Here is a 57,671-nt window from a genome sequence, read left to right as displayed (position 1 = left end):
GCCAGGGACCTTCGCCCGGCCTGGGACCGAGCGGATTCCAGGTTACGATTCCAGGCGTCCATGAACGGGCGGCGGGCGGCTGCCATGCCTGCCAGGTCGTCATCGGCGGGCAGGGACGGGTCGCCGTAGAACAGGTCGCGCCGTCCGCCGCGCGCCAGTTGCGCGATGTGACTGCGGCGCAATCCTTCACGTCCGCGCCGGTGGCAGGTGTTGGTCAATCCGCACATTGCCCCGTGGTCTTCGATGCGCGCCAGGGGAAAGCCGCATTCCAGCATGGCGCGAACCATGATATCCTGATACAGGTCGGAACTGCGGTGAATCGCTGTCGCGGGGAGGTCGGCGGGCTGCGGGTCGCCGCTGAAGAAGCCGTCAATCACTTCCAGCATGGCCGGGTCGGCCGCCAGGGGCGGGATTCCGGGTCCCAACCGTCCGACAGAATCTTGCCGGGCAAAGCCGCAGTGAGCAATGGTGATGACTTCGGGAACAGAACGCTTGAGCCGGGCTACCATCTCTACGAATCGTTCCACTCCCAGGGCGTAGCGCGTCTCGAAGGAGCGCGGGTCGCCGGGCACAGCAGCGGCGAAATTGGCAAAATCGAACTTGAAGAAACGCACGCCCCACACTTCGGCGGCGTAGAGCAGACTGTCGCTCAAGTCCTGGCTGTAGGGACCGTCGAGCAGGGAGTAGTTCCAGTTGTCGCCAGACAGACTGGCCTGCCAGCCCGGCACGCGCAGGCCTCCGCTGTTGACGGGATACCACAGACCCGGCAACATGCCCATCTTGCGGATGCGCTTCAGCACCCGGTCGGGGCCGTCTGGCCAGCGTTCGCGGTAGAAGTGGCGGTAGCCCAGTTCAGGGTCGGTCCAGCCGTAGTCAATGTTGAAATATTGCGGGAAAACGTCGAAATCGCGCCAGCGTTCGAGTGAATCGAGCGCGCGCAGAACGATGGCTTCATCGAGCGGCACGGCATCGCCAGGTTCATCGTGCAAAGCCCAGGTGGAACAGGCAGTGAACATGGGGCGGGGCATGGCGGCTCCTTTACTTCAATGTTATCTCTTTGCAGTGATTGGATTTCCAGGGTTCCATGCGCCCATTGCGCAACTGATACATATCATTAATGAGCGTCCGACGCGAGGAAGGCGTTTCCGGTTCAGGCGCTGCACCGCGCTCAGCGCAACGTGGCCGCCAGGTCAGGCAGCGCTTCCATGGGCAGGACGGTGATTCGGGCATCAAGGGCGTATTCTTGCTTCCCCGGATAGATGATCCAGAGGTGATCCAGCCCAAGATCGTGCAGAGCCACGTGCATCGAACGACTGGCGCCGGGCGCGTCGGCGTATTTGATCTCGAAGCCATACCGCCTGCCCCGCAGATGCACCAGCAGATCGAGTTCGGCGCCGCTGTGAGTGGCCCAGAAATACGCATCGCGTGTGCCCAGCAAGCCGATGATCTGCTCGATAGCGAATCCCTCCCACGAGGCGCCCAGCCTGGGATGGGACTGGACCTCTGCCAGCGTCTCTAGCCCCAACAAACCGTGCAGGATGCCAGTGTCGCGGATGTACACCTTGGGCGATTTGACCTGGCGCTTGCCGATGTTCTCGAACCACGGAGGCAGCAGCCGCACCATATATGCGCCAACGAGAATGTCCAGATAACGACGCGCGGTGGCTTCGGACGTTCCCAACGATCGGGCGAACTCCGCAGCGTTCCATATCTGTCCATGGTAGTGGGCGATCATTGTCCAGAAGCGCCGCAGGGTTTCGGCGGGAATGGTGATGCCCAGTTGCGGGATGTCCCGCTCCAGAAAGGTGCGAATGAATGCCTCGCGCCACGCCAGACTGCTCCGGTCATCGTCAGCCAGGAACGACCTGGGGAAGCCGCCGCGGAGCCACAGACGATCACGTTGCGCAGGACCGACTTCGGCCAGGTCGAAGCCGGAGAGATCAACAAACCCGATGCGCCCGGCCAGCGATTCCGACACGCTGCGAACAAGATTGGGCGATGCAGAACCTGAGATCAGAAAGCGAGCGGAATGGTGCGGACGGTCTACCAGCACCCGGAGCAGCTCGAACAAAGGGGGCTGTCGCTGTACTTCATCGATGATGACCAGGCCGGTGAGCGCTTCAAGCACGGTCAGCGGCACCGAGAGCCGACGCACGTCCACCGGATTTTCCAGATCGAAGTACGTGGACGGTTGCTGCTCAGCGATCATCCGTGCCACGGTGGTCTTGCCGCATTGCCGTGGACCCAACAGGGCAACAATTGGATGGATCGCCATCTGACGGTTGATGTGGGCGATAACGGCGGGCCTTGGAACAAGCATGACCTGATTATAATCCTTGAAAATCCAAAGGTCAAGTTCGGATTTTCAAGGTTCAAGCTGCCCATCGCGCAACTGATACACAACGTCGGCGAAATCGAAGATCGTCCGGTCGTGGGTCGCCATGATCAGGGTCACGCCTTCGGTGCGGACGATGGTGCGCAGCAGGGTGAGCAGATTCCGCCCGGTGGTCGAGTCGAGTTCGCCGGTCGGTTCATCCGCCAGCAGGAGACGCGGACGTGAGACGAGGGCGCGGGCGATTGCGACGCGCTGCTGTTGCCCGCCGGACATTTCGGCAGGGCGGTGCGTCGCCCAGCGTTCAAGCCCCACGAGCGCCAGGGCGGCCTCGGCGCGCTGCCGCCGCTCACGCCTGGAACGCACCCCGGCGATGCGCAACGGCATCTCGACATTCTCCCACGCCGAGAGAATGGGAAGGAGCGCGAATGACTGAAAGATGAACCCGATCTTCTCACGGCGCAAAAGGGTCAACTGATCCTGGTTCATCCCGTTCAATACCTGACCGTAGAGCGCGACTTCCCCGCTGCTCGGTTGGTCGAGACCGCCGATCATGTTGAGCAGGGTGGTTTTGCCCGAACCGGATCGCCCCATGAGCGCAATAAATGCGCCCTCTTCAACCGTCAGGCTGACGCCGCGCAGGGCAAGCACCTGTTCATTGTTGACCGTGTATGCGCGTGTGACATTGGTGACACGCACTGCGGGTATGGTAGAAGGAGTTGTCATCATCGTCGGCGTTGCAGCAGGTTTATCCACTTCTTGATGCCACGCGGTTTTTCCGGCGGCGGCTCGTCCGGCCCGGCGAGCCGTTTGATTGCCGGCGCTGCGCTTGCAACCGGTCGCAGCACCAGACCTTCAGGCGTTTCTTCCATGCGAATACGGTCGCCGATATTGTAGCGCTCGCGGATCTCTTTGGGGATCTGTAATCGACCGGCGGAGTCGAGCATCACCAGTTCTTCGAAGACATGGTCGCGTGTGGCGCCGTCGCCGTTGACCGGATCAACCGCTTCGGCTTCGACGCGCCGGGTTTCGCTGCTGGTCTTGCCGTCGCGGATCGCTACCACGCGGTCAACGAACCGCGCAATCTGCGGGTCGTGCGAGACGATCACGACCGTCAATCCGTAGGTGCGGTTCAATTGATGGAAGATCTCAAAGATCGTCTCGGCGGTATGCGAATCGAGTTCACCGGTCGGCTCGTCCCCCAGCAGCAGCATCGGGCGGTTGGCGAGCGCAATCGCAATCGCGACCCGTTGCTGTTCGCCGCCGGAGAGTTGCGCCAGGCGATGGTGGCGACGGTGGGACAACCCGACGGCATCGATCAGTTCGCCTGCCCATTCGCGGCGCTCACGCGCATTGACGCCCGCCATGATCATCGGCAGTTCGACATTCTGCTCGACGTTCAGGTACGGGATCAGGTTGCGCGCCTTCTGCTGCCAGACAAAGCCGACATACTGGCGACGATAGCGGTCGAGTTGCGCATCGCTGAGTTTCAGCAGGTCGTTGCCGGCGACGATGACTTTTCCGGCAGAAGGGCGATCCAGCCCGCCAAGCACATTGAGCAGGGTCGTTTTGCCGCTGCCGCTCGCACCGACGAGCGCCATCACTTCTCCCGTTTGCACGGTCAGGTCGAGTCCCTGGAGCGCGACGATTTCGATCTCGTCGAGTTTGTATATCTTGACCAGATTTTCACAGAGGATCAGAGGTTCGCTCATAGTGGTCACGCTGCACCTCGAACGTTCGCGCGTTCGAGATTATATCGCTTCACCCAGTTTCACTGCCTGGAACAGTTTCATCTGCCGGAGCAGCGCGATGGTGATCAGGACTGCCGCCAGCAGCATCGCACCGAAGATGATATAGATGATCGTGATCTGTTCCCAGGCGATCTGTACGACAAACGGCGGAATCTGTGAATTGGCGCCGCGTCGGACTTGCAGGAACGGAATGAACAACTGGCTGGCGGTGACGCCGATCAGGGTGCCGCCGATCATCCCCACGCCGATGATCAACGCCTGCTCCCATGCCAGCAGTGCGCCGAGTTGTCTGGTCGAAAGACCGATGGCGCGCAGCATGCCCAGTTCGACGAACCGTCGCTGAAATGAGAGCGCCGAGTAGAACAGAAAGCCGAGCACCGTCAAAAATGCCGAGGCGATGAACCCGACCGAGAGCAATCCATAGAATCCCTGGCGCTCTGGACGCGCGTGCTCGGTAATGATTGTCGCCGGTGCAAACCCGCGCTCGAAGGTGCGCAATCCCAGTTCGCAAATGCCTTCATCGATTGCATTGCGATCAGCGCCGGGCGTCAGACGAAGCCAGACATCGTAGGGGTACTGCCCGCCCTGCATGTCGAACGCATAGTCGAGATTGCCGATCAGGAACGGACCATCGCCGGGATAGACGGTCGGGAACAGGTTCACGTAGCCGGCGACAATGACCGGCACACGCACCTTTCTGTCGAGATCGTTCATGATCACTTCGAAGCGGTCGCCGGGTCGCAGACGATTCTGGGCTGCAAAGGCGCTGTTGACCAGCACAGCCGCAGGGTCGTCCGCCAGGCGATTCATCAACGCACCGAGCGACTCGCCAGCATAGTCGTCGCGCCAGTGGATGACGCCGGGCAGATCCACGCGATCAACGCCGATGAACCGGGCAGGGATCGTGCGATTGGCAAGGCTGATCTCGACCTGACTGATTGAGACGCGCGTTGCCGCTGCGACGCCAGGGATGGTGAGGTAATCGGTGACCGGCAGAAACATGAAGCGCGCTTCGTTCATTGCATCGGATGGACCCGGTTGTTGCGGCTGCATCCCCGCCATCGGACCGGAAAGTCCGCCGCCCTGCCCCAGGTCGTAGAACCGCACATCGCTGCCGTTCTCGTAGTACACCTGATCGATCAGGTGACGGTCGAGCGTTTGCGCCATCGACGCGGTGAATGTCGCCAGGCTGAGCGTCAGGGTCAGCAACAGGACCGGACCGGTGTAGGCGCCCGGTGTGCGCGCCAGGTACCGTAGCGCCGTCACCGTCGCCACGCCGCTCATGAACTGCGCCACCCGCTCCAGCACGCTCATCGTCAGCGGGAAGATGCGCGTGGCGACCAGCGCCAGGGTGAAAATATAGAGCGTGGGCGCCAGCAGGAGCAGCGGATTGGCGAACGGATCGTCTGTGCCGAGGAACGACACTGTGCCGCGCTGCTGCAAAAGCGTATACCCGTAGTAGACCGGTATCAGAAGCAGGAGATCGAGGTACATGCGCTGCCAGAACGGCTTGCGCGTCGCACGCGCGCGTTCGCTCTTGAACGACACAATCGTATACCGCGCGACACCGAACGCGGGCAACAGGCTTGCGATCACCATCAGCGCCAGCATCTGCCAGGCGCGCTGCCAGGCGTCTGGCGTCAACTCGATCGGCAGCAGTTCCCCTGGCTGCACATCCAGGAACGAGCGCGTCCAGGTCATCAGCAAACCGGCGCCCTGCCCCAGAGCGACGCCGAGCGCCAGCGCAACAGCGCCAAGCAGCAGGCCTTCGAGCAGATAGATGCCAAGCACCTGAATGCGCGAAGCGCCACGGCTGCGCAACACGGCGATCTCGTTGCTCTGGCGCTGCACCACCAACCCGGCGACCAGCAGGATGAAGTATGCAATCAGACCAAGCACCGGAATGCTGAAAATCGTCAGGATCAGGGTCAGTCGCTGCACCTGACGCTGATGTTCCGCCAGCGCCTGCGCCGGCGAAATGTCGATGCGCGAACCGGGCAGAATGGTGGTGATGTCGGTGGCGATCCGGTTGATGCGCGCCCGCACATCCGCAACGTCCGAAGAGCGCACGCTGCTCCCATCCGCAATCGCGTACCATGTAGCGACATAGACCGGTTTCGGGTTGATCGCCGTCAGGCGTTCGCGGAAACTCTCCTCCGGCACGAACAGCGTATCGTACAGGGTCGTTGGATCGTAGAACCAGTAGTCGCTGCCGGGATCGCGCACCCGCCACACCCCGGCGATCCGGATGGGATAACTCTGCTCGACGCGCTGTTCCTGCGGACCGAGAATGAGGTACTCCTCGCCAACCTGAAAACCGAGGCGTGCCGACAGGTCTTCCGAGATCAGCACCTCGATCGGACCATCGGCGGATGCCGGTTGGGGAAACGTCCCATCGATAATCTCGATGTGCTGCTCGAAGTCGGTGGCGAAGGCGGTATTGACGAAGATCAGCGGCTTCCCGACGCCGCTGGATGGCATGAGGGGCGCTTTGTCCGTCGCAACATAGCGCACCGCCGTGGTGATCGGCAGATCAAGGCGTTCCGCCAGTTGGGTGCGCATATACTCATCGAGCGGGGCATAGTCGCGCCAGGAAATGACCCCGCTCTGCGAGCCGAGGTAGCGAAACATGAAGGCGAACGGCGGTCGCTTCGAACCGGCTTCCCCCTGCGCCAGCTCGTCGCGCAGGATACGGTAGCCGACCGCCTCGGCATACACCGGGATGCTGACAGTCAACCCGATGGCGACGATGAACCCGACGGCAATGGCAAGCATCAGACCCAGGTGGCTCCACAGCCGTCGGCTGACGACGCGCAGCACGCCGACCAGCGATCCGGGCGACCACCACCTGCCCCAGCGTTTCAGTGAGAGACCGGGCGCAGCAGGTTGTGACGAACCAGGGGTGGATGTCGTTGCCATAAAGCGCCCCTACTGTCCGACGACGATATCGCCTTCCTTCAGCCCTTCGAGGATTTCGATCCGTTCCAGGCTGACGATGCCGACGCGCACATCCTGGCGTCGCTGGCGGTCGCCGTCCTTGACAACAACAAACCGCCGCCCCTCAAATGCACGCACCGCCTGGGGCGGCAGCCAGAGCGCATCTTCGACACGCTTCAGGGTAATGACCACCTGCGCCAGATCGCCGACTTCGAGGTTCACGCCAGGCGCCTCAAAGTCGATGTGGTACGCGCGATCGGGATTGATCGTCGCAGCGCTGCTTGTCAGCGTCGTCGGCAGTTTCGTCACCACGCCATTGAAGACCCTGCCCGGCGCGCGCGAGAAGGTGATCTGCACCTGCTGCCCCAACCCGATCCGGGTGGCGTCCTGCGAGGCGACGTTTTCGACCAGCAGTTCTTTCCCGGTATCGTCCATCACGGTGATGACCGCGCGATAGGCAGTGATCTGATCGCCTGGTTTGTTGCCGACTGCCGCCACCTTGCCGTCAAAGGGAGCGTAGAGACGCATCGCTTCCATCTGCGCCTTCAGGCGCTCGACCTCCAGTTGCGCCGAGGCGACCCGTCCTTCGAGTTCGCTATCGCCGACCTGACGCGCCTCATCGACGGCGATCCGGGCGCGCTCGACATTGCGCCGGGCGCGCTCCAGGTCTTCCGGTTTCGGACCACGCACGAGCGCGTCGTAGGCTGCCTGCGCTTCCGCCAGCAACGCCTCGGCGCGCGCAATCGCCGGTCCTTCATTCTGGCGCGCCTGGTCATACGCCAGTTGCGCCTGGCGGACTGCCATTTCCGCATTGCGCAGTTCGGCTTCGGCGCGCTCGAAGGCTTCTTTCACCGCGTTGTACCGCCAATCCTGCGGTTTATCTCTGATATCGTTCCACTCGGTCAGCGCGCGCAGGTAGGCGGTCTGCACCGCCGGCAGCGCATTGGACGCCTGCGCGAGCGCTATTTCGGCGCGCGTCTTTTCAGCGGAAGCGTTGGTGCGCACCTGCTCAAGGTTCGCCTGCGCCTGCGCCAGGTTTGCCTGCGCGCGCGCCAGTTCGAGCGGATCCGGCGGTTCCTGCAGGCGCCGCAACTGCGCCTGCGCCTCTTCCAGGTCGAGTTCGGCGCGACGAATCGCCGCATCGCGCTGCGCCTTCGAGCGGTTCAACACCAGTTGCGCCTGTTCCAGCGCCACTTCCGCCTGTCGCAACTGGTTCGGCAGATCGCCCATCTCCAGTTCAGCGAGCAACTGCCCTTGCTTCACCGGATCGTTGCGGTCGACGTACAGCACCTTGAGAAAGCCGTTCTGGGTGAACGAGAGTTCCACCTGTTTGGTGGCGGCGACAAACCCGCTGACCTTAATTTCATCGACGACCACGCCGCGCTGCACAACATACGTCGGCTTTTCCAGCACATTCTGCACCGGACGCGGTGTAGGCGTCGGCGTTGTTTGCGCAGCGGAACCGCCGCAGGCGGTGATCAGCGCGGCGAGCAGGAGGATCGGTGCGATGCGGAGGGAAGCAAATCGCTTATCCATAGGCAGTGTCTTGATGGGAACGGTACTGACACGATTATACCATCATTCGAGATTGAGAGCGGTCACACTTTATGAACGCGGCAGCGGCGCAACCTGCGCGGCGGCGCTCGACAGACGACGCCACTGCCCGAACAGATAGATCTGAACACACCATCCGATCATCGTCCAGCATCCGACGACCAGCGGCACATCGCCGATAACATCCGCCACACTGCTGAGGATCAGTCCGCTGATCTGACTGACTCCCATGACCACCAGCATGTAGACCCCCATAACCCGTCCGCGCATCTCATCGGGCGTTACCATCTGCAACAGAGTGTTTGTCAACGTCAGCACGACAATGCCCGCCCATCCGATTGCCGCCAGCAACGCCATTGCCACCGCGAACGAGCGTGTCAATGTGAATGCGCCGAGCAGCAGCGAGTAACTGAGCAGTGCAACCGAGCGCACCCCGACCCGTGGCAACCGGTCGCCGACGAAGGTAATCATGAGCGCGGCAACCAGCGCCCCGGCGGCATTCGTTGATGCCAGCACGCCAAATCCCTGTGCATCGGCGCCGAGCACATTGCGCGCAAAGTAGGGCATGAGCGGGAAGTATGCCAGACCAAAGACGCAGTGCGCTGTGATCTGGAGCAACAACAAACGCACGCGCACGTCGCCGCGAATATAGGCGAACCCTTCGCGCATCTGCTGCCAGTTGCTGCGGCGTGGCGGCGCGACGAATGGACGCAGGCGCATCATGAGCAACCCGCCGATGACTGCCAGGACACTCAGACCATTGAACAGAAACGCCGGACCTTCACCTGTGGCGGCAACCAGCGCCCCGGCGACCGCCGGTCCGATGATGCGCGCGCCGTTCATGACGGTTGAGTCGAGCGCAATCGCATTCATCAGATCATCACGTCCAACCAGTTCGATAGTGAACGCCTGGCGCGCCGGGTTCTCGAAGGCTGAGGCGACGCCGACCAGCAGGGCGGCGATCAGCACATGCCACACCTGCGCCGCATTGCCGAAGATCAGCATCGCCAGCAGCAATGCGGTCGTCATCGCGGTTCCCTGGGTTATCAACAGCAGGGTGCGCTTGGGAACACGATCCGCCAGCGCACCGGCAGGAACAGAGAGGATCAACACCGGCAGCGACTGCGCCGCAGCAATCGCCCCCAACCAGAACGGCGCGTCAGTCAGGCGCAGCACAAGCCATCCTTGCGCAGTCGCCTGCATCCAGAAGCCAATATGCGCGATCAACTGCCCGAAGAACAACAGGCGATAGTTACGGTGACGCAGCGCACGCAGCGCATGCGGCAGGCGAAGACGGCTGCGCGGCGGTGGAGCGGAAGAAGCGGACGACACGGGTGTGCACTCCTCATCGAGTTTGAAAAGGGAGTAGTATAATAGCACGTATTCCGGGATCGCCCTGCACGTCTCTGCGCCCTTGTTCTCCGCCGCGCACAATGGCGAGTCTGTGTATGACTGGAGTCAGCGCTATGACCGATGCCATCTCGTTCGATGATGTGTGTTCCGCCGGTGATCGACTCAACGGCATCGTCCATGTGACGCCAGTGGCGACCTCGCGCACGCTCGATGCACTGAGCGGACGCACGGTATTTCTCAAATGCGAAAACCTGCAACGCGGCGGCGCGTTCAAGTTTCGCGGCGCGTACAACATGATCAGTCGCATGCCAGAGGATGCGCGCCAGCGTGGTGTGGTCGCCTACTCATCGGGAAACCATGCGCAGGGGGTCGCGCTCGCTGCCAGGTTGCTCGGCGCGCCAGCGATCATCTGCATGCCTTCGGATGCACCGGCGGTCAAGGTGGAAGCCACCCGCGGCTACGGTGCAGAGATTGTGTTCTATGACCGTATGCGCGACGACCGGGCGGCACTGGCGCAGCGCATCGCCGAAGAGCGCGGCGCGACCCTCGTGCCGCCCTACGATCACCCGCACATTATGGCAGGGCAGGGAACGGCGGCGCTTGAACTGCTCGAACAGGTGAATGACATCGATACGCTGGTCGTGCCGGTCGGCGGCGGCGGGTTGATCGCCGGGTGTGCGATTGCCGCTCATGGCGTCAACCCCGCCATCCATGTCATTGGCGTCGAGCCGGAAGATGCCGACGACACACGCCGTTCGTTGCTGGCAGGCGAACGCATCAGAATCCCCCCGCCCGCCACCATCGCCGACGGACTGCGCGTCACGACCCCTGGCGCACTGACATTTCCCATCGTGCAACGTCACGTCGCGCAGATCGTCACCGTGAGCGACGATGACATCCGCGAAGCAATGCGCTTTATGATCCTGCGCATGAAACTCGTGGTCGAACCGAGCGGCGCAGTCGGCATTGCGGCAGTGATGTCCGGACGACTCCCGGCGACGGCGCGGCGGGTCGGCGTCATCGTGTGCGGCGGCAACATCGATCCGCCGCTGCTGGCATCGTTGTGGGAGGAGTAATCGTATGCACATCATCAGTCACACACCCGGAGCGTTGTGGTCGCTTTCAGGAACAGAGTTGCACATTCCCGACGGCTTTCTCAACCTGCCAATCTCGCTGGCATGCTGGGCACTGGCGATTGCCATCATCGCACTTGCCGCCAGACGCGCCCAGCGCGACCTCGATGAGCGGCAGACGCCGCTCCTGGGGATCATGGCAGCGTTCATCTTTGCTGCGCAGATGATCAACTTTCCGGTTGCTGGCGGAACGTCCGGTCACCTGCTGGGCGGCGTCCTGGCGGCAGTCACCCTCGGTCCGTGGGGTGGCATCCTGGTTATGACCGCGGTGATCGCCATTCAGGCGTTGCTCTTCCAGGACGGCGGCTTGCTGGTGATGGGCGCGAACATTCTGAATATGGGGGTGATCACCGCGCTGATCGGCTACGGTCTGTACCGCAGTGTCATCACTCAAAGCCAGACCGTTCGGCTGGCGGTCATTGGCGTGGCGGCGTGGCTCTCGGTGATGGGGGCGGCGCTGGCGACCTCCCTGCAACTCTGGTTGAGCGGCACTATCCCGCTGGACATTGTGATCCCGGCGATGATGAGCGTCCATGCGTTGATCGGCATCGGCGAGGCGTTGATCACCGTTGCTGCTGTGGCTTTCATCATGCGCACACGCCCGGAGGTGATGGAAACAGAGGCACGCCCCGGCGCCGGGCGCGGCTGGATCATCGGCGGCGCGATTGCGGCGCTCATCGTTGTGGTGCTGTCCCCCCTGGCATCCGCCGACCCGGACGGACTCGAACGGGTTGCTGAAGACATGGGCTTCATCGACCTGGGGCAAAGCGCACCGTATGAGATCATTCCCGACTATACCGTGCCTTTCCTGGGTGAAACACCACTCTCGACCATCGTGGCAGGACTGATCGGGGTGCTGGTCGTTGCAGTTGTGATTGTCCTGGTCGCGCGGGCGCTGGGGAGTCGTCGGGCGGAAGCCGGGAGGTGAGGGGTTTGCAGAGGCAGGTCTTTTCGGAGTCCTTTGAGCTTGCGAATCTGTAGTTCCATACAGTGCCCCCAGTTGATCGAGTTCGTCACAAACGGCGTTCAAAAGGTCCTTGACAGGCAATTGCCGCGTTGATACGATGATCTCCACGGGCATGCGATGGTTTCTCGACTGCTTTCCACATAAGCGACAGGCGTCCTATCTGGTCGGCAGACCACACGCGAACGCCAACCAGAGAACGTTTCCCGCCCGGCGATACGGCGTCCCACGGACAGTCGTAGTGGCTTGACTTCTATGCGAATTGACTTTATCGTGTGCCCTGAACATATCGACGAAAACTCATGGCAAAACATCATGTCACCTGCCACGAGGCACGTCAAGTTTTACTGAGCGGACCAGGGATTCGTTTTGCGGAAAAGGGTTACACCGAAGGCGAAAATGTGTATGCCGCCTTTGGTCAGACACCAGGCGGCAGGTATCTGGCAGTTTTCTTCATCTACAAACAGACACTCAAAACAGCAGTGATCATCAGTGCGCGTGACATGAGCGATAAGGAGCGCAACGCCTATGGACGCAAGTAGACTGAGCAGCATTTCACAGGCAGACGCCGATGAAAAGATTGGCGAGTTTTGGGATGCCCACGATTTCACCGATTTTGACAATCCTGCCGCCCCTGATGTGAGGTTTCAGATCGTGTGTGCTGTGCCGATTGAAGTAGAGTTATTTGCAGCGCTTGAAAAGCAAGCCCGGCAACGTGGGGTGCAGGTAGAGACGTTGGTTAATCTCTGGTTACAGCAAAGGCTTGCTGAACAAGGGCAACAGGCTGCGGCATAGCCATAGCCGTGTTCGAGCAACACCTGGAAGGTGTACTCGATATCGATATTGCTTCTGGTAAAGATGCACCCGAACATTGCTGTATAATTGACACTGCTGGCGTAGACTCAACCCCGGCTCGTTTTACCCGCAAACAGCAGCTACCGTGCGTAGCAGGTCGGCGACCGCATTTCTTCTACAGTATCCCGGCAACATAAGGCGATCCGGCAACCCAAAGGGCAATAATTGCAATTTGCCACTGCGCGTTGCTTGCCATCGGCTCTCCCACCTTACACGTCCGCCAGCGGTGCTGCTGACGCCTGTCCATCAGTCTGCACGTACCGAATGAGCGTATGGAGATGAACGATGAAACGCATATCCATTCTCTTCGCGCTGGCCGGTCTGCTATTGGCTGTCGTGTTTGTGCCGGACGTCACTATTGCCAGGCCGGCGCCCCTTGTGAGATCCTCGCCTGTCGTCGCGTCGCCATCCATTGTAGTTTCGTCTGCACACTCTATGCTTGTTTCTCCACAACATGGGTGTTCATTCCTCTACCAGGATGGTGCGTGGGCCATTGAACGATGTGCATCCGATCCCGCTGTACCAACCCCGATGACAGTTTCCGTCGATGGCGGGACCTCCTCTTCAGCCGCGCTCTTGCGCATCTATCACAAATCGCAGACTTACCCGGGCAAGCCTCAAGTAGCAGCGATCTATGCCTCGGGTTTTGTGCGCCTGAAGCAGAATGCCGATCCCTCCCCACCCGTCCCGTTCGGCAGTTCCTTCGTGCTCGGACCAGCCTATTGGTCTGATGTCTCAACCTATCATCATAATCCACAGATCACAAGCCTGAACCTCAACACCCGGCGGCTTCAACCGAACGGATCCCTGCACATGCAGGCGTATGCGACGAACGGCGCCTTTACCATTACATACAACATCACTATGCCACCGCCCCGCGACGATCAGACACGCCTGCACGTCGTGCAGACATACACCACGACGACCAACGTTTCAATCCCCGCGATCCGCCGGACAGAAAAGCAAGGCTTCAAACTCGTCCAGATCTCTTCTATGTTTATCAACGAGAGCGGCGCGTGCGCTGGCGGATTTGTCGCCTGTCACGACAGCGACGCCGCCCGCTATATGGCCAGCAATTTAGAGCGCCATCAGGTTGCCTTCAGCAGCGTCGCACCCTCCAGGTTTGTTTTCACCAACCCTCTCCCACTCAGCTCGACATGGCTTGACGCCCTGCATACCGATGATGTCAGCTGGCAGGGGAACACACCGAATGTCCGTATTGCGCTGGACGCACTTCCGAACGACCGCACGATCACACCACAGGGCTGGATCAACGCAACGGCGGATCCGAATGATGACAACGTGGGATTGTGGCTGCACGATGATGGAACGGCTTCCGAGTCGTGGGCAGCTGGACGGAGCGCACAGGTTTCCTACTGGCTCCTGGCGCAGGATAACCCTCCGGATCCGTGGAACGATCTTGGACTGCGCAATGGGGTTACGCTGCTGAATTTCGAGGGCGCGTATCAGTGCTACCCGGTCCGAGATGAGCGTCAGTCCACCGTTGCAGCCCTGCGTCCAATTGCCGGTTATACGGACACGGCGCTCCAATTGGATTACAATCTCGGAACCGGTAATCACAATTGGGCACAGATACGCTGTGATTTCAACCCGCCGATTGACCTCTCATCGTATGACCATCTGCGCTTTGAGTGGCGTGGTGATCCAAACGCAGCGAATTCGATGGAGGTGGGTTTGATCACGCGAGATGCAACCGGCGACCACATATTCGCGCGCGGCTATCATCACGTGACCCACCGTGGCTGGTGGGGTCACCTGATTATTCCGTTCCAGTTTTTGGAAGGATGGACGCCGGGCAGAATGTTCAATCCTGCGCAAGTCGTTGCTGTTTTCATCTCGGTCGTCAAAGATGGCGCAAACGATAGCGGGGGAAGTGGCCGCCTGGCCATTGACAATCTTGGTGCATTCAATGTAGCCAGACGACCTGTACTCAGCGCTTTTGAGCGCGCAACGTCCAACAAGATCGCTGCGCGCGCAGCGGCTGACTGGATCGCAACACAGCAGACCCGTACAGGTCTGGTAAAGTCGTGGCAGGAAGAGGGAGCATGCGTCGCGCATACGTATGATCAGGCGCTGGCACTGATTGTGTTTGTGAAGGAAAAACGCCGGGCAGAGGCTGATGCCCTGGCACGTGCGCTGGTTTCAACGCAAAACGCCGATGGCAGCTGGTACAAGAGTCGCAATTGTGAGACCCTTGACCCTGTGGATTCCAATAAGTGGGAAGGTGACATCGCCTGGGCCGTGTATGGGTTGAGCCTTTATCTGGCACTGGGTGGTGATCGCCCGGATGTGTGCACGACAATGCAAAAAGATGTGCACCAGCGTGCAGAGACAGCGATCAATCGCACTCTCGCAGATGCGCGCAGGGCAATGCAGAAAGGTGCAGACTATCTGCGGACGAGGATCGGCGCCGACGGATGTCTGGTGATTGACCATACGGAAGGGACTATTGACGCATGGTGGGCTTTCCAATTCGCCGGGCCGGAGTATCAGGACGAGGCGAATCGGATCAGGAACTGTCTCCTCACCTATTACTGGGACGACGCAATGGGCCGCTTTAAAGGGGGGCGAAACTGGTGGCAGCCCTTTCTGGATAACCAGACCTGGGGGGCGGCATTCCTGCGGAGCATCGGTGAGAGCGCCAAAGCGCGTCGGGCGTTGAGTTATGCTCGCGCTACGCTTGTTCTGCCTGCTCAGGGCGCCCAGGCCTTCGGATTTGATGGACAGGGAGGTCCCTGGGCAATCTGGAACGAAGGGACAGGGCAGTACATTGCTGCAGGCGGTGAAGGGGCGAATCGCTTCTTAGGGGAATTGATCGCTCAGCAAGAGCCGAATGGGGCACTGAGCAGCTCGCTGGATGAGTACGCAGGTGGAGGAGTGTGGACCACCCGCTGGCACGGAGTCGCGCCAACTGCGTGGCTCTATTTTGCCCTGCAAGGCGGGCCGTTTCTACTCCACAAGATATACCTGCCGCTTATTCTCAAGCCTGGATGCCCGACATTGTGCATCTGTCCACTCGCTCCAGCCGACGGCTTCTCTCCTGGTCGCTTCGCTCGCTCGTCGCAGCGGCTGAGTCCGGCGCCATCAGACCGTCCTGGCCGCAGTGTGAAAGCGAAAGCGGTTTGACTTCTGTGCGAATTGACGTTAATCTGCCGGTCGAGATAGCCGGTGTGCTGTAACAGGCCGGCTATGATGCCATGACAGGGTTTGAGCAACACCTGGAAGGTGTACTCGATGCCGCGATATTGGTTTAGTGATAGCGTGCGATAGAAGCCGCTCCGATAGATTCGCCAGGCTGCCCGCCTGCCCGGCGCCAGGGTTTGCATACAGGCAGGGTTCCCGCTTCTCCCTTATGAAACACATTCACCTGTCAGACCGCTACCAGAACGGCGCCAGCCGCATCCACCGCCTTGAGCCGCGGGTCAAAGTGATCGTGACCCTGCTGTTCATCGTCTCCAACGTCACCCTGCCGGATGGCGCATGGATCGCATTTGCGCTGTCGTTCGGTCTGGTGACGCTGGTCTGCGCGCTGGCGAATATTGGCATCTTCTTTGCGCTTAAGCGCTCGTTTGTGGCGCTCCCCTTCGCACTGGTCGCCGTCACGGTCGTGTTCACAACACCGGGGCAACCGCTCGCCGGGGGACAGATCGGCAGCAGCGCGCTGATCGCGACCGATGCGGGGTTGGTGCGCTTCCTCAGCATCCTGGCGCGAAGCTGGTTGTCGGTGCAGATGGCGATAGTTCTGACCGCCGTCACCCCTATTCCCGATCTGCTGCATGCGCTGCGCCATCTGCGCGTCCCTCCGTTGCTGGTTGCGGTGATCGGTCTTATGGTGCGCTACCTGACCATCCTGAGCGATGAGGCGCTGCGGTTGATGCGCGCTCGCGATGCGCGCAGCGTGGGAAGCGGCGGTTCGCTGCTCTGGCGCGCGCAGGTGACAGGAAACATGGTCGGGCAACTGTTCCTGCGCAGTTATGATCGCAGCGAGCGGGTGTATCAGGCGATGCTGGCGCGTGGCTTCGATGGACGCTTTCTGACTGCCAATCCTCATCAGATGCGCGCACACGACTGGTGGGCGCTGGCGGGGACGGTCGTGGCGCTGGCGCTCATCCACGTGGCGGGAATGGCGCTGTGACCCGGCATACCCGGCACGGCGTGCAACGACGAGGCTGCGTTACGATGCAGTCTCGCTCTGGCAGGCGTTCCTGCTCCGCAGCACCCTATCCGGCGGATAACGGAATACGCTACAATAGTGTCGATCAATTAATGTTCAGGATCCGTCCATGCTGCTCCGTGATCTCGACATTGCAGTCGCGCCGTCGCCAGGCGCCGAACCGCCAGCGCTCCTGATCGAAGACCTGCACTTTGCCTATCCCGATGGGCATGTCGCGCTCCGTGGCGCGACGCTCTCTGTTGCACGCGGCGAGAAGGTGGCGCTGGTCGGACCCAACGGCGCGGGCAAGAGTACGCTGTTGCTACACCTCAACGGTATTCTGCGCGGGAAGGGACATATTGCGATCGGTGGGGTTCCGGTGAATGAGCACAACCTGCCGCAGGTGCGCGCGCGGGTTGGTCTCGTGTTTCAAAATCCCGATGATCAACTGTTCTCACCAACTGTCTTCGAGGATGTCGCGTTCGGTCCGCTCCATATGGGGCTATCGGCAGACGACGTGCGCGCGCGGGTCGAACGGGCGCTTGCGCTGGTCGGGATGCAGGCGTACCGCGACCGGCAGCCGTATCGTTTAAGTATGGGCGAAAAGAAGCGTATTGCGATTGCCACGGTACTGGCGATGGACCCGGATATTCTGGCGTTCGATGAACCGTCAGCCGGTCTCGATCCACGGGCGCGGCGCGGGTTGATCGACCTGCTGCGCAATCTGCCGCTGACGATGCTGGTTTCGACGCACGATATGCTGATGGTGCGCGAACTGTTCGACCGGATGGTTATCATGGACGAGGGGCGTATCGTCGCAGATGGCAACACGGCTCTGCTGCTCGCCGATCAGGCGCTGCTCGAAGCGCACGGTCTGGAAGCGCCCTGATGTCTCTACAAAGCGAGGAGTATGTGACTGACCGATTGATCTACCTTGATCACGCGGCAACGACGCCGGTCGATCCCGTGGTGCTCGAGGCGATGATCCCCTATTTCACCACGCACTTTGGCAATCCATCGAGCATCTATCGCATTGGACGCGCTGCACTGCATGCACTCGACGAAGCGCGTGATCAGATTGCGTCGATCCTGGGAGCATCGCCGCGTGAGATTATTTTTACCGGCAGTGGTTCGGAGAGCGATAACCTTGCGATTCGTGGCGTCGCACTGGCGCAACGCCAGGCAGGACGGGGATCGCACATTATTACCAGCGCCATTGAGCATCACGCGGTGCTGCATACCGTCGAACATTTGCAAGCGTTTGGGTTCGAGGCGACCATCCTGCCGGTCGATCCCAAAGGTCTGGTGCAGCCGGAATACCTGCGCGCCGCGTTGCGTCCGGACACGGTGCTGGTATCGATCATGTACGCCAACAACGAAATCGGCACGATCCAGCCGATTGCGGAACTGGGCGCCATCTGTCGCGAACGCGGCATTCCTTTCCACACCGATGCCGTCCAGGCGCCCGGTGCGTTACCGCTCGACGTGCGTGCGCTCAACGTCGATCTTATGACCATTGCTGCGCACAAGTTCTACGGTCCCAAAGGCGTGGGTGCGCTCTACGTTCGCCGGGGCACACCGCTCCTGCCGCAGATCACCGGCGGTGGACAGGAACGACGACGACGCGCTGGCACCGAGAATGTGCCCGGCATCGTCGGCATGGCGACGGCGCTGCGCCTGGCGGAAGAACGCCGCGCGCACGACAGCGCCCACTGTGCGCGTCTGCGCGACCGGTTGGTGGCGGGCATTCTGGAACGTGTGCCGGGATCGCGTCTCAATGGTCATCCGACCCAACGACTGCCCAATAATGCCAGTCTTTCGTTCGAGGGTGTCGAGGGTGAAAGCATCCTTCTGTTGCTCGATCAGCACGGGATTGCTGCTTCGAGCGGCTCTGCCTGCACCAGTGGATCACTGGAGCCATCGCACGTGTTGATCGCCCTGGCTCGCGCTTCCGGGACGGAACGTGCGCCGGAAATTGCGGCTGCGCTCCCCGGCGCGGTGCGATTCACTTTTGGGCGTGAGAACACCGATGCCGATGTCGATGCGGTTCTGGAGATGTTGCCGGGTATTGTTGCACAACTGCGGGAAATGACGGTAACATCGCAGGGAGGCGTATGACCAACGAGCAACCCCAGCCGGTCACAACAGTTCCATCTTTCCCTCCCTCCTGGATCGACGCCGACGATCTGGCATGGCTGGCGCGCTGCGAACGTCGGATCTGGCTTGATCAACGTTCTGTTCATCCGCCTCCGGTAACACCCACCGCCGATGCGCGTGCGCGGATGGCGCTTCGTGCTGCCCACAAACAGCGCATCCTCGCCGGGATTCCGAATCTTGAAGACCTGTCCGCACTTGACTGGTCTGAGCGTGTCATCCAGACCCGCCGGTTGATGCAACGCGGTGCGGCAGCGATTGCCGGCGCCGCGCTCGAAGCGCCTCTCGCCGACCACACGCTACGCGGCGCTCCCGACCTGCTGATCCGCACCGCTACCACATCCGGCGCGTGGTCCTATCGCCCGGTGGCGATTGTGTTGCACACCCGCCCGACACGCTGGGATCGGTTGCTGCTCGACGCATGGCGGTGGTTGGTGCGGCAGACCCAGGGGGAAGCGATCGATCCGCCTGGCGAGTTGTGGCTCGGCGCCAGCGGGGACGGACCGGCGCTCGTCAAACGCCAATCTGCGTCGCTCGCCCCATTCACCGCTCAGGTCTGGCGCGCTGCCGTCATCGCAACCAGAGAAGCCCCGCCTGTCTGGTTCGACAACGACCATTGCCCTTTCTGCACCTGGCGAACGGCGTGCGATGCGGCTGCGCGCGAAACGCGCGACATCGCACTCCTTCCCGGATTGAGCCGCCGGCAGGGGATTGCGCTGCGTCAGCGCGGCATCCATCGGATAGAACAGGTTGTGACGCTCGAACCTGGCGTTCTTGCAACGCTGCCGGATCGTCTGCCCTATGGTGGCGAGCGCCTGCGATTGCAGGCGCAGGCGCTGCTCAGCGACCAACCACAACCAACCAGCACTGGCGCTCCGCAGCTCCCCCACGTCGGTTTCTTTCTCGACATCGAAAGCGACCCGCTGACTCGTGAACCGTGGGCATTCGGTCTGGCAGGCGCGCCGGGCGACCGCATGATCATTGTCGTCGATCCAACCTCGGATGGGCGCTCCACCGCATTGAACGGCGTGCCGCTCATCCTGGCGCCGGATGTTCGGGAGGGATGGCGGCGCGTCCTCGCCGCCGTCCAGGAAAGAGGCGGCAGGCTGGCGCACTGGGGCGAAGCAGAGCGCCTGATGCTCGAACAGAGCGCCGAACCGTCGGTGCATCGGAAACTTGCGCCGCTCCTGGTCGATGCCCGGCATGAACTTGGCGTGCGAGTCGTGCTTCCCACACCTCGCCTGAGCGATCAGCGCGGCGGCGGGTTGAAAGCTATTGCGCGCTGGCTCGGATGCACCTGGTCCCCTGGCGCAGACCACTGGACACTGGCCTGGGAAGCGTACCAACGCTGGGTTCGGCAGCCCTCTCCGCTTGCCGCCATCGAGATGCTTGCACCGGCAATCGTCTACCTGATCGCCGATGTCGAGGCGCTGGCGGCAGTCTGGCGCTGGCTCGAAGCCTTTGTTGGCTCAATCAGCGCAAACGACGGGCTTCCAGACTGGCGTGCATATCGAGATACCGCAGCCACCCTCGAATGCTGAGCGGTCCCAACTGATTGTGCCGCACGAGTGCTGTCTCAGCGCGGGGATCGGCGGCGCACTGTCGCGCGATCTGCACTGTTTCGTCGCGTGTATTGAGAAACACATCGATCAGTTCCGCCAGGTTCAGATCCGCTGGCGGTTGATACCCATCCATCTCGTCGTTGATGAACGGCTCACCGAGCGCAACGCGCATACGACGCTGCCCCCAGCGTTCCAGCCCGATAATGTGCCGGAGCTGGCGTCGGTTGGCAGGCGTGTCAGCGCTCGCAGCCATACGCGCCTTGAGTTTCGCGCCAGACGCAGCAAGCGCATCCGCCCACGCAGAAATTGATCGCCGCGCTGCCGGGCGCTCGAGTACCAACCGCACCACAACATCGCGGAGAGCATCACTGATGGTCATTGTCAATCTTCCCGTACTGAACCGGTGAGAAACAGAATGCCCGCCCACAGCGCACGGGCGTGGCGGTAGAACCAGAGGGCAAAAACCGTTGAGACCAGGGTCAGCGCCAGGATCAGCGGCAACACCGGCAGATCGGTGAAAAAAGCCAGCGCAGCGCCGGTCACCGCTACCGAAGAGGTGGCAACCGTGTTGATCGCCATCCCGCCGCTGAACTCCCCCGCGCCACGCTCGAACACCATGCCGCACACCGGGCAACGCACATTCATCGTAAAACGTGAACGAAACATGCGCCCACGCTCGCACGCGGGGCAAATCAACAGGAGACTCAGAAACAAAACGCGCACTATTCGTTTCATGGAGCATTGAGAACTGCGTCTCAGCCCTATAAACAAAGAAACGAGAACCGGATGTGAGACGATCTGCCTCATGTCCAGTTCTCATTTCTGGCGCTGGTGGGCGATACTGGACTCGAACCAGTGACCTCCACGATGTCAACGTGGCGCTCTAACCAACTGAGCTAACCGCCCTTCTGCGAGATATATGGTAGCACTCTGTGCGCGGGATGTCAAGCAAAGCGAAGGCGAAGGCAATCGCCAATCGAAAGATAAGTTGCGCAGCAGCAGCGGACACGCTATAATGTGCGCTGCACCGCGGGGCGGCAGATACTTGCCGAACCCCGCCAGGACCGAGAGGTAGCAACGGTAGGCGAGTTCCTCTGGGTGTCCCGCGGTGTCTGACAACAACCGGCGCAGCGCAGGGCGTCGGTTTTTTCTCAGTTCAACTGCACAGTTCGATGGCACGCCGTCCTAACTCGCGAATATCTTCAGAAATATCAGGCGCATCCAGTTCTTCCCATGTCACCCAGCGCGCCGCCTGCGTCTCGCGTTCAGAAGGATTCAACACACCTCCGCGTACCCGTGCAAAGTAGATCAGATCAATATGCTGATGTCCTGGCGCAATATCTTCCAACAAGATGCAGTACGGTTGCGGAAGCACGCGAACGTTGCCGAGCACGCTGCCGGTCATCAGCAGTTCCACTTCAAGCCCGGCTTCTTCGCGCACCTCACGAATGGCAGCCTCGTCTGGCAGTTCGTGCGGGTCGATGTGTCCGCCGGGTGGCAGCCACATATTCAGTTTGCGATGCAACAACAGCAGCGTGCGTCGTTCGTGAACAACAAACGTGGTCGCAGTAAAATCGCGCGTGATGGCTGGCATGGCAACCTCTGGTAATGCACCGGTTTCCGGTGGTAGTATACTATACGGCGAAAGGTATACCTATCCACACAGCAGGACTGTTAGCGCATAGACGGGCATAGTGCTCCTGGATTATAATTGTGTTCAGTCGGGCATTATGACGGCAACGAGTGTCTATCATGTTCAGCGTGTCGCATTGTTGGCAACCGTCTTCCCTGGCAACCTCCCGGTTTCAGGGATATTCCCACGAGGGTGCAGGAGGTCTCGTTGGAAAGCCTCAGGATACCCATTCTCAAGATCGGCGATGTGCTTATTGCTTCCATTCAGGTGGCGTTGCACGATGCTTCAGCCGTGCAGTTCAAGGATGATCTGCTCCAGAAGATCTACGATACCAAAGCACGCGGCTTGATCGTCGATCTCACCGCTGTCGATGTTGTCGACAGTTTTATCGGGCGTCTGATCAGTGATATTGCTTCGATGGCCGGCCTGATGGGGACGAAGGTGGTCATTACCGGGCTTCAACCGGCAGTGGCGATCACGCTGGTGGAACTGGGGTTGGAGTTGACCGGTGTGATGACCGCGCTCAATCTCGAGAAAGGTCTGGCGATGCTCCGCCGACAGGCTGAGGAGGACGCCGATGGCACAGGCTAAGGTTGCGCCGATCCGTAGCGACCTCGATATCGTGATCGCTCGCACCCTGGCCCGTGACACTGCGAAGGCGCTCGGTTTCGGTGCGATCGATCAGGCGCGCATTGCGACCGCCGTCAGTGAACTGGCGCGGAATATCTTCCTCTACGCTGGCACCGGAACGGTGACGATTCGTGAGATCGAGCGCGGCGGGCGCAAAGGGATCGAAATTATTTGTGAAGACCAGGGACCCGGCATCGCCGACATCGATCTCGTTATGCAGGATGGCTACAGTACGTCGCGCGGCATGGGGATGGGGTTGCCCGGCGCCAGGCGTCTGATGGATGAATTTGATATCAAATCCGCTGAAGGTCAGGGGACGATCATCCACTGCCGCAAATGGCGCACCTGAATCGCGGTCGATGGTTCAGGCATACCGCAGCGCCGGAGAGACTATCATCCGCTCTGTCTCTTCGGCGCTTTCGCTTTTATCCCGGAAGCGTGTTTGTCAGGCGGGCAATCCGGTTGACCAGATCATCGAGGTCAAACGGTTTGAGGACATGATCGTCGGCGCCAGCGGCGCGACTGCGTTCCAGATCGACTGCTTCGGCACGCACCGAAAGGATAATGACCGGCACAGAACGGCGCGCCTTGATCTGCCGACAGACTTCCCATCCATCCAGAAAGGGCAGGTTGATGTCGAGCACGATCAGATCCGGCGTATACTCCGCTTCGCGCTGAAGCGCTTCCACCCCGTTGCGAGCAGTGATGATCTCGTGCCCTTCTGCCAGCAGAACGCGCTGCACGAGATCGAGAATATCACGGTTGTCATCGACGATCAGAATGCGCATCGGGCATTTTTGGGGATTGCTTGCTATGTTGCGCATTATAACCCTGGAATGAATCCCGGTCAATCGGTTAACTGCTCACAGGCGTACTATTGAGAAGCGAAACCTGCCCGCAGATCGTGCGACGTTTCCTGACGTGCAGCGTCGTGGAGAGCGCCGCGCATAAGCATCGCGTAGCCGTAGAGTGCATGCCCGGCAGTGACACGCTTTTCGATGTGCTGTATAATCCGAACATGAGGAAGCGTGCGGGAGGTCCTATGTCGTCAGGGTGGCCAGTCTATGATAATGAAACGCAATACCGCCAAATCGTGACGTATCTGCTTCCAGGAGAGACGCTGTATGCCGTCTACGACTGCAAAGGTATCGGCACCGGATTCGTCGGCATAACCGATCGTCGGCTCATCTTTTACGATCAGGGGATCATCGCAAAGAAACGGATGATGGTCTCTCTACCGTACCAGAATATCCTGGGAGTCGCAGTGGCGGACGAAGGGATGATCTTTCAGAGTGGTGAGATTATCATTCTGACCGCTTTTGGTCGGTTCGCATTCGAATTTCGCGGTCCAGACAAAGCCGCCTGGATCTACCGTTTTCTTCTCGGACAGATCCTCGCGCAAAAGTCACCGACGCCAACAGCAGGTTATGGCAGGTAACGTATGAAACATGAAACCGTGCTCCATTGTCCGATCTGTCACAACGACAGCGATGCGCTGATGCCCGACGATGCGTGCGTCGTTGTGTATCCCTGCCCGCAGTGTGGCGCGCTGCTGCGCCCCAAGCCGGGCGATTGCTGTGTGTTCTGTTCCTATGCGGACGACCTCTGCCCGCCGGAACAGGCGCGTACTGCACGTGAGTGATCGATGGCCGCTCATACGCTCTCCTGTCGCAGCATGATGCTGCCCTGTCCTCGATGCTACATGATGCCGCTCAGCGCCGATTCATTTGGACTGAGCGCCTGAATATCTCAATATGGTTGTTGAGCAATTCCTCCGCTCTCGCCCGCGCAGGCGGGCTTTGCCCTGCATAGCCGGGGGCTTATGATCTTTAAGAATTAAGTCCGGTCTAGCCCGCGCAGGCGGGCTTTGCCCCGTATAGCCGAGGGCTTCAGCCCGACGGCATGCGGCGCATACCGGATTATATTCTCAATCTCCATTAGCCCGACGGCACGAGGCGAATACCGGATTATAGCAGTTCTCAGATACGTTGAACCCTTGACTGGATTTCTGGAGCGTTCCATCTTCGCCTCCGGCGGGCTGATGGTCTTTGAATAAATAATCCGGTATAGCCCGCGCAGGCGGGCTTTGCCCTGGTTAGCCGAGGGCTTCAGCCCCACGGCTAGCGCAGTATAGCGGATTTAATTTTCAATCTCCATCAGCCCCACGGCTAGCGCGGTAGAGCGGAATAAATGATCAATCTCCATAAGCCCTGGCTGAGGTCGGGCAAGCCCTGCGGGCTGGATCAACCCCGGTCCCCCGGAATATGGCAAGGATAACCGAAACGCCAGCCCCGCAGGGGCTTCCGTGCGCTCAGGGAGGGCTTGAGCCCGCACGTGCCGCGGTCGTCCGAGGAGGTTCAACCTCTATGAGAACTGCTATAAATTGCTCAATCTCCATCAGCCTCGCGGCTAGCCCGGTATAGCGGAATAAATGCTCAATATTAGCCCCACGGCCTGCGACACAGAAGACACAAACGCCAGTCAACATATCTGAGAAATGCTGTAAGTAAGCACGGTTCTCAGTTCTCAGTTCCCGGTTCCCGGTTCTCAGTTCCCGGTTCCCGGTTCTCAGTTCCCGGTTCCCGGTTCCCGGTTCTCAGTTCTCAGTTCTCAGTTCTCAGTTCTCAGTTCTTGGTTCTTGGTTCTTGGTTCCCGGTCCTCAGTTCTCGGTTCTCGTAGTCCTTCGCCGCTGACCCAAATCTGGTACAATTCTTGAGAATCCTGAACATCGTTCATGAATTGAGGCAGCAATGAACATCACACACGGCTTTGAACTGCTCCGTGAGCAGCAGATATCCGAGTTGAACACCCTGGCGCGTCTGTATCGCCATGTCGCCACCGGCGCCGAACTTCTTTCGCTGATCAACGATGACGAAAATAAGGTCTTCGGGATTACCTTCCGTACCCCGCCACCCGACTCGACCGGCGTGGCGCATATTCTCGAACACAGCGTCCTGTGCGGCTCCGAGAAATACCCATTGAAGAAGCCGTTCGTCGAGTTGCTCAAAGGATCGCTCAAAACATTCCTCAATGCCATCACCTTTTCGGATAAAACTGTCTATCCGGTTGCGTCCACAAATACAAAGGATTTCTACAATCTGATCGATGTCTACCTCGATGCCGTCTTTCATCCGCGCATCACGCCAGAGGTGTTGCAGCAGGAAGGGTGGCGCTATGAACTGAATGAGGACGGGTCGTTGGGATACCGCGGCGTGGTCTTCAACGAGATGAAGGGCGCCAATGCTTCACCCGACCGGGTGCTCTATGTTGCAGTGCAACGGTCGCTGTTCCCCGGTCATATCTACAGCGTCGACTCTGGCGGCGATCCGGCGGTTATTCCAAACCTGACCTACGAACAGTTCAGGGCGTTTCATGAGCGCTACTACCATCCTTCCAACGCCCTGATCTTCTTCTACGGCGATGATGACCCGGAAGAACGCCTGCGCCTGCTGGAGCGCGTGCTGGCGCCTTTCGAGCGCATTTCTGTCGATGCGACAATCCCGTTGCAACCGCCATTCCGCGAACCGCAACGCCTTGAGGTTCCATATCCCGCCGGTCCGAACAGCGCCGACAAACATATGGTGACGGTCAACTGGCTCCTGCCCGATCCACCCGATGTTGAAGAAGCGCTGGCGCTCGACATCCTGGAGCATGCGCTGGTCGGCACGCCGGCTTCCCCGCTGCGCAAAGCCCTGATCGATTCCGGGCTGGGAGAGAACCTCACCGGTTCGGGGTTTGCCCGCCTGCGTCAGACGTTCTTTACCGTGGGTCTGAAAGGGGTCAAAGGCGAACACGTGCACGCTGTCGAGAACATGATTATCGATACGCTTGGACGCCTGGTGCACGACGGGATCGATCCGCAAACGATCGAAGCGGCAGTCAACACGGTCGAGTTTCAGTTGCGCGAGAACAACACCGGTTCGTATCCACGCGGTCTGGTCGTGCTGTTCCGTGCGCTCGACACCTGGCTCTACGGCGAGGATCCACTGGCGCCGTTGATGTTCGAGGCGCCGCTACGCGCAGTCAAGCAGCGTCTGCACAACGGAGGGCGCTTCTTCGAGCGCCTGATCGAAGAGCGGCTCCTGCGCAATCCGCACCGCACAACAGTCGTGCTCGTGCCTGATCTTGAATTGACCAATCGCCAGAACGCTGCCGAGCGTGAGCGCCTCGCGGCGATCCGCGCCACCCTCGATGATGCACAGATCGAACAGATCGCCACAACCGCTGCGCGTCTCAAGCAGATCCAGGAGACGCCCGATCCGCCGGAGGCGCTTGCGTTGCTCCCCAGTCTGACGATTGCCGATCTCGACCGGAAGATCAAAACAACGCCTACCGAAGAGATGCACATCGGTGCAACACGTGTGCTGCTGCACGACCTTTTTACCAACGGGATCGTGTATATCGACGTTGGCATGAACCTGCACACGCTGCCGCAGGAGTTGCTCCCATATGTCACTATTTTCGGGCGTGCGCTCCTCGAAACCGGCACGCAGCACGACGACATCATCCAGTTGACGCAGCGGATCGGGCGCGATACCGGCGGCATCTTTCCCCAAACGTTCACGTCCGCGATGCGTGGGCAGAGTGATGGCGCCGCCTGGCTGTTCCTGCGCGGGAAGGCAATTCTGGAGAAAAGCGATGCGCTGCTCGACATCCTGCACGACGTTGTGCACTCCGCCCGTCTTGACAACCGCGACCGCATTCGCCAGATTGTGCGCGAAGAACGTGCGTCGCGTGAAGCCAGCCTGATCCCGGCTGGTCACACGGTCGTCAACACACGCCTGCGCGCACGGTTCAACGAAGCCGACTGGGCAGCGGAACAGATCGGCGGGGTCAGCTACCTCCTCTTCCTGCGGCGTGTCGAGCGGGCTATCGATGAGGAATGGGATACAGTATACACTGTACTGGAGCGGATGCGCACCCTGCTGGTCAATCGGAGCGCCCTGCTGGTTAACGTGACTGTGGACGCTGCCGGTTGGGATCGGTTCCGCCCCCGTCTCGAAGCATTTCTTGACCGGCTGCCCGCTGGCGAATCTGTGCTGGCGGCGTGGAACCCGCAGCCCGGCGCACCATCAGAAGGGTTGCTCATTCCCGCAAACGTGAACTACGTTGCCAAAGGCGCCAGCCTGTATCGCCTGGGGTACCGGCTGCACGGCTCGGCGCTGGTGGTGACGCGCTACCTGATGACCACCTGGCTATGGGAACAGATCCGCGAGCAGGGTGGCGCTTACGGCGGCTTCTGCTCGTTCGACCCGCGATCCGGCATGTTCAGTTACACGTCGTACCGCGACCCCAACCTGCTGCGCACCATCGAGGTCTACGACCGTTCCGCCGAATTTTTGCGCCAGCTCGAATTGAGCGAGAAGGAGTTGACCCGCGCCATCATCGGCGTCATCGCCGAACTCGACGCATACCAGCTCCCCGACGCACGCGGTTTTACCGCAATGGCGCGCCATATCGTCGGTGATGATGACGCCTATCGCCAGCAGGTGCGCGACGAGGTGCTGGGCACGACGCCCGCCGACTTCCGTGCGTTTGCCGATGTGCTCGACATGCTGCGCGAAAACGCTGCGCTCGTTGTGATGGGAAATGAAGACGCCATAACCGCCGCCAATCAGGAACGTGCGTTGTTTGCCGCCATCACACGCGTGCTGTAACATCGGCGATCTGCCCGTCACGCATATGAATGATCCGTTCGGCGTGACGGGCAACATCTTGCTCGTGAGTCACCAGGATCACGGTAATGCCACGCTCGCGGTTCAACCGCTCGAAAATCCCCATGATCTCCTCGCCGGTCTTCGTGTCCAGCGCACCGGTCGGCTCATCCGCCAGAATAATGCGCGGATTGTTGACCAGCGCGCGCGCAATCGCAACCCGCTGTTGCTGTCCGCCGGAGAGTTCATTCGGCTTGTGGTGCATGCGGTCGCCCATACCGACCGCCTCAAGCGCCGCACGTGCGCGCGCCGTGCGATCAAGCCCGTTGCCGGGGCTGTAGAGCAGCGGCAGTTCGACATTGCGCAACGCAGTGGTTCGCGGCAGCAGCATATACTGCTGGAAGACAAATCCGATCTTCTGGTTGCGGATCGCAGCCAGTTCGTCATCGTTCAGGCTGCCCACATCAACACCGTCGAGCAGGTAGGTTCCGCTCGTCGGTTGATCGAGACATCCCAGGATATTAGACTTCATCAAGATTCGTTTTGATTTTTGGACTGCTTTTTGCGTTTCAGCCAAATTCGGAAGTTATGCAGCCCGCAACATGTTTCCATGACCATATCCCGAAATTCGGAACAACTGAAGCGGATAATGTCGTGAATGATTCGATACCGCTTGATATCGCCGATAACATGTTCAATACGAACGCGAACGGATGAGATACGCCGGTTTTCCTCCTTTTCCTGCGGCGTGAGGGTTCCATTGCGCGGCTTCTTCTTTGGCTGCATAATCTGGACGCCAGGCAGGGTAAATCCTTGAAATCCGGCGTCTTGATAGAGAATGCTCGCGTTTGGAAGGGTGTATCCCGCTTCATCCGCAATACATTTATCGTGGACCCTTCCTTCGTAGGTGTCACTCAAAAAGTGAATAGAGCCAAACTCATCAATGATGAGAACGTTCTTAAGCGTATGTCGTTTCTTCTTACCGCTGTAATACAACTCCCGGTCGACTTTGTCGCTTGGACGGCGAATGGGACGTTCTACGCCGTCATGGATAAAAAGGGGGGCGCTTTTGTCGCATGCGACGGTTCTTCACACGACGGTTCTTCACACGACGGTTCTTCACACGACGGTTCTTCACACGACGGTTCTTCACACGACGGTTCTTCACACGACGGTTCTTCACACGACGGTTCTTCCTGCAATCGCCTCGCCAGGTCGTCGGCAGTGCGCGCAGGCAGGAGATTTTGCTGTGAAAGCGCATAGTTCAGCGCTCCGTGCAAAAGATGCACCCATTTGCTTACGTTTGATTGGCTCATTTGAAAGAGGTGTCCGTGCATCACTTGCGTTGGGTTTTGTTTTAAGTAGGTCAAAATAAAGAGCAATTTATCTTCTGTTGTCGGAAGCGGCGAGTTTGCATACGAGACGTAGCGACGACAATATCGGACGCGGCCATCAATCGTGCGACGTTTCATATACGCTTCAAATGCGGCGTGGAAGATCGGAACCAGCGCGTGGAACTCTTCAACGGTCAGTCCGGTCATAGAGCGTAATTTCTCCGGATTTTCGATAATGGATCGATACTTACACATCGTTTTTCTCCATTTTCAGATTGTACAAAAATAGTATATCACTAAATCTTGATGATGTCTATTCATCAGGGTGCTTTTGCCGCTGCCGGACGGACCCATGATAGCGACCATCTCGCCTTCATCGATGGCGAGTGACACGCCGCGCAGCGCATGCACCTCTACATCCCCCATCCGATAGATTTTGACGACATCGTGAACTTCAATGAGCGGTTTCATCACGTGAGTTTCTCATCTGGTTATGGATTGGTTATCTCACCTGGTACACTGAGCTTGTGAAGCATCTCAGCGCCAGGACATGCGTATGCCAGCACAACGCAACTATGTTCTCATCGACTACGAGAACGTCCAGCCCGACCTCATGCCGCTGCTCAGTGAGACCAACATCTATGTCATCATCTTCGTCGGCGCAGCGCAGAAATCAGTCCCGGTTGACTTCGCAGCGGCGATGCAGCGCCTGGGATCGCGCGCAACCTATATCAAACTGAGCGGAAATGGCTCAAATGCGCTCGATTTCCACATCGCCTTCTACCTTGGTGTGCTGGCAGTCCGCGACTAGTATAATCTAACGGGACACGGTATACCGTTCTGCGCCAGGTTCACGAGATCGCCGCGGAGTGTTGGGTAGCCGTGTCCTTCAACGCGACCAAGCCGAACAGTTATCTGGGCCCTCAAACCCGCATATGCTAGCAAGGCTGGCGCCGTTTTCCTCAGGAGGTTCTGTGTATGGCTTCCCGTGAGTCGCTCTTTATCGGCATTGATGTCTCCAAACAGACGCTGGATGTGGCGTTTGGCGCCGACCCGCACGCGCCACGCGAGACGATACCGTATACCGACGAAGGTGTCCAGCTCCTGGTCACGCGACTCCAGCGCCTGCAGCCGACCCTGATTGTGCTGGAGGCGACCGGCGGGCTGGAGCGCATGGTGTTCGCCCAACTGCTCCAGGCTGGCTTGCCGACGGCGCGGGTGCAGCCACGCCGCGTGCGCGCCCTGGCGCACGCGGAAGGACGCCAGGCGAAGACCGACCGCCTGGATGCCCGGTTGCTCGCCCGCTTTGCCGAACGGGTGCGCCCGCCGCACCACCAAGCGACGGACGAGCAGCGCGCATCCTTGCGCGACCTGCTGGTCCGGCGGGAGCAGGTGATTCAGATGCGGACGGCTGAGATCAATCGGTTGACGGCTGCCGCGCCGAACCTCCGCCCGGGCATCCAGCAGCATATTGATTGGCTGGATCAGGAGATCCGTGCGCGTGCGCAGGAACGCGACAACGAGGCGGAGCGCACCGACGAGGTGCGCCGGAAACGGGAGCTGCGCGAAAGCGTGCCCGGCATCGGCGCGATCACCGCACTGAACCTGCTGCTCCGCCTGCCCGAACTGGGGACCATCAATCGCACGGAAGCGGCGGCCTTTGTGGGCGTTGCGCCGTATGCCAATCAGAGCGGCGCACAGCACAAACCCCGGCATATCTCCGGCGGCAGGAGGGATGTGCGCAGCGTGTTGTACATGGCGACCCTGGCGGCCACGCGGCGCCGTCTGGTCAGGCGCGCCTTCGATCAGCGCCTGTGTCAAGCTGGCAAGCCGCGCAAGGTCGCCATCGTCGCTGCGATGCGCAAGCTGCTGACTATTCTCGGCGCAATATTGCGTCAGCAAAAGCCCTGGGATCCGGCTGTGCATACGAGCGCCCCTTGACAAGCAACACAGTTACTCTGCGGCGTACTTTCACATTATATCGAAAGATACCGGTTTCGACCCGCTGATCCAGCATATGCGGGCAAAACAGGTCAAGGTGCATCGCTTCGAGGACGTGACCGACATACCGATCATCAAAAAGAAACTCGCCCCTCCGCTCCCGTCGGCATCGACGCATGAATCAGGCAAAAACGAGCATTCCGCTGCACCCGCATTCGTTAACGCAACGATAGAAACTGTTGCCCCGGCGATGAACGGCAACATTGCGCAGGTGCATCCGCCTGCGGCGACGGTTGAGACAAACGCGCAGACGTGTTCTTCCCCGGCGTCTCAGAACGCGAGCAACCCCTCCCAACTCTCAAGAAACGAACGCATCGCCTTTGTTGTCGTCCATCTCCAGAAGCACCGCGTCACCAGACCCGCAAAGGTGGCGACTCTTCGCAACCACATCCACGCACTGTTCCGAAAACAGCTCACCGATCTCGAAGTTGATGATATTGTGATCGGTATGAAGCGCAAAAACCTGATTTCAATCGGTGACGATCAACGCATCACCTACCATCTGGCAGTAACCGTTCCGTAGCGGCAGGTGCGCCTCTCCCTCGTATGGTCTTTGAAGAAATAATCCGTCATAGCCCGCGCAGGCGGGCTTCGCCTTGCAGAGCCGAGGGCTTGTCGTAGGCGAGCGGCGAGCGGCGAGCGGCGAGAGGGTCACCGTTGGAGTTCGCGTTCCGCGCAGGCGGGCTTCGCCTTGCAGAGCCGAGGGCGTATGGTCTTTGAGTAATTATTCCGCTCTAGCCCGCGCAGGCGGGCTTCGCCCTGCATAGCCGAGGGCTTGTCGTAGGCGAGCGGCGAGCGGCGAGAGGGTCACCGTTGGAGTTCGCGTTCCGCGCAGGCGGGCTTCGCCTTGCAGAGCCGAGGGCGTATGGTCTTTGAGTAATTATTCCGCTCTAGCCCGCGCAGGCGGGCTTCGCCCTGCATAGCCGAGGGCTTGTCGTAGGCGAGCGGCGAGCGGCGAGAGGGTCACCGTTGGAGTTCGCGTTCCGCGCAGGCGGGCTTCGCCTTGCAGAGCCGAGGGCTTCAGCCCGACAGCTCGCGCGGGAGAGCGGATGTATTTCTCAATCTCCATCAGCCCGACGGCACGAGGCGCATACCGGATTATAGCAGTTCTCACAGAGGTTGAACCTGGTGGACGATGTTGAACACTCCTGGAATCGCACGCTCCACGCGGTGACCAAAATGAATTTCGGTCTACACTCCGCCGGCGGCGGGCGCCCTGTGCGACACGACGGATAGGAAGAATGGTCAATGTATCTGAGAACTGCTGTAAATGCTCAATCTCCATGTATGCCCGTTCTTCCAGGGCACAGCAGTGCTGTGCCCCTTCTGGATTGTGCGCCGATGTGGTAATATTACATATTTGAGGATACATCTACGGGAGGGAGCGTGGTCATGCTGCTGGCTCTCTGGATACTCCCGGCGCTCATCACGGCTCTCGCCTGCCTGTTCATCTACCTGGAAATGGTGAAACACGGCGCAGATGCCGCAAGGACGCAACGCTGGCGAGATCGTTTCGTACCGGTGTTATTCTTCGGAATTGCGATCTCGTTCGTCTTCTATGCCGTTCTTGCCCGCATCGAAGAAGACATCGCTCCGCTCCAGGCAAACCATACCACATCCGTACCACTTCCGGGGCGCACACTCTTCGTCCGGCATCCGCGCCTGATCCGCGCCGATGCCATTGCGACCACCCCGCCTGAGCTGGTTGTCTGGCTGAAACGCGATGCCAGCGCCGCACCGCTGACCGTCACGGTTGAACTCTCCAGCAGCAGCACCCTCATTTTTACCGATGAGACTGGCGCACCGGTCGTACCGCCGTTGACGCTGACGGACGATGGCGACCTGCGCCCGCAGCGCCTGGGTATGCGCTTCCTGGAGGATGACACCGGCGACTTAACTACAATTGAGGTTGCGGTACGTGACACAACCGGACAGAGTGCATCGGGAACAATCAGGATCGCGCATGAAACACAGTCGGCTTTCTGCTGGAGAGCATTCAAGAACCGGTTCTTCGGCGACGCAGGTGTGGGGCTGGCAATCGCATCGGCTGTGTTCGGCGTAGGATGGCAGGTGCGCAATGAGCGACGCCAGACACGCCAGGCGCAGCAATCTGAGCGCATTCGCGAAATACGTGATCTCTTTGATCGCGATCTCGTCGAATGGCATCTTGCCGCCGAAACACTCAAAAAAGAAGCGAGACGAAACTGGGAGGATCCGGCGCGCAGCGAACTGGATAAAACCCTCGATAACCAGCGTGCACAGTTGACTGGCGTCGCTATGAAAGAGCAAGTTATCTGCCTTTTGCGCGACGCAGCGGAGTACTACCGCGCGGGGGACGGCAGACGATTGAACGCCGTTCTCGACCTGCTGAAGCTGGCGCATCCAGGGGTCTTCCGCGACGTTGACAAGCCGTTGCCGCTGCCAGCAGTGGATTGGCAGAGCGTAGAAACCACGCTCCGTATTTGTGCAGCGCTCCTGCACTACTTCCAGATGGATGCCCGCGAATTTATAGTCGCGGTGCTGGAGATGCTGGCATCCCTTCCCGGAGATCAGAAAGGAAGACAATACCTTGTACAGGCAATTCGCTTGCCCGGCAATGTTTCCGAAGATATACGCGAAGTGACCAAACTGGCGTTTACAGATCCGCGCATCCGCCAGCGCCTGGTCGATCAACTGCCCCTGACCTACAAATGGCCCTTGTTCACTCCGCACTCAACGAACATCGTCCGGTCTGAACCTATCTCTGATTGGCTGGAAACGAATGAATTATCGGTAAACCCATTTGATCCGGAAGAGTTGCAGAGTTGTAGAGAGTTTTGGGAACGAATTGCGCTACCCCGCAATCAGCAACCGGCTATAATACAGGCGCGCACACCTGTTGTCGGCAACCGGTTCGATTGTTGGATTGCTGCACTCGCACTCTCCAACGAACTCCGCAAACCAACCGAACGCTGCATGCCAGCGCCGGTCGCTCTGTCCGATTTTGATCCGGCGACCCATGGTGACATGGCGCATTTCATCGGGCGCGCAGCCGGTGAAAGGCGGTGCGCCGCACTGGCGCAGCAACCGGGATTGTTGCTCTGGCTACCGGAAGACGAACAGGTGTTGCTGGCAGAGTGGATGCTCTGGATCGGCGGCTCGCTGCCAGCGCTTCGGCGCCTCCTGCGCAACAATGGACTGCAAGATGATGTATCCGGGCAAATCGTGCTGCATCGGCTCAACGGATTGTTGTCCCATGCTGCGCCGACGACGCCGGATGCCAGGACGATGCTGGAGTGGTTGACGATCCGCCCGCCGGGTATCGAGCGGACGCACCTGATCGTGATCGATGATGTCGGTGATGACCGCGCCAGACAGTTCGCCCGATTGATTCCCGACCTGCAACGCGCCGGTATTGGATGCACGCTGTTCACGGCATCGGCATATCCAGGCGGGTTCGGGCAGTCCGGCAGCATCAGGTTGCGCTGGTCGGAGCAGGAGTTGCTATCGTTGCTGGATAGCGCGGTTGCCGTCTCGAGAGGACCGGTGCAGCACCTGCTCGATCTGGTCGAACTGAGCGATCCTTCAGCAGATGAAGAAGGGTTCGTGATGGACATCCTGAAGCATGCGCGTGGCTCATTCGCGCGCAGTCTGACCATCTTCCGGCGCGCGCTGGCACATCATCTGGCGGTATACCTCGATCAGAACGACCCGGCGTATCGTTTTCTCAACGAAAACGACTTCATCGCTGCCGTGTTCGACATACGATGATGGAACAAGTGGACGACCACAACACGGTCATCGCCACTGAAGCGCTCGACACCCTGGCGGCGGAGCGCGAACCGCACCTGCAACCGCTTGTGTTCGTCGAGCCGAGCCGTTATACCGCGTATACCGGCATGCGCTCACTGGTGATCGTTGGCGACGGCGGTTCGGGAAAGACGGCGCTGCGTCTGGCGTTGACCCGCCAGGTTGCGCCGGAAAACGCGCCGCCAACGCACCTGGTGGCGACCTGGCAGCCGGAACTGATCGAAGACGTTCGCGGCAGCCCGGCGGTGCGCATCTTTGTGCAACAGGCGCTGCGCACCTGCGCAACAACGTTGCTCACCACCCTTCTTCGCCATCCGGATCTGTTTCACCGCGCGCCGCCGACCGTCCAGATGTCGCTCCACTGGTTTCTTCAGGCGCACATTGTTAGGGACCGGCAGCATCTGCTGGCGGCCATCGAGGAGCAGTCCGCTGCCGAAGAAGGCAAAGCGCTCTGCCGACGTCTGCTGTCCGACCCGGCAGCGCCGGTTCTGTACCCCGACGCCACCGAACAACGCATCATCGCTCACCTGACCGGCGCTCTCCAGCGGATCGGCATGCGCGGCGTGTGGGTGATGATCGACGGGTTCGAGCCGTGGCTCAGAGGATCAACCGCTCCATTGTCAGACCTGGTGGTTGCCATGCTCTCAACGCTCGAACTCCTCGATCTGAACGGTTTTGCGATCAAAATGTTCGTACCGCGTTCATTGGAGCCAGACATTACCAGCAGTTGGGGCGTTGTCAAAGGGCGCATTGAGATAGATACCCTCACGTGGACGCCGGAACAGTTGATGGTGATCACCGAACGCCACATCGCAGCAAAGATCGGCAGACCATCGCTGCGCCTGAGCGATCTCTGCGTTGCAGATCAGGATGTGCGCAACTGGTTGCAACGCTACGGTGGAGGCACACCGCGCGGCTGGCTCAGGCTCATCCGTCCCCTGGTCGATGCCTTTGCAGCATCTGGTGCATCGCATCCACTTTCAGATAATGACTGGCATACGCTCAAACGCACCCACCCGCCCCGTCTCTCCATCGACCTCACAACCGATCGCGTCTTCATCGGTGATGCCGAGGTCGGCGGGTTGCAGCCGCGCCCCTACCGTCTGCTCCGCTACCTCTACGAGAACCGCTCACGGCGCGTCCCGCGCAGTGAACTCTACTACCGCGCCTATCTGGGTCTAACCGAAGAGCCGCGCACGCGCGACGACCACGGTTGGGAAGATCCCGCCGATTGGACAAACGTGCTCGATAACGCCATCCTGCGCCTGCGCCGGATCATCGAACCCGATCCCCGCCATCCGATCTATATCCTTACCGATCGCGGGTGGGGCGTCAAACTGGAACATGCTATCTGAAACGATCCATTTCTGACCCCGTCCTGCCGGTTGTAAAACATTTGTTTGACGCCGGTGTCTGTCGGAAACCGGTTGGTGAGGTTGCGGTGAGATGACACTGAACATTGTGTGACCGGATTGAAGGGCAGGTGCAAACGTACAGAGAAATCGACGTGATATGCTACGAAACAGCGGCTCATTATCAAGCTGATGAACATACGTTCTATGTTATTCTGATGCGAAAAAGCCATTTCTCGATAGCGCAGCGTCACATGCCGCAACTCTCCTGGCGCGTCGGAAAAAACATTTTACACTTTTGAGTCTCCTGCACAAGGCTCATCTCACTGCAGAGGCGCAGCAGACGCAGCGAGCGAGTGATGGAAAAGGCTGTGCGCCCGGCGTCTCGGCAGGATGTTTTTTTCAAGGGAGTAACTTTTGGATGGTATCATGATTACAGAGAACTATGACTCCGTAGCCCGCACACCTGTATCTGACGACTGGTTCCGGCGCATCGGTCTGCGGTTCGACCCGTATGTTCACCTGGAAGCATCGGGAGACCCGCACCTGCCGGAGTACACGGTTAACCTGGACATCTTCCGGGTGGCGCTGGATGCCGTGCCGACGATCATCGTCGCTCCGCCGGGCGGCGGCAAAACCGCCATGCGCGTTGCCGTCACCCGGACGTGCTGGTTCGATATTGGCGGAACGTATCCGTTCCCGCTGCCCTATAACCTGGGCATGGCGCCGTTGACGGGCAAACCGCCGACCGCTACACAGCATCTGCATCTGCTGCTCGAAGCCGGAACCTGCGCATTACTCACCGGGCTGGCATTTCGTCCAGAGCGGTTGCTCAGATCACCAGACGCGACCATTCGGGCGACTGCCGCCATCCTGCGCGCCGGTTTGCCCGGACCGCTCGATTACTACCTGGCCATGCTGCGCGAAACCGGCACTCCCGCCGGATTGACCCCGCTGCTGGAACGAACGTATGCCCTCACCGCGCCGCCGCAGCCTGACGTCTTACACCTGTTCTGTGACGCCTTAGCAGATCCCGGTGTCGATGCCATGCGGGGGCAGGTGGAGGACATATTCCAGGCATTTGTTGAGATAGTGACCGGTGCGCTTGGGTTCAGCCATATTCTTCTCCTGATCGATGGCATCGACGCCATGTACGAGAACCAGGCGGATGCGCGATTTGCGTCAACGTGGGTCTTCGACCTGTTTGATCGTGCTGAAGTGTGGGCCCGGTCGAACGCCTTCATCAAACTGTTCATCCCCGATCTCATGGAACCGGCTGTGACCGGCTATCTTCACCACCATACCATCGCCGCACGCGTAGCGCATATTGTCTGGAATCACGATTTGCTGGTCAGCATGCTGCGGAAGCGCATTTCCGCCGCATCTGAAGAACACTTCGAGTCGCTCGACGCCATCAGCACGCCAGCCCTGACCGATGTCGAACGCCAGATCGTGGCGAACCTGCCGCCCCTGCCGCGCGTCGCGCTCCAGGTGACCCGGCAGGCATTGCTGCATTACGCAGCGCGATTGGACAACGGAGGGCAACTCGATGAGGATGACATTCACCACGCCATCGCATGGTACCGACACCACGCGGCGCAGCACATGCAACCGCCTGCGTCGCGTGCTTAAGGATCGACTGCGACGATCCTGGAGGAACGCAGGTGCGCGTCGCGCCCGGCGCCCTCCGCTGAGCAAAAGGGAGGACACTATGGCACTGACCGATCCGCCGGCATACCGGTCAGATCTCTTTGTCAACCGTGAGAACGAGATCAAGGCGGTGACCAATGCGCTTCAGAACATTGCACGTGGGGACTCCGAACAGATGCGAACAATCGTGTTCCGTGGCGAACGTGGGTTGGGCAAAAGCTGGCTGGCATTGCATCTCCATCGATTCGTTTTGCGAGAAGCGGCGCCCCGCCTGCTGCCGGGCTATCACATCGTGTCGCTGTTGATCAACCTTACACCGCCGCCTGAAGGGTTGACGGTTGATAAACAAGAGTGGCATATCACCCACGATGATGCGCACAGGATCGCCGGGGAGGATGAGACGCACTATGAAGCGCTGCTCCAGAAACTGGTCGCCTGGGTTGCGGAACAACTCGGCATCGTTCGCGCTCCTTACGCTCCGGTGCGCGATCTCTCTGCGTGGCTGGCGCAGGATGTCAAACATAAGCTGGAATCAGAACCACACCTGGTGATCTGTCTGATTCTGGACTCGGTGTTTGAGACGAACTGGAATTTTCTCGATCAACTGGAACGCTACCTGCTCGCCGCGTTTGCAGCGCTGCCGCGTGTTTTGATTGTCATGACCGGACGTGGGCGCCCATACCTCTGGAAGTCGCCCTATCTGCGCACCGAACGTGAAGAACAATCGCTCACCCCCTTCTCCACCGAACAGGTTGCCGAGCAGATCCGACGATCACTCAGCAACGCGCCCGATCTCTCACCTGCGGTCGCCGGTCTATCTGATGAGGCGCTCACCCGGCTGGCGCGGCGGGTGATCGATCTGGGTGGCGGGTATCCGCTGACAAATGAGTTGCTTGCCAGCGCATTCGTGCGTCAGGCGCTCGATAGATTGCCGGAGGGTGGGAGTCTCGAACAGGCGCTCGACCGAGAGACCATCGATGCCAGCGTGCTGGAAAATGTCGCCAACCGCCTGTTGGAGGTCGTGCCAGGAGACCAGCGTCACCGTCTGGATGAAATATTCAATGCGCTGTGTGTGCTCAAAGATGGGTTCCGCGAAAATGAGATGCCTTATCTGCTGGCAGCGCTGCGTAACACGCAACCGGAAGGCTCAGCATACACGATTGCGGCGATGCGCGAGTTGCGTGATCGCCTTATCGAAACCAACCTGGTGCGCTGGCAGGATAAACGGTACGTTCTCGACGAAGCGGTTCGCACCGTGCTCGAACAATACCTGAAATTGCAACGCCACAATGTCTGGCGACGCCTGCACGAGCATGCGGCAGACCTGTACGCAACATGGGCGCAGAAGTACCCCGGCAGCCGCGGGTACTACGATCAGCGCGCCGCATACCATCGCGGCGTTCTGGAGAAAGACGCCGGTCATTCCGATGAGTGAACGGGGAGGTTCCTATGAACGAGGAAGAACGCTATACCGGCGCGTGGGCGACGCCGGACCTGATCGGGCGCAGGGCAATCCTCGATCAGATCGATACAGCGCTCTCTGACGCTTCAGGACCATCCATTATCGCGCTGTATGGTCCCGGCGGCATTGGCAAAACGCGCATCCTGAACGATACGCTCAGGCGGAGCAGAGGCGGCGTCTTCCTGGCGCAGCAGGCGGTCGATCTGTACGACATGCGGTATCACAGCAGTCTCGCGCTTGCCAGCGCAATCTACGCCTCACTGGGTGTTGCTGACGGCAGTCCCTTCCGCACCTTCGAGGAAAAACGTGAGCAGCAGTACAGAGCACAGACATCGGGGGATGTGCGTCAGATCGCTGTAGCAACACAGGATGCATTGCAGGCATTCATCGACGACGTGAACCGCCTCTCGCAGTCGCAGCACGTCGTTCTTGCGCTCGACACGCTTGAACGCATCGCCTACGGCGCTACTGAGCAACGTCTGCCGTTTCAGGTCGCCGCAGCCTGGCAGTGGCTGGTCGAGACAGTGCCCGACTGGGGGAACGTCACCGTGCTGGTCGCCGGGCGCAACCAGATCCGCCATCTCTTCCCCGACCTTGAGCGACGTCCGGCAATTCGTCTGACAACCATCGAAGTGGGACCGTTCACCCTGGAGGAAACAGACGACTACCTGGATGCAGTGGCGCGAGCGGCCAAACAGGCGGGTGAGCAGGCAGTTGCGGACACGCTGCGCAGTCTGACGCCGCAGCGCAGGGAGCAGGTGTACCGCTACTCCGGCGGCGCGCCGATTATGCTGGCGCTGCTGGCGGACTACATCAGCATCGCCGGCTTCGGGCAACTGCCCGGCATCCTCGACATCGAAACCGATCCTGCGCGTGCGCGTGAGGATCTTGAACGGCAGATCGTTGAGCGTATGATGGGCGCTGAAGGCATCCGGGATACGCTCCCTATGCTGGGGCGTGCGCCAAAAGGCGTTGATGACGAACTGCTGGCGCATCTGCTCGACATTCCGGTTGACGAGGCGCGTCGCCGCCTCGAAGCGATCAAGCGTCTGTCGTTCATCAAGGTGCGCGGCAGTCGCTACTTCCTGCACGATGAGATGTACACTATCCTGACACGGCAGATCTACAGCGCGCCGGACGATGCGCCTGAAGCGGAGCGTGTCAACACGGCGATTATTGAATGGTATCAGGGTCAGATCGACGAGCACCACAAACAACTCGACACCCTGTACGCCCCAATTGAGCAGGAGCGCCGCTTCGTCCAGGTGACGCCGCAACTCGATCACGCGCGTATTGCCAGTGTGCAGCAGGAGATTCAGCGCCTGCTGGTTGAACGCATGTATTACACCCTGCGGCTCGATCCGCTCGACGGGTTTCGGGAGTACGTCCGCCTGAGCTTCTACACGACGTTCACCGGCAACACCATGCTCGACATTCAGATCCAGGCGGAGCTGCTGGTCTTCCTCGACGAGCGCGATCCATCAGGACAGCAACTATCCATTGACGGTCTGGAACGTGAGATAGTCCTGGGTGTTGCGACAATTCACCCGGTTGTTCGCCTGTATGCGGAGAACGATTACGCTGGCGTCATTCAGTATGCGCAGCGTTTGCGTCAGGAAGAGCCGCAGACGCTGCAAACCGCCGGTGGATCGACCGAAGCGGCGCTCAATATCTGGGAAGCGCTGGCGCGGCTTGGGCGCGCCAGCAAAGAGGAGCAGGACCTTGAGCGCGCCGATCGCCTGCTGAATGCTGCCGAACAGATCCTGATCCCGATCATGTATGATAAATCAGAAGCGCGGCGCTGGCGCGCCAGAAGTCTGCTGGCGCTGGCGTACCATGCCCGTGGATTCGGGTTGCGGGTGCGCGGGCAGGTACGTCCGGCAATCGACGCCTATCGCCGCGCCGCTGTACTCTGGCGGCGGGTCGATGTGCCGATCTGTCTGGCATGGACCCTGAACAATCTCGGATTTGTCGAGAGTGAGGAGGGAAACTTTGCCGCTGGCCAGGCGCTGGTCGAGGAAAGTCTTGCGATCCGGAGAAAACTGGGGGCGCGTGCGCTTATCGGTTTGAGCTACTCTACCCTCGCTCGTATTCTCATCCTGGCTGGCGATTACCGGTCTGCCGCTACCAGCGCCGAACGCGCGTTGCGGTTATTCCAGGCGGTCGAGTACCGCCTGGGGCAGGGATTGGCGCTGCGGAACCTTGCCGAGGCGCTGCGCCGATCAGTGACGCGCGATGATGATCCTGCCGAACGGGTGCAGATCCTGCGCGAGGCGCGCGACTATGCGCATGCTGCCTATGAACGCTTCGCAGCGATGGGTGATCGTCTGCGCCAGATCGAATCGCTGATCGAAGAAGGATGTGCGCTGCGCGATCTCATCGGGATAAAACACGATCATCCCTCGTTGCTGAAAGAAGACCTCGATACGCTGATGCAGCAGAGTGTGCAGGCGCAGGAACGCGCCGCCGACCTTGCGCGCCAGACCAACAATGTCTTCCGTCAGGTGGACGCCTGTGTCAATATCGCCTACGCCGGTTTTAACGGAGAACGGCTGGACATCATCGAGAAGGGTCTGGTCGCAGCACGTGAAGCGATCCCTGCTGACTATCTCATTACCCGTCGCGGGTTGCCGGATCTCCACAATCCGAACATTCAGAATCGCCAGTTGTTCACCCAACTTGCGCGCATCCATATGTTGATCGGCAGTCGCCTGTTCAAACATTATCACCGTCTCGTCCAGTCAGCGGGCAACGTGAAAGATGTCGCCCAGGAGTATGCCAGGATCGCTGCGTCGTTCGTTGATGAAATCTCTGCGGATTTTCAGTCGGTCAATGATTGTTTGCGCTATGCAGTCCATCATTACGCGCTGGCATTCGAGTATGATCGGCTGTACAGTCTCAGCGATCCCGGCGGGTTACGGGCGAAAAACACTGTGTATAACTGGCTGAAGGATTTGAGCGCCGAAGAACTAGACATCGTTGCGCAGACAGTGCATGCCATCGAGCGCGACTACCCGGTGGGCAGGTCGGCGATGCGCGACCTCCTCGAAAGCCGGGCGCTGCTGATTGAATAACATCACATCTGAGTCGCCTGCAACATGTGCATTTCACCACAACGGACACAGCGGACGCAGCGAGCAATTGATGGAAAACGCAGCGCTCGTTGCGTTGCTGCGGTGCGTGTGTGCGGTACAGGTCTGGTCTGCCAGTATGCCTTGCTCTGCGGGCGCGGCGACCGAAATAAATTTCTGCCGTAACTGCTCAGGCATGCGGTTGAAACCGCGCCTGAGAGGATGCTTCGTGCCAGGTGACCGCCTATGCAGTCGCCGTGACAGCGTCCACGCAGGTGGACGCCCGGCCCGGCTAAAAGCCTTCCAGAGGCGATTTCAATCGCTGAACTTTCTGCCTGCGAGAGAAGCAATCCGACATCGTCCGTCGTTGGGCGTGATGCGGGCTGATGGAGATTGAGCATTAAATCCGCTATACCGCGCTAGCCGTGGGGCTGATGGAGATTGAGCATTTATAGCAGTTCCCATAGAGGTTGAACTAATTGGACAGGGTTGAACACTCCCAGAATCGCGCTGCCAGACACGGTGACCGAAATGATGGAGATTGAGAAATAAATCCGGTATACGCCCTTGCCGTGGGGCTAAAGCCCTCGGCTATGGAATGCAAAGCCCGCCTGCGCGGGCTATGGCGGATTATTTACTCAAAGACCATAATTTCGGTCTACGCTCTGCCGGAAACGGGCGCCTCGCACGACACGGCAGACCCGGACAGGAGTCAACGTATCTGAGAACCGCTATAATCCGCTATCCCGCACGAGCCGTCGGGCTGATGGAGATTGAGCATTAAATCCGCTATCCCGCGCGAGCCGTCGGGCTGATGGAGGTTGAAAATTAAATCCGCTATACTGCGCTAGCCGTGGGGCTGAAGCCCTCGGCTAACCAGGGCAAAGCCCGCCTGCGCGGAACGTGAACTCCAATGATGACCCTCTTGCCTCTCGCCTATCGGCTATCGATGAGCGGTTGAAACCGCGCCTGAGCGGACGCTTCGCGCCGGGCGACCGCCTATGCGGTCGCCGTGGCAGCGTCCACGCAGGTGGACGCCCGGCGAAAAGCCTTCCAGAGGCGATTTCAATCGCTGAACGCTTTCTGGAACGTTCCATCTTCTGCTATGCGCCGCTTGCCGTCGGGCTGAAGCCCCCGGCTAGCCAGGGCAAAGCCTGCCTGCGCGGAACGTGAACTCCAATGATGACCCTCTTGCCTCTCGCCTATCGGCTATCGATGAGCGGTTGAAACCGCGCCTGAGCGGACGCTTCGCGCCGGGCGACCGCCTATGCGGTCGCCGTGGCAGCGTCCACGCAGGTGGACGCCCGGCGAAAAGCCTTCCAGAGGCGATTTCAATCGCTGAACGCTTTCTGGAACGTTCCATCTTCTGCTATGCGCCGCTTGCCGTCGGGCTGAAGCCCTCGGCTAGCTAAGGCAAAGCCCGCCTGCGCGGAACGCGAACTCCAATGATGACCCTGTCGCCTATCGGTCATCGGCTATCGATGAGCGGTTGAAACCGCGCCTGAGCGGACGCTTCGCGCCGGGCGACCGCCTATGCGGTCGCCGTGGCAGCGTCCACGCAGGTGGATGCCCGGCGAAAAGCCTTCCAGAGGCGATTTCAATCGCTGAACGCTTTCTGGAACGTTCCATCTTCTGCTATGCGCCGCTTGCCGTCGGGCTGAAGCCCTCGGCTAGCCAGGGCAAAGCCTGCCTGCGCGGAACGTGAACTCCAATGATGACCCTCTTGCCTCTCGCCTATCGGCTATCGATTATCGGCTATCGGCTATCGATTATCGGCTATCGATTATCGGCTATCGGCTATCGATTATCGGCTATCGGCTATCGATTATCGGCTATTGCCTATGCAAGGCGCAGCCCTCCTGCGTACCGCAGCAAACGCAACCCCTCCAGCCGCAGCACCGCAGGGAAGAGCGCCTGGTAGATGCGACAGTTCGGCGATCGGACGTCGAAGCGCCCCGTCACGCGGTACGTCAGCGCCGGACAACCGCCGGCGCACCAGGAGCGCCACATACACGTCCGGCATCCCTCCTTTGCATCGACCGGAATGCGCTGAATACCGGTGGCATCTTCGCGGATCAGGCGCAATGGATCAGGCGCATCAACGTCGGTCACGGTGCGCTTGATCTCCATGTGGCACTTCGCCACCCTGCCGCGCTGGTCGATGACCATATACGCGCTCCCGACGCCGCAGGGATGGTCGTGCGGCGCGTCGAACCGAACCAGATCGAGCAGCGCGCCGAAGAGACGGTACGGCGGCAGGCGCTGTTCGATCACGGCAAATGCCGCCTTCATCGCCGCAGTGATCTCCTCCTCGCCATAGGCGAGATCGGCATCGGCGGCAGCATAGTCGTTCGCGCGGTAAAAGTTCAGCGAAAACGGCAACCCCCGATCCAGCGCATACGCGACTGTTTCGGGGAGTCCGGCAAGATTGCGGCGTGACAGGGTGATCGAGAGCGACGGTATCACGCCATGCTGTGCCAACCGGTCGAGCGTCTGCGCCACGTGGGCAAACGAACCGCGACCGTTGACGAACCGCCGTTGCGCATCGTGCAGCGCACCGATGCCATCAAGCGAGATCATCAGGCGCAACCCGCTGTCGCGGATCTGACGGATCTGGCGGTCGCCGAGGGCGACGCCATTGCTGAGCACAACCCCATCGAGAGCAAGATTATGCCTGGTTGCGCAATCGCGCGCATACTGATGAAACGCGACTATCAGCGGAAGGTTGAGCGTCGCCTCGCCGCCAGCATACTTCAGTTTCACCCGCCGAAACTGGTGCGCCATGGCAGAGCGGATCACAGCATCAATCGCCTGCCGACCACGCGCCTCGTCCATTGAATCGGGCGTCTTGTTGATGTAGCAGTAGTCGCAGCGCAGGTTGCACGCATTCGTTATGTGCAGCCAGACAGTCAACGTCTCAGATGCCTTGCGCTGGACGCCTGATGGTCGATCAACGCGCTGGATCAACCCCAACCTGGCAAGGCGCAGCATCCCGCGCTGAACCATCCCGACGTCGTCACCCTCATCGGCGGCATCAACCAGCCGTCGGGGCTGGCGAAACCGGTCGAGCAGCATCCACGCTGCCTGATCGAGCACAACCACACCCGCAGCGCCGTGCGGGTTGAACGCCAGCACCCACCCTCCCGGAAGAGCATCGGTGTGGAGCGCCGGCAGCGCATACGCAACCGTTGGATCGATGTTGGCAGTGAGCAGCGGAGGAGTACCGTCGTCCGGGCATGCGCAATCGGTCTCCGGCGGCGCGAAACAGTCGGTCTCAACCGCATTCGCCATGTGCGACTCCAGATCCATCGCGCACAGGATCACCGGCATTGATCGGATCGGTGCAGCGCCAGAATCGTTCATCGTGGGTCTCCCTTATTCACTTCCGCCCGGAGCAACTCCTGCCGACGTACCTGTTCACACCCGAGATACCACACGCGCCAGGCAGCAAGGGTGTCCTACCCTGGTGCGTCTACGAGGGCAAGATGCCTTTGCTCCCAGAAGAAATGTGAACACGTACCTGTCGACGCCAGACCTGCGGCATAGCTGCGAAGATGCTCCTGAGCGGTTTGCAGATTGCGCATATGTTTACTATACACCATTTTTAGCGCCTGTCTACCCGTCTTCAAACAGACAGGGAGCGGTGAGCCTCAGGTGAGCCGCGCGCTTCCTTTCCCTGAACAACACGATGCCAGAACGCAGGCAACCCCTCATCCAGGTCGCAGGTTGCACGGGGCGCAGACGCGATATGCTGCAATCGAGGGAACAACCCCTCAGGCGTCACAGAAGGGAGGAGAACCATGGATCTCGACATCCTGCTGACAATCATCTTCGCCGTCATCCTGATCGGAGCAGCGCGCTGGATGATCGGCGTGCTCATCCAGGCGCTCATCAACCTGATTGGCGCACTCGTGAGCGCCACGGGCGCAATCGTCCTGATCGGCGCACTGGTCTGGCTGTTGAACAGTATGAGATAAACGCAGCACAACCGGTCGGCGCGATACGCTGCCCGATTGCGTTCAACCACGAGATACTGCGCAGGAGATGTTTTAGAAATGAAGAAACCCCGCCGGAGGAGCGACGGGGTTTGCCGGTGTACCGCCCTCATGGAGCGGGAGACGGGATTCGAACCCGCAGCCCTCTGCTTGGGAAGCAGATGCGCTACCGTTGCGCCACTCCCGCATGCATTGATACTGTAACAGTTTCGGCGTTTTCTGTCAAGATCGATTCGCCTGCCTTGACAAAACCTGCGTCTGCCGCTATAGTTATTGTTGCAATGACACTAATTGAGGTGCGGCGATGGCAGACACAACTGACGAAACCGCCGAAACCTACGACCCCGCGCGCTACGAACGCCCCTCCGTCACCGTCGATGTGGTGATCTTCACGCTGATCGATCGCGAACTCCACGTTCTGCTGGTGCGACGCAAACGCTGGCCCTACGAAGGGTTCTGGGCGATTCCCGGCGGTTTCGTGCAACTGCACGAGTCGCTTGAGGATGCTGCGCGCCGCGAACTCGAAGAAGAAACCGGCGTGCGCGACATCTATATCGAGCAGTTGTATACCTTTGGCGATCCGGATCGCGATCCGCGCACGCGGGTGATCAGCGTTGCCTATTTTGCCCTGGTTCGCGCCGACCGGCAGCGTCTGCGGGTGTCGGACGAAAGCCTCGATGTGCGCTGGTTCCCGGTGCGCGAGATTCCGTCGCCGCTCGCCTTCGACCACGACCGCATCCTGGCGACAGCGCTGGCGCGGTTGCGCTCAAAACTGGAGTATACCACCCTGGCGTTCGAACTGCTGCCGGAAGTCTTTTCGATCCTGGAATTGAAACATATCTACGAACAAATTTTCGGCGAAAAACTGGACAAAGGCAATTTCTATCGTAAAATTAAGGACGCCGGCGTGCTGGAGGAGACCGGTCTGCTACGTGAGGGGCGCGGTCGCCCGACGCGGCTCTACCGCTTCCGCCGTGACCGCGGCGATGGGCAGTTCGTCTTCCGCTGGCGCGAGGCGCGTATCGACGCAGATGATCCGCAGGATCATCATCCGTCGTCGTGAGATGGAACCGGTTTGCGCCGGGTGCGCTCCGCAGCCCGGCAAAAGTGCATCGCCCTGAGGAGGAACCTATGCCTGCCCGGATGAACCTGGCTGACCACGCACGTGCATTCCTGACGTATCTCGATGAGTGGTTCGGCGCGTTGCAGGATGTACCGCTGGCGGACGTTGTCGCCGGTGAACCCGAACGTGTCGCCGTGCTGTCGATCGATGTCATCAACGGCTTCTGCAAGAGCGGTCCGCTGGCGAGCGAGCGCGTGGGTCGAATTGCGCGCCCGGTCGCCGATCTGCTCAGGCATGCCTATGCGCTGGGGGTGCGCAACTTTGCGTTGACGCAGGATGCCCACGATCCGCAGACGCCGGAGTTCGAAGCATACCCGCCGCACTGCATCGCTGGCAGCGCCGAGAGCGATACGGTCGAAGAGTTGAAGGCGCTGCCGTTCTTTGGCGATATTGCTGTCTTTCCCAAGAACTCGATCAGTTCGATAATCGGCACCGGTTTGGGCGACTGGATCGGCGCCCGCCCGCAGATCGATCGGTTCATCGTCGTTGGCGATTGCACCGATCTCTGCACCTATCAGGGCGCGATGCATCTGCGCCTGGAGGCGAATGCGCACGGCATTCAGCGACGTGTGATTGTGCCTGCCAATGCGGTGGATACGTTCGACACACCGGTATCGACGGCGCGCGAACTGCGTATCAAGGCGCACGATGGCGATCTGCACCACGTGCTGTTCCTGCACCATATGGCAATGAACGGGATCGAAGTGGTGCGGGCGCTGGTATAATGGCGAAACGCCACGTTTGCATCTACGACGTCGGAAAGGAAGACAGGTATGGCGGTGGCTCTGACGCTCTGCGACCGCTCAGAGGAGATGGTGCGCGCCTGGCAGCGTTATTTCCCGCTCGATCTCGGGGTGCGGATCGTGAAGGGGAATATCCTGACACTGCCGGTCGAGGCGCTGGCAGTGCCGGCGAACTCCTTTGGGTATACCGATGGCGGCATCGATCTGACGATCAGTCGTGAAATCTTCGACTGGCGTCTGCAAGAACGGTTACGCGCCGTGATCGACCGGCAGTATGCGGGAGAGTTGCTCGTCGGTCAGGCGCTTGTGATGGCGACCGGCAGCGATCGCTTCCGCTATGTGGTGGTGGCGCCGACGATGCGCGTTCCCGGCGACGTCAGCGCAACGATCAACGCCTACCTGGCGATGCGCGGCATTCTGCTCGCAGTTGAAGCGCATAACCAGAGTGCACAGTTCGGGCATGAGCGCATTCGTTCGATTGCAGTGCCGGGACTGGCGACCGGCGTCGGCAAGATGCCGCCAGAACGATCCGCGTTCCAGATGTACACCGCCTACCGCAGTATTGTCCTGAGCGACCTGGAGTGGACCAGATCGCTTGATAAACAGGTGGAGTACGATCGGAAAATGCGCGAGATCGGTGCGGCGCGTACAGGCGACTCATGACTGATTCTGCTGCAATTCTGAGCGCGTTGAACCCGGCGCAGCAGCAGGCGGTGACGGTTGATCCCGGTCCGGTGCTGGTGCTCGCCGGTCCGGGGAGCGGGAAGACGCGCGTGCTGACCCATCGCGTCGCGTATCTGATCGGCGTCCAGGGTGTCGATCCGCATACGATTCTGGCAGTGACGTTCACCAACAAGGCGGCGCGTGAGATGCGCGACCGCCTTGTTGCTTTGATCGGCGCAGGACAGTCGGCGGCGTTGACGGTCGGCACCTTTCACAGTATCTGCGCGCGCTTTCTGCGCCGCGACATTGTTCACCTGGGGCGGGAGCGCGATTTTGCGATCTACGATACTGATGATCAACTACGGGTGATGAAGCGTGTCCTGCGCGATTTGAACCTCGATGAGAAGAAACATCCGCCGCGCGCTATCCACGCCGCCATTTCGCGCGCCAAGAATGAATTGATCACTCCATCCGACTATAGTCGCCATGCGCGTTCGTACTTCGAGGAGGTGACGGCGCGTTGTTTTGCACGGTATCAGGAACTGTTGCGTGACTCGAATGCGCTCGATTTCGACGATCTGCTGGTGGAAACGGTGCGTCTCTTCGATCATCACCCGACCGTGCTCGAACGCTATCAGGAACGCTACCGCTTCCTCCTGGCGGATGAGTACCAGGATACGAACCGGGCGCAGTATGTTCTGCTGAAGCAACTGGCAGCGCGGCATCGCAATATCTTCGTCGTTGGCGATGAGGATCAGTCGGTCTATGCGTTTCGCGGCGCCGACATCCGGAATATTCTCTCGTTCGAGCAAGATTACCCCGATGCGCAGGTCATTCTGCTGGAGCAGAATTACCGCAGCACCCAGGCAATCCTCGATGTCGCCCAGGCGGTCATCAACCGCAGCGCACAGCGGCGGCGCGAAAAACGCCTCTGGACGCACAACGGCGCGGGCGCGAAAGTCCAGCTCATCGAAGGGTACGACCAGGACGAAGAGGCGCAACTGGTTGCTGCGGAAATCGCCCGTTTGCTTGCCAGCGGTGCGTATCAGCCAGGCGACATTGCCATCATGTATCGCACAAACGCGCAATCGCGCGCCGTTGAAGAAGCGTTGCTTGCGCGTCAGTTGCGCTATGTGATCGTCGGCGGTACGCGCTTCTATGAGCGGAAGGAGATCAAAGACGCGCTTGCCTATCTGCGTCTGGCGCTCAATCCGTTCGATGACATCAGCCTGAGTCGGGTGTTGAACTGGCCCGCCCGCGGCATCGGGCAGCGCACGCAGGAGGACCTGGAGCGGCGCGCAGGCGCGGCTGCTGTGCCGTTGTATGTGGCGCTCCAGATGCTCGCTGCTGAAACCGATCCGGCGTCCTCTGCAGGCGGAGGGGCGGGGGGGCGTGCGCGCAATGTCCTGCTCGGCTTTCTTTCGCTGATCGATGAGATGATAGCTCAGCGTCAGCGCCTGACGCTTGGCGCATTGATGGAATGGCTGTTTGCGCAGGTAGGGTTCCGTGAGGCGTTGCAGCGTGAGTATGGCGAAGAGGAAGGGGAGGATCGGTGGAATAACGTGCTGGAATTGCGCAACGTTGCCGAGAACTATGCCACGCTGCCGATTGAGAGTCAGTTGCCGACGTTTCTCGAAGAAGTTGCGCTGGTCTCCGACATCGATACTCTTCAGGAAGAGCGCGACGCTATCACATGCATTACGCTGCATCAGGCGAAAGGGTTGGAGTTTCCCGTCGTCTTCCTGGTCGGTCTCGAAGAAGGATTGCTTCCGCACGCCCGCTCGACCGATGACCGCGACGCGCTCGATGAGGAGCGCCGGTTGTTCTACGTTGGCGCGACCCGCGCAAAAGAGCGTCTCTATCTGCTCCACGCCTTTCGCCGCACCACCTATGGGCGCGCCGACATCGCCACACCGTCGCGCTTTCTCCACGACATCCCGCCCGACCTGCTGCAACGCACACCGAAGCGCGGGTACGCTGCACAGCAGTCGTCGCTGTTCACCAATCGCGCGGCAATTGCGCGCGAGCAGCGCCAGGAACGCACACAGCCGTCGCGCCGTTCCGCGCCCGACGGACCGCGCGACGTCGCCTTCTTTGCCGGGCAGAAAGTGCGCCACGCGCAGTTCGGCGAGGGGATCGTCGTCAGTTCAAAACTGGTCGAAGGCGACGAAGAAGTGACTGTCGCTTTTGTGGGCAAGGGAGTCAAACGTCTGCTGGCGAGTTTCGCCAACCTCCAGCGCGCCGACGATTGACTCTATCGCTGCGGCTATCCCACCGGTTCCGTAATCGTCTTGAGGACGCGGTGCGCCTTGAGCGCCAGCCACAGCGCCAGGCGATCTTCGGCGACATCCGGGTCGCGCCCGCTGATCTCTTTGATCCGTGTCAGGCGGTAGAGGAGGGTGTTGCGGTGAATGTGCAGCGCATCGGCGGTGCGCGCCAGGTTGCCGTTGTGCTCGAAGAACGCTTCGAGGGTTTTCAGCAACTCACCGTGCTGGTCACGGTCATACTCGACGAGCGTGGCAAGCGTACTGCGGTAAAACTCCCACAGTTCGGGCGACTCGCGCAGCAGCAGGAGCAGGCGGTACACCCCCAGATCGCTGAAGTCGAGCACGCGCCCATTGCCCACCAGTTCCCGCCCGATCAGGAGCGCCTGTTCGGCTTCGCGCAGTGAGCGCGACCAGGCGGTGAGCGTCGGCGCCTCCCGCCCGATTGCGACCAGCACATTGGGAATATCGTTCACCAAACGCTGGCGCAGCAGATCCGCCACTTCGTGGAACCGTCGCCCACGACTGACCGCTGGAATGTAGCAGAGCACATCATCGATCCGACGCATCATCGGTGCGGCGACCCCAAGAGCGTTGAGCGCGGCACTGAGCGCATCGGCAATCCGCGCAATTGTGCGATCATCTCCATCGACGATGCCGCAGAGCAGAGCGACGTGCGGTTGCCGCAGGTCGTAGCCCAGTTCACGCCCGCGTTGCACCAGCGTTTTGTCGTCGGTTGCGGCGCCGACGAGCACTGCCTGCACAAAATCGCCGCGCAGACGCTCTTCAGCAGCCAGCACCGCCTGTTCTTTTGCCAGTTCCAGCGCCAGCGCCGATGCGCCCTGCTGCGCCGCCAATCGATCCCAGTCGTCGAGCGTGTCGCCGCAGAGCGCCAGGTAGCCAAAGTTGCGCCCTGCCGCATCGCCGGATGCCATCTGCCCGATCTGCTGCACCCAGATATGCTGCCCCAAATGTGCGACTGCGCCGGTCGTGCGCGGTTGCAGCGTCTGCAAGGCGACGCGCGCCGGTCCGCGCGCCCGTAACGCGCGCACCTCTCCGGCTGAACTGTAGTACGCCAGGCTGCGTCCGGTGCGCTCGACGAGCGTTTCCAGCAACCCGTTGACTCCAGCGCCTGCCAGCGAACGCTGCGTCAGCACCGAGCCGAGCTGAGCGGCGCGGCGTTCGATCTGCGCATCATAGTCGCTGATCAGACGCTGAACCTCGCGTTCGACTTCCCGAATGTCGCAGGAGTCGGGAAGTCGAATGAGCGGCAGACGCAGGCTTTCAGCAGTCGTGTGCGCCGGATCGGGGATGTCGCCCTGCACCGCAATGGCTGCCACAGGCACCTGCGCCAGGCGCTCGATCAGATTGGCGAGCGTCAGGCGTTCATCGAGCGCGCGCAGCACACTGGTCGCCACGACCACACATTCGCCGCCGCGTAGATTGGTAAAGGCCGGCGGCGTTGCGCGCGGCGTCGTCACCCAACTCACCTGGTGGTTGAGACCGGCATTGCCAGCAACGACTTCTGAACCGTCTGGCAACGCCAGGCGCAAGACATCCTGAACGGTCACAGGGGGCATGGGTCAACCTCAACCGGTCGTGTGCCAGACCACGAACATCGGGTCTGCGCGTCTATTCTACAACGATCCGGTACAGGGCGCCATTATTATACCCGGCGACGTACAATTCACCGGCTTCGTCTTCGCCGAATGAAGCAATCTGCAAACCGGATTGCAACAGTTCGACACGCTCCCACTCCGCACCAGACGGACGTAACCCCCAGATGCGCCCGCTGCAAAAATCGCCGAAGACATAGACTCCCTGCAAGGCGGGGAAAGCCGCGCCACGGTAGACATGTCCGCCGGTAACGGAGCACCCCAGGCTATGCGGATAGACGTCGATCGGCAGATCGAAAGCGTCGCGGTTACAGTCGTTGCGGCGAAAGCACTCATCTCCTTCCATCACATTCCAGCCCAGGTTCGCACCCGCAATCCGCCCGGCGCGCAGCAGGTGCACCTCTTCGAGCCGGTTCTGCCCGACATCGGCAATAAACAGATCGCCGGTTGCACGGTCGAACGAGAAACGCCACGGATTGCGCACGCCGATTACCCAGTTCTCCTGCCGACCATCAACGCCATCCGCCCAGGGATTGTCGGGGGGAATGGTGTACGGGAGATCTTCGACATTGATGCGCAGTATCTTTCCAAGCAGCGTCGAACGATCCTGCCCTGCACCAAGCGGATCCCCGGCGCTGCCGCCATCACCCATCCCAATATAGAGCATTCCGTCAGGACCAAACACAATCAATCCACCATTGTGATTGGAAAAGGGTTGTCCAATCGTCAACACCACCTGTTCACTGACCGGATCGGCGCGGTCGCCGGTCGCCTCGAACCGTGAGACGACGGTGTCGCCATCGTTATCGGTGTAGTTGACGAAGAGCCAGCCATTCTCGCGGTAGCGCGGATGAAATGCGACGCTCAGCAATCCCTGCTCATTGGCGCGCGATCCTACCCGATCGGTAATATCCAGGAATGGTTCAGGCAACACCTGTCCGTCGCGCACGATCCTGATGCGCCCGACCTTCTCCACCACAAAGAGTCGTCCGCTGCCGTCGCCAGCGTGCGTTATGTGCAGCGGACGATCAAATCCATCGGCTATGTGTTGCAGCGCGATCGTGGGGGGCCATGCCCCAGCCGGTTGCGGCGCAGGCGGTGCGGTGGCAACCGGCGCCGATGGTGCGGCATCAGGCGTCGGCGGAATGGATGTCGGTTGACCAGGCGGCACAGGCGTCGTCGCCGCCGTCGGTTGACCAGGCGGCACGGGCGTGGTCGCCGCAGTCGGCTGTGCCGGCGGTACCGGCGTGGTCGCTGCGGTTGGGATCAACGTCCCTGCCGGTCGGTCGGCGAGCGGCGTGCGGGCAGGTATCGAATTGCAACCAGCGAGCGCCACAATGAGGAAAACGAACAGGATCGAAAAAAGACGCATCACATACTCTCCTTACGACTTGCTCAAACGCGGGGATTCACGTTGCATCGTTGCGCCAGTTCATCCGGAGGATCGGCATCTTCCCGAACAGTCAGCTGCGGCGAAGCAATCGCCCGGGAACTATCATGATCCATTATGCCTGATCCTGTCCCGATGCTCCTCACCTCGCATATGAGAAACCGCTGAGAAATCGTTCGCTCGTTTGACAGCAGAATGCGTTCGGGGTATGCTTCTGAAGACATATAACCAACGCTCACACAAACCTATGACGTATGCAACGTCTCTCCCGCTTCCGGACGACATTGCCGGAGATCTGGCGGAAGTGGAACAGATCATTACTGTGCGGATGAATGCCCGCCCAATCGTCGCTCAGACTGCGAACGCTGCCATGCGCGACGCAGACAAACTGCGCCTGCGCGCTGCGCTTGTGATGCTGGCAGCGCGTCTCGGTCGCTATGATACGCGCCGGGTTGTCCATGCCGCCGCCGCTGCCGAACTTATCCACAGCGCCACAACCGTTCACGACAGCCTGATCAACGAAGCAGCCCGCCGCCGTGGGAAGCCGGTCGGGGATCAGCACTGGAACGGTGATGTGGCATTGATGTCGGGCGACTATCTGCTGGCGCTGGCAGCGGCTGAGATGGCGCTGGCGCCGGATGCGCGCATCATTGGGATGTATTCGCGGGTGGTCATGGCGTTCTGTGAAGGAAAACTGGCGCCGGTGACCGTGATCAATCCGCTCGATCAGGCGCTGGCGCAGCACGAGTTTGTCGCCGAAAGCCGGACTGCCGCACTGCTCGAAGCTGCTGCGCGCGTCGGGGTTGTGTGCGGCAGTGGCGATGATGCGTTGGGCGATCTCCTGGGACCGTTTGGTCGGGCGCTCGGTATGGCGCTCCATATCGCTATCGAAGCGCGTGACTATGAGATGGGAGGCAGTGATGCAGGGCGCGACCTGCGCGCCGGACGAATCACGCTGCCGTTGATCTATGCCGCGCACGCAGAGGGTGGCGCCGGACTGGCGACGGTGATCGATCAGCACCCGCTCGATGCGCGCCACGCGGCAGAAGTTATCGCGCGGGTGCGGCGTGACGGCGTTCCGCCTGCACGCGCCAGAGCGCAGCAATACGTGCAACAGGCGATCGAGACGTTGACAGCGCTGCCGCCAGGCGCTACCCGTGACGCGCTCGCGGCGCTTGCGGATCGGGTTGCTGCTATGTGATGCCAGATCGTCAGGTTGATCGAGACGCTCTCCCATGGCTACTTTCACCCTGCGTTCCACCCGCCACGCACTGATTGTGACCCTGGCGGAACTCGAACTTGAGTTCTCTCTCGACGATGGCGGGTTACGGGCACTGCGCCGACCGGGCGGACCGGACGTGATCGGGCGTGGCGCACCGCATACGGGCGTTGATGTCTCGCTCGCGGAAACCGGCTGGTTGACCCAGCGTTCGTTTGCTCGCTATCTCAACCATTTTCTCTACGATATTCCTGGCGGCGTCGAAATCGTGATCGTCGTCGGTCTCGGTCCACTGAAGATCTACGACCGCTACCGTGCAGTCGGTTCGTTCATAACACGCCGTATCAGTATCGAAAATACCGGCGACGATGAACTGGCGTTGTGTGGAGTGCGCCTGACGATCAGCAACGCGTGCGTCGGCATGCCGGAACGCTGTCGCTTCGAAGCGCCGGCAAATGTGATCCGTCCCCGTCTGCCGATTGCTCGCCTGCGCGGTGACCCGCACCACCGTCACTGGTCGGACACATCGGCGCTGGAGATCCCGGCGTTTGCTCTGGCGCCCGCCGATGCGCCCGGTTTGCTCGCCCTGCACAACGACATGGTTGGCGAAACGCTGGCGTGCTGGTACAAAGACCCCTCCAACGCGGCGCGTCCGCGGGTGGAAAGTGATGGCAACGCTGTCACACTGTTTCACGACATTCGCATCGCGGAGCGCCTGCGGGTTGAGGTGGCGCTATCCGTTGGGGTGCAGGCGCTGCTGCTGGAGCGCGCACCCTGGCACAACGCCCTGCCACGGATCCATCAGGTGATGACGCGCAGCCGGGCGAACCCGGCAACACCGCCCGAATGGGTGGCGGACGCAGCCGTGTTTGTGACGCATCCGGCGCATTTCGGGGGCGCCTGTGGATTAATCGAGGCGCTCGATGCCATTCAGCGCCTGGGTTGCACCGCACTCTGCCTCCTGCCGGTTCACGATATTGCCGCCCCACGTCAGTACACGGAAGAATGGTCTCCGGCGCAACCGGAGGACCTCTATGCGCTACGCTCGTTTGCGATGCTGGCGCCAGAGATCGGAGGGATCGAAGGATTGCGCGATGTTGTGGCTGCCGCTCATGCGCGCGGGATGCGGGTGATCCTCGATCTGCCCCTCTCCGGCTGCGCCGCTGACTCGCCCTACGTATCAGAACATCCAGACTGGTTCTGCCTGGATCAGAGCGGACAGTTCATTCGCTTTGCGGGGGAGGTCGATACCTTCTATTTTGACTGGCGCAATGATGCCCTGCGCACCTATGCCGTCGGTGAGCTGATGATGC

44 protein-coding genes, 2 tRNA genes, 1 other RNA gene and 2 pseudogenes (2 of these 49 only partly in view) are annotated in these 57,671 nt (G+C 60.3%); 30 read left to right on the top strand and 19 right to left on the bottom strand.

Features of this window, described 5'->3' with window-relative positions; translation table 11 throughout:
* From ROSERS_RS00940 to ROSERS_RS00910, 7 genes are all read right to left on the bottom strand, one after another.
* Window positions 1-1,028 carry the 5' portion of a hypothetical protein gene (locus ROSERS_RS00940; RefSeq protein ID WP_011954977.1) on the bottom strand. 244 nt of this gene lie to the left of the window's left edge, so only the first 1,028 of its 1,272 coding nucleotides appear in the window; it begins with the start codon at window positions 1,026-1,028; its stop codon lies beyond the left edge, outside the window.
* Between the two features lie 140 nt (window positions 1,029-1,168).
* The gene (locus ROSERS_RS00935) at window positions 1,169-2,320 is read right to left on the bottom strand and encodes an ATP-binding protein (RefSeq protein ID WP_011954976.1); all 1,152 of its coding nucleotides are present in this window, start codon (window positions 2,318-2,320) and stop codon (window positions 1,169-1,171) included.
* A gap of 45 nt (window positions 2,321-2,365) precedes the next feature.
* The gene (locus tag ROSERS_RS00930; RefSeq protein WP_041334542.1) at window positions 2,366-3,058 is read right to left on the bottom strand and encodes an ABC transporter ATP-binding protein; all 693 of its coding nucleotides are present in this window, start codon (window positions 3,056-3,058) and stop codon (window positions 2,366-2,368) included.
* On the bottom strand, window positions 3,058-4,044 hold the full coding sequence (locus tag ROSERS_RS00925; protein WP_011954974.1) for an ATP-binding cassette domain-containing protein: 987 nt from the start codon (window positions 4,042-4,044) through the stop codon (window positions 3,058-3,060). The genes ROSERS_RS00930 and ROSERS_RS00925 overlap by 1 nt, the downstream gene beginning before the upstream one ends.
* A 39-nt stretch (window positions 4,045-4,083) precedes the next feature.
* Complete coding sequence (locus ROSERS_RS00920) at window positions 4,084-7,002, bottom strand: ABC transporter permease (protein ID WP_011954973.1); 2,919 nt, start codon at window positions 7,000-7,002, stop codon at window positions 4,084-4,086.
* Between the two features lie 9 nt (window positions 7,003-7,011).
* Window positions 7,012-8,556: an efflux RND transporter periplasmic adaptor subunit gene (locus tag ROSERS_RS00915; RefSeq protein WP_011954972.1), complete on the bottom strand. Its 1,545-nt coding sequence runs from the start codon at window positions 8,554-8,556 to the stop codon at window positions 7,012-7,014.
* Window positions 8,557-8,625: 69 nt separating this feature from the next.
* Window positions 8,626-9,906 carry an MFS transporter gene (locus tag ROSERS_RS00910; protein ID WP_011954971.1) on the bottom strand — a complete coding sequence of 427 codons (1,281 nt, stop codon included), beginning with the start codon at window positions 9,904-9,906 and terminating at the stop codon, window positions 8,626-8,628.
* Between the two features lie 134 nt (window positions 9,907-10,040).
* On the opposite strand from ROSERS_RS00910, the gene ROSERS_RS00905 reads away from it, so the two are divergent.
* From ROSERS_RS00905 to ROSERS_RS00860, 9 genes are all read left to right on the top strand, one after another.
* Complete coding sequence (locus ROSERS_RS00905) at window positions 10,041-11,003, top strand: threo-3-hydroxy-L-aspartate ammonia-lyase (protein WP_011954970.1); 963 nt, start codon at window positions 10,041-10,043, stop codon at window positions 11,001-11,003.
* A gap of 4 nt (window positions 11,004-11,007) precedes the next feature.
* Window positions 11,008-11,988 (top strand): energy-coupling factor ABC transporter permease, encoded by a 981-nt coding sequence (locus tag ROSERS_RS00900; RefSeq protein ID WP_011954969.1) that lies wholly within the window; start codon window positions 11,008-11,010, stop codon window positions 11,986-11,988.
* Window positions 11,989-12,326: 338 nt separating this feature from the next.
* Window positions 12,327-12,566 (top strand): BrnT family toxin, encoded by a 240-nt coding sequence (locus tag ROSERS_RS00895; RefSeq protein WP_011954968.1) that lies wholly within the window; start codon window positions 12,327-12,329, stop codon window positions 12,564-12,566.
* A complete protein-coding gene (locus ROSERS_RS00890) occupies window positions 12,553-12,819 on the top strand; it encodes a CopG family antitoxin (protein WP_011954967.1) in 267 nt (88 codons plus the stop codon). Before ROSERS_RS00895 ends, ROSERS_RS00890 begins: the two co-directional genes overlap by 14 nt.
* A gap of 873 nt (window positions 12,820-13,692) precedes the next feature.
* On the top strand, window positions 13,693-16,026 hold the full coding sequence (locus tag ROSERS_RS00880; protein ID WP_157040913.1) for a hypothetical protein: 2,334 nt from the start codon (window positions 13,693-13,695) through the stop codon (window positions 16,024-16,026).
* Window positions 16,027-16,252: 226 nt separating this feature from the next.
* Window positions 16,253-17,035, top strand: a complete 783-nt coding sequence (gene cbiQ, locus ROSERS_RS00875) for a cobalt ECF transporter T component CbiQ (protein ID WP_011954965.1) — start codon at window positions 16,253-16,255, stop codon at window positions 17,033-17,035.
* Window positions 17,036-17,183: 148 nt separating this feature from the next.
* Entirely contained in the window at window positions 17,184-17,942 is a 759-nt protein-coding gene (locus tag ROSERS_RS00870; RefSeq protein ID WP_011954964.1) for an energy-coupling factor ABC transporter ATP-binding protein, read from the top strand.
* On the top strand, window positions 17,942-19,171 hold the full coding sequence (gene nifS / locus ROSERS_RS00865; protein ID WP_011954963.1) for a cysteine desulfurase NifS: 1,230 nt from the start codon (window positions 17,942-17,944) through the stop codon (window positions 19,169-19,171). The genes ROSERS_RS00870 and nifS overlap by 1 nt, the downstream gene beginning before the upstream one ends.
* The gene (locus ROSERS_RS00860; RefSeq protein ID WP_011954962.1) at window positions 19,168-20,748 is read left to right on the top strand and encodes a TM0106 family RecB-like putative nuclease; all 1,581 of its coding nucleotides are present in this window, start codon (window positions 19,168-19,170) and stop codon (window positions 20,746-20,748) included. The genes nifS and ROSERS_RS00860 overlap by 4 nt, the downstream gene beginning before the upstream one ends.
* Here ROSERS_RS00860 and ROSERS_RS00855 read toward each other — a convergent pair.
* The 3 genes from ROSERS_RS00855 to ROSERS_RS00845 form a co-directional block, all read right to left on the bottom strand.
* Window positions 20,681-21,148, bottom strand: a complete 468-nt coding sequence (locus ROSERS_RS00855) for a hypothetical protein (RefSeq protein WP_011954961.1) — start codon at window positions 21,146-21,148, stop codon at window positions 20,681-20,683. The genes ROSERS_RS00860 and ROSERS_RS00855 overlap by 68 nt on opposite strands.
* 2 nt (window positions 21,149-21,150) lie before the next feature.
* Entirely contained in the window at window positions 21,151-21,435 is a 285-nt protein-coding gene (locus ROSERS_RS00850) for a DUF983 domain-containing protein (protein ID WP_232282736.1), read from the bottom strand.
* Window positions 21,436-21,598: 163 nt separating this feature from the next.
* Window positions 21,599-21,675 (bottom strand) — tRNA-Val (locus ROSERS_RS00845).
* A 115-nt stretch (window positions 21,676-21,790) separates the two neighbouring features.
* On the opposite strand from ROSERS_RS00845, the gene ffs reads away from it, so the two are divergent.
* Window positions 21,791-21,887, top strand: an RNA gene (ffs, locus tag ROSERS_RS24535) — signal recognition particle sRNA small type.
* 38 nt (window positions 21,888-21,925) lie between these two features.
* On the opposite strand, the gene ROSERS_RS00840 is transcribed toward ffs, so the two are convergent.
* Window positions 21,926-22,363 (bottom strand): NUDIX hydrolase, encoded by a 438-nt coding sequence (locus ROSERS_RS00840; RefSeq protein ID WP_011954959.1) that lies wholly within the window; start codon window positions 22,361-22,363, stop codon window positions 21,926-21,928.
* A 246-nt stretch (window positions 22,364-22,609) separates the two neighbouring features.
* Between ROSERS_RS00840 and ROSERS_RS00835 the strand changes: the two genes are divergently transcribed.
* Together ROSERS_RS00835 and ROSERS_RS00830 are read left to right on the top strand one after the other, a co-directional pair.
* The gene (locus ROSERS_RS00835) at window positions 22,610-22,993 is read left to right on the top strand and encodes an STAS domain-containing protein (protein WP_011954958.1); all 384 of its coding nucleotides are present in this window, start codon (window positions 22,610-22,612) and stop codon (window positions 22,991-22,993) included.
* Complete coding sequence (locus ROSERS_RS00830) at window positions 22,980-23,381, top strand: anti-sigma regulatory factor (protein ID WP_011954957.1); 402 nt, start codon at window positions 22,980-22,982, stop codon at window positions 23,379-23,381. The genes ROSERS_RS00835 and ROSERS_RS00830 overlap by 14 nt, the downstream gene beginning before the upstream one ends.
* Before the next feature lie 76 nt (window positions 23,382-23,457).
* Here ROSERS_RS00830 and ROSERS_RS00825 read toward each other — a convergent pair whose 3' ends face one another.
* Window positions 23,458-23,820, bottom strand: coding sequence for a response regulator transcription factor (locus tag ROSERS_RS00825; RefSeq protein ID WP_049767447.1), 363 nt, complete (start codon window positions 23,818-23,820; stop codon window positions 23,458-23,460).
* A 254-nt stretch (window positions 23,821-24,074) separates the two neighbouring features.
* Here ROSERS_RS00825 and ROSERS_RS23825 point away from each other — a divergent pair, with 254 nt between their 5' ends.
* From ROSERS_RS23825 to ROSERS_RS00805, 3 genes are all read left to right on the top strand, one after another.
* On the top strand, window positions 24,075-24,470 hold the full coding sequence (locus ROSERS_RS23825; protein ID WP_049767446.1) for a PH domain-containing protein: 396 nt from the start codon (window positions 24,075-24,077) through the stop codon (window positions 24,468-24,470).
* 3 nt (window positions 24,471-24,473) lie between these two features.
* Entirely contained in the window at window positions 24,474-24,674 is a 201-nt protein-coding gene (locus ROSERS_RS00815) for a GDCCVxC domain-containing (seleno)protein (RefSeq protein WP_011954954.1), read from the top strand.
* Between the two features lie 1,108 nt (window positions 24,675-25,782).
* Window positions 25,783-28,689 carry an insulinase family protein gene (locus ROSERS_RS00805; protein ID WP_011954953.1) on the top strand — a complete coding sequence of 969 codons (2,907 nt, stop codon included), beginning with the start codon at window positions 25,783-25,785 and terminating at the stop codon, window positions 28,687-28,689.
* Here ROSERS_RS00805 and ROSERS_RS00800 read toward each other — a convergent pair.
* From ROSERS_RS00800 to ROSERS_RS00785, 3 genes and pseudogenes are all read right to left on the bottom strand, one after another.
* Window positions 28,673-29,209, bottom strand: a pseudogene (locus tag ROSERS_RS00800) (ABC transporter ATP-binding protein); the annotation flags it as partial. The gene ROSERS_RS00805 and the pseudogene ROSERS_RS00800 overlap by 17 nt on opposite strands.
* A gap of 8 nt (window positions 29,210-29,217) precedes the next feature.
* Window positions 29,218-30,275 (bottom strand): IS5-like element ISRfsp3 family transposase gene (locus tag ROSERS_RS24570; protein WP_085979421.1). Its coding sequence is split into 2 segments (ribosomal slippage): window positions 29,218-29,744 and window positions 29,744-30,275, totalling 1,059 coding nucleotides; the frame shifts between segments, so codons are not numbered across the junction.
* Between the two features lie 60 nt (window positions 30,276-30,335).
* Window positions 30,336-30,491: pseudogene (locus ROSERS_RS00785) on the bottom strand (ATP-binding cassette domain-containing protein); the annotation flags it as partial.
* 85 nt (window positions 30,492-30,576) lie between these two features.
* On the opposite strand from ROSERS_RS00785, the gene ROSERS_RS00780 reads away from it, so the two are divergent.
* The 8 genes from ROSERS_RS00780 (at window position 30,577) to ROSERS_RS00745 (ending at window position 43,348) form a co-directional block, all read left to right on the top strand.
* Window positions 30,577-30,831, top strand: a complete 255-nt coding sequence (locus ROSERS_RS00780) for a PIN domain-containing protein (RefSeq protein WP_041334523.1) — start codon at window positions 30,577-30,579, stop codon at window positions 30,829-30,831.
* A 167-nt stretch (window positions 30,832-30,998) separates the two neighbouring features.
* The gene (locus tag ROSERS_RS00775; RefSeq protein WP_011954952.1) at window positions 30,999-31,961 is read left to right on the top strand and encodes an IS110-like element ISRfsp2 family transposase; all 963 of its coding nucleotides are present in this window, start codon (window positions 30,999-31,001) and stop codon (window positions 31,959-31,961) included.
* A gap of 76 nt (window positions 31,962-32,037) precedes the next feature.
* Window positions 32,038-32,544: a hypothetical protein gene (locus tag ROSERS_RS00770; protein WP_011954951.1), complete on the top strand. Its 507-nt coding sequence runs from the start codon at window positions 32,038-32,040 to the stop codon at window positions 32,542-32,544.
* Window positions 32,545-33,413: 869 nt separating this feature from the next.
* On the top strand, window positions 33,414-35,771 hold the full coding sequence (locus ROSERS_RS00765) for a hypothetical protein (protein WP_011954950.1): 2,358 nt from the start codon (window positions 33,414-33,416) through the stop codon (window positions 35,769-35,771).
* On the top strand, window positions 35,768-37,165 hold the full coding sequence (locus ROSERS_RS00760) for a winged helix-turn-helix domain-containing protein (RefSeq protein ID WP_232282735.1): 1,398 nt from the start codon (window positions 35,768-35,770) through the stop codon (window positions 37,163-37,165). The genes ROSERS_RS00765 and ROSERS_RS00760 overlap by 4 nt, the downstream gene beginning before the upstream one ends.
* A 426-nt stretch (window positions 37,166-37,591) precedes the next feature.
* Window positions 37,592-38,794: a hypothetical protein gene (locus ROSERS_RS00755; protein ID WP_011954948.1), complete on the top strand. Its 1,203-nt coding sequence runs from the start codon at window positions 37,592-37,594 to the stop codon at window positions 38,792-38,794.
* A 79-nt stretch (window positions 38,795-38,873) separates the two neighbouring features.
* Complete coding sequence (locus ROSERS_RS00750) at window positions 38,874-40,247, top strand: ATP-binding protein (protein ID WP_011954947.1); 1,374 nt, start codon at window positions 38,874-38,876, stop codon at window positions 40,245-40,247.
* 14 nt (window positions 40,248-40,261) lie between these two features.
* Window positions 40,262-43,348, top strand: coding sequence for a tetratricopeptide repeat protein (locus ROSERS_RS00745; RefSeq protein ID WP_011954946.1), 3,087 nt, complete (start codon window positions 40,262-40,264; stop codon window positions 43,346-43,348).
* 1,836 nt (window positions 43,349-45,184) lie between these two features.
* Here ROSERS_RS00745 and ROSERS_RS00740 read toward each other — a convergent pair.
* The gene (locus ROSERS_RS00740) at window positions 45,185-46,708 is read right to left on the bottom strand and encodes a radical SAM/SPASM domain-containing protein (RefSeq protein WP_011954945.1); all 1,524 of its coding nucleotides are present in this window, start codon (window positions 46,706-46,708) and stop codon (window positions 45,185-45,187) included.
* A gap of 437 nt (window positions 46,709-47,145) precedes the next feature.
* On the opposite strand from ROSERS_RS00740, the gene ROSERS_RS26365 reads away from it, so the two are divergent.
* Window positions 47,146-47,322 carry a hypothetical protein gene (locus ROSERS_RS26365; RefSeq protein WP_011954944.1) on the top strand — a complete coding sequence of 59 codons (177 nt, stop codon included), beginning with the start codon at window positions 47,146-47,148 and terminating at the stop codon, window positions 47,320-47,322.
* Window positions 47,323-47,452: 130 nt separating this feature from the next.
* Here the strand turns inward: ROSERS_RS26365 and ROSERS_RS00735 are convergent.
* Window positions 47,453-47,527: transfer RNA gene (locus ROSERS_RS00735), tRNA-Gly, on the bottom strand.
* Window positions 47,528-47,644: 117 nt separating this feature from the next.
* On the opposite strand from ROSERS_RS00735, the gene ROSERS_RS00730 reads away from it, so the two are divergent.
* From ROSERS_RS00730 to ROSERS_RS00715, 4 genes are all read left to right on the top strand, one after another.
* Entirely contained in the window at window positions 47,645-48,403 is a 759-nt protein-coding gene (locus ROSERS_RS00730; RefSeq protein WP_011954943.1) for an NUDIX hydrolase, read from the top strand.
* Between the two features lie 68 nt (window positions 48,404-48,471).
* A complete protein-coding gene (locus tag ROSERS_RS00725; protein WP_011954942.1) occupies window positions 48,472-49,188 on the top strand; it encodes a cysteine hydrolase family protein in 717 nt (238 codons plus the stop codon).
* Window positions 49,189-49,236: 48 nt separating this feature from the next.
* Complete coding sequence (locus ROSERS_RS00720) at window positions 49,237-49,869, top strand: macro domain-containing protein (protein ID WP_011954941.1); 633 nt, start codon at window positions 49,237-49,239, stop codon at window positions 49,867-49,869.
* Window positions 49,866-52,121, top strand: a complete 2,256-nt coding sequence (locus ROSERS_RS00715) for an ATP-dependent helicase (RefSeq protein WP_011954940.1) — start codon at window positions 49,866-49,868, stop codon at window positions 52,119-52,121. Before ROSERS_RS00720 ends, ROSERS_RS00715 begins: the two co-directional genes overlap by 4 nt.
* A 14-nt stretch (window positions 52,122-52,135) precedes the next feature.
* Here ROSERS_RS00715 and ROSERS_RS00710 read toward each other — a convergent pair whose 3' ends face one another.
* Entirely contained in the window at window positions 52,136-53,713 is a 1,578-nt protein-coding gene (locus tag ROSERS_RS00710; protein ID WP_011954939.1) for a PucR family transcriptional regulator, read from the bottom strand.
* Window positions 53,714-53,765: 52 nt separating this feature from the next.
* Complete coding sequence (locus ROSERS_RS00705) at window positions 53,766-55,121, bottom strand: PQQ-dependent sugar dehydrogenase (RefSeq protein WP_011954938.1); 1,356 nt, start codon at window positions 55,119-55,121, stop codon at window positions 53,766-53,768.
* A 265-nt stretch (window positions 55,122-55,386) separates the two neighbouring features.
* Here ROSERS_RS00705 and ROSERS_RS00700 point away from each other — a divergent pair, with 265 nt between their 5' ends.
* Together ROSERS_RS00700 and ROSERS_RS00695 are read left to right on the top strand one after the other, a co-directional pair.
* Complete coding sequence (locus ROSERS_RS00700; protein ID WP_041334519.1) at window positions 55,387-56,340, top strand: polyprenyl synthetase family protein; 954 nt, start codon at window positions 55,387-55,389, stop codon at window positions 56,338-56,340.
* 34 nt (window positions 56,341-56,374) lie between these two features.
* A protein-coding gene (locus ROSERS_RS00695; RefSeq protein ID WP_011954936.1) for an alpha-amylase family glycosyl hydrolase crosses the window boundary here: on the top strand, window positions 56,375-57,671 show its 5' portion. The gene runs 902 nt beyond the window's last position; 1,297 of the gene's 2,199 nt are visible here — the first part of the coding sequence; its start codon is at window positions 56,375-56,377; its stop codon lies off the right edge, out of view.

Origin of the sequence: Roseiflexus sp. RS-1 (assembly GCF_000016665.1) — a bacterium.
Lineage (GTDB): Bacteria > Chloroflexota > Chloroflexia > Chloroflexales > Roseiflexaceae > Roseiflexus.
The sequence above is the reverse complement of the archived record's forward strand: the minus strand, read 5'-3'. Positions and strand labels throughout refer to the sequence as shown.

Excerpts from the sequence above, each read along its gene's own strand:
- ROSERS_RS00830 (WP_011954957.1), top strand. The coding sequence starts at position 22,980 with ATGGCACAGGCTAAGGTTGCGCCGATCCGTAGCGACCTCGATATCGTG.
- ROSERS_RS00860 (WP_011954962.1), top strand. The coding sequence starts at position 19,168 with ATGACCAACGAGCAACCCCAGCCGGTCACAACAGTTCCATCTTTCCCT.
- ROSERS_RS00760 (WP_232282735.1), top strand. The coding sequence starts at position 35,768 with ATGATGGAACAAGTGGACGACCACAACACGGTCATCGCCACTGAAGCG.
- nifS (WP_011954963.1), top strand. The coding sequence starts at position 17,942 with ATGTCTCTACAAAGCGAGGAGTATGTGACTGACCGATTGATCTACCTT.
- ROSERS_RS00895 (WP_011954968.1), top strand. The coding sequence starts at position 12,327 with ATGGCAAAACATCATGTCACCTGCCACGAGGCACGTCAAGTTTTACTG.
- ROSERS_RS00755 (WP_011954948.1), top strand. The coding sequence starts at position 37,592 with ATGATTACAGAGAACTATGACTCCGTAGCCCGCACACCTGTATCTGAC.
- ROSERS_RS00725 (WP_011954942.1), top strand. The coding sequence starts at position 48,472 with ATGCCTGCCCGGATGAACCTGGCTGACCACGCACGTGCATTCCTGACG.
- ROSERS_RS00750 (WP_011954947.1), top strand. The coding sequence starts at position 38,874 with ATGGCACTGACCGATCCGCCGGCATACCGGTCAGATCTCTTTGTCAAC.
- ROSERS_RS00710 (WP_011954939.1), bottom strand. The coding sequence starts at position 53,713 with ATGCCCCCTGTGACCGTTCAGGATGTCTTGCGCCTGGCGTTGCCAGAC.
- ROSERS_RS00715 (WP_011954940.1), top strand. The coding sequence starts at position 49,866 with ATGACTGATTCTGCTGCAATTCTGAGCGCGTTGAACCCGGCGCAGCAG.
- ROSERS_RS00890 (WP_011954967.1), top strand. The coding sequence starts at position 12,553 with ATGGACGCAAGTAGACTGAGCAGCATTTCACAGGCAGACGCCGATGAA.
- ROSERS_RS00770 (WP_011954951.1), top strand. The coding sequence starts at position 32,038 with ATGCGGGCAAAACAGGTCAAGGTGCATCGCTTCGAGGACGTGACCGAC.
- ROSERS_RS00765 (WP_011954950.1), top strand. The coding sequence starts at position 33,414 with ATGCTGCTGGCTCTCTGGATACTCCCGGCGCTCATCACGGCTCTCGCC.
- ROSERS_RS23825 (WP_049767446.1), top strand. The coding sequence starts at position 24,075 with ATGTCGTCAGGGTGGCCAGTCTATGATAATGAAACGCAATACCGCCAA.
- ROSERS_RS00920 (WP_011954973.1), bottom strand. The coding sequence starts at position 7,002 with ATGGCAACGACATCCACCCCTGGTTCGTCACAACCTGCTGCGCCCGGT.
- ROSERS_RS00805 (WP_011954953.1), top strand. The coding sequence starts at position 25,783 with ATGAACATCACACACGGCTTTGAACTGCTCCGTGAGCAGCAGATATCC.
- ROSERS_RS00850 (WP_232282736.1), bottom strand. The coding sequence starts at position 21,435 with ATGTTTCGTTCACGTTTTACGATGAATGTGCGTTGCCCGGTGTGCGGC.
- ROSERS_RS00780 (WP_041334523.1), top strand. The coding sequence starts at position 30,577 with ATGCCAGCACAACGCAACTATGTTCTCATCGACTACGAGAACGTCCAG.
- ROSERS_RS00775 (WP_011954952.1), top strand. The coding sequence starts at position 30,999 with ATGGCTTCCCGTGAGTCGCTCTTTATCGGCATTGATGTCTCCAAACAG.
- ROSERS_RS00880 (WP_157040913.1), top strand. The coding sequence starts at position 13,693 with ATGCAGGCGTATGCGACGAACGGCGCCTTTACCATTACATACAACATC.
- ROSERS_RS00870 (WP_011954964.1), top strand. The coding sequence starts at position 17,184 with ATGCTGCTCCGTGATCTCGACATTGCAGTCGCGCCGTCGCCAGGCGCC.
- ROSERS_RS00705 (WP_011954938.1), bottom strand. The coding sequence starts at position 55,121 with ATGCGTCTTTTTTCGATCCTGTTCGTTTTCCTCATTGTGGCGCTCGCT.
- ROSERS_RS00815 (WP_011954954.1), top strand. The coding sequence starts at position 24,474 with ATGAAACATGAAACCGTGCTCCATTGTCCGATCTGTCACAACGACAGC.
- ROSERS_RS00930 (WP_041334542.1), bottom strand. The coding sequence starts at position 3,058 with ATGACAACTCCTTCTACCATACCCGCAGTGCGTGTCACCAATGTCACA.
- ROSERS_RS00915 (WP_011954972.1), bottom strand. The coding sequence starts at position 8,556 with ATGGATAAGCGATTTGCTTCCCTCCGCATCGCACCGATCCTCCTGCTC.
- ROSERS_RS00905 (WP_011954970.1), top strand. The coding sequence starts at position 10,041 with ATGACCGATGCCATCTCGTTCGATGATGTGTGTTCCGCCGGTGATCGA.
- ROSERS_RS00720 (WP_011954941.1), top strand. The coding sequence starts at position 49,237 with ATGGCGGTGGCTCTGACGCTCTGCGACCGCTCAGAGGAGATGGTGCGC.
- ROSERS_RS00935 (WP_011954976.1), bottom strand. The coding sequence starts at position 2,320 with ATGCTTGTTCCAAGGCCCGCCGTTATCGCCCACATCAACCGTCAGATG.
- ROSERS_RS00745 (WP_011954946.1), top strand. The coding sequence starts at position 40,262 with ATGAACGAGGAAGAACGCTATACCGGCGCGTGGGCGACGCCGGACCTG.
- ROSERS_RS00730 (WP_011954943.1), top strand. The coding sequence starts at position 47,645 with ATGGCAGACACAACTGACGAAACCGCCGAAACCTACGACCCCGCGCGC.
- ROSERS_RS00855 (WP_011954961.1), bottom strand. The coding sequence starts at position 21,148 with ATGACCATCAGTGATGCTCTCCGCGATGTTGTGGTGCGGTTGGTACTC.
- cbiQ (WP_011954965.1), top strand. The coding sequence starts at position 16,253 with ATGAAACACATTCACCTGTCAGACCGCTACCAGAACGGCGCCAGCCGC.
- ROSERS_RS26365 (WP_011954944.1), top strand. The coding sequence starts at position 47,146 with ATGGATCTCGACATCCTGCTGACAATCATCTTCGCCGTCATCCTGATC.
- ROSERS_RS00900 (WP_011954969.1), top strand. The coding sequence starts at position 11,008 with ATGCACATCATCAGTCACACACCCGGAGCGTTGTGGTCGCTTTCAGGA.
- ROSERS_RS00740 (WP_011954945.1), bottom strand. The coding sequence starts at position 46,708 with ATGAACGATTCTGGCGCTGCACCGATCCGATCAATGCCGGTGATCCTG.
- ROSERS_RS00825 (WP_049767447.1), bottom strand. The coding sequence starts at position 23,820 with ATGCGCATTCTGATCGTCGATGACAACCGTGATATTCTCGATCTCGTG.
- ROSERS_RS00925 (WP_011954974.1), bottom strand. The coding sequence starts at position 4,044 with ATGAGCGAACCTCTGATCCTCTGTGAAAATCTGGTCAAGATATACAAA.
- ROSERS_RS00700 (WP_041334519.1), top strand. The coding sequence starts at position 55,387 with ATGACGTATGCAACGTCTCTCCCGCTTCCGGACGACATTGCCGGAGAT.
- ROSERS_RS00840 (WP_011954959.1), bottom strand. The coding sequence starts at position 22,363 with ATGCCAGCCATCACGCGCGATTTTACTGCGACCACGTTTGTTGTTCAC.